The following is a 40,996-nucleotide window of genomic DNA, read 5'->3' on the forward strand; positions in this document are numbered from 1 at the left end:
ATATTAAAAAAGTTAGAGCAGTGATGGTTAGAAGAGGTTCAGACCCATCTGAAATTAAAAAAGGTCCAATTAATTCAATTGTTCCAAATCCTCCAAAAGTACCATCTCACCACGGTCCTGATGTAAAAACTGTAATGAAAGGTATTGACGTGACCACAATGGCATTGCTTGTGCCTACTACATTAATGCATCAACACAACATTATGGTTGAAATCAACAATGAAGTCGAAACTGCTGAAATTGTGGAAGCTTTAGAAAAACGTTCAAGAGTTATTGTTGTTGATGCAGCTGAAGGATTAGGATCAACTGCTGAATTAATGGAATATGCTAAAGAACTTGGAAGAAACAGGAATGATTTATACGAAATTCCAGTTTGGAGAGAATCCATTAATGTTGTAGGAAATGAATTATTCTACATGCAGGCAGTGCATCAGGAATCTGATGTGATACCTGAAAATATTGATGCTATCCGTGCACTTTTAGAAATGGAAAGTGACAACGAAAAATCAATTGCAAAAACTAATAAAGCTATGGGAATTTTATAAATTCCTTTTTTACTATTTTTTACTGATTTAAATGAAACATAATGTACTTTTTGGACCTGCAGGCAGCCCTGTGGATTATAATGGTGCAGCATATAAAGCTCCAAAATATATTTCTGAAGAAGGACTTGATTCCTACGAATATCAATCTCCATATGGAGTAAGAATTGGGGAATCCTCTGCAACCACATTAAAAAAAGAATCTGAAAAACATGATATTTTAGTTTCAATGCACGGACCTTATTATATAAATTTATGTGCAAAGGAAGAAGATAAACTTGAAAAAAGTTTAGATCATTTAATAACCATGGCACGTGCCGGAGAATGGATGGGTGCTTATAGATTAGTGTTCCACCCAGGTGCATATATGAATCGAAAACCTGAAAAAACCATGGAAATATCCAAAAATACAATCAATAGACTTTTTGAAGAACTTGAAGCGGAAGGTATTGAAGATTATACATTTGCACCAGAAACAACAGGAAAAAGAGCACAACAAGGAAATATTCATGAAATTGTAGAATTATGCGCTACATTTGACCATTTTGAACCAACAATCGATTTCGCCCACATTCATGCAAGGGGGCGAGGATTTTTAACAAAAAAAGAGGACTACAATTGCATTTTTTCAGCTATTGAGAATCAACTGGATATTGACCGCCTGCATTGTCATTTTACCACAATCGAATATTCTTCCAGAGGAGAAGTTAAACACCACACATTAGATGAAAGTAATGAGTACGGACCCCACATTGAAGATTTGCTTGCAAACTTAATTGACAACGGCTGGAAAGCAAACATAGTTTGCGAAACTCCTCTTCGTGATTTGGATTCCTTGAAAATGAAAGAAATATATGAAAACATGATTTAATAGTCTTTTACAGACTCAATTAAATCATCTAATTCCTTAGTTAGGCTTTCCATTTCTTTATCACTTTCATCAGCCATATGAATAATCAGTTCATCGATGAAATCTTCCAATTTATCAATTATCTTATTTAATGTATTTAGTTTATTATCCAATTCCTGTTTAATTTTAATTGAAGGATTGTCAGCTAATTCTATAATGTTTGAAGCAACTTCAATATTATTATAAAAAATATTATTACTATTATTTATCGTAGATATAAAATTAGAATAACTGATTTCTGAAGGATCAAACTGCTTTTTAATTAGTTCAATAGCTTTCGATACTTTCAAATCATATTCATGTTTCAAATTTTCAATTTTAATATTGTACTTTAAAAAGAAATCATTATCCTGAATAAATTCTTCATCGGAACTTCCAATTTTTAAACCACAATCCGGACAGAAATTATCCTCAATAGTTAACCTAGCCCCACAATTTGTACAAAAATTAAATCCTCTCATATAATACACCAAATATTATCTTTTTCTTAATTTTAAAATTACCAATTCAGAATCAGTACCCCATCTCATTGGAGTGTCCATTGAACCTACACCTGTCGTAACATGAATATATTTCCCATGTTTATTTTTAAAAAGTCCTTTATTATATTTGAACATCCAATTTGCAATATTAACGACCGGATAAAATTGCCCACCATGAGTATGACCGGACAATTGAATATCAAATCCCATAGAAGAAAACTCTTCCCAATAATAGGGAACATGATAATTGATAATATTTATCAAATTCTGATTTAAATTACTTTTTATTTCTTCACAAGTGGGCATGGCAATATCTCCAAAACTATACGTTAAACCGTATATATTCAAATTTTCATATTCTAATTTATCATTATCCAAAACAATGATTCCAGCATTTTTACATGCATTTATCACATTTTCAATTCCAGGATAAAAATCATGATTTCCAGGTGTGAAAACAATAGGCATATTAACATCTTTAAAATCATCAAAATCATGGACTCCAACAACTGAAGACCCATCAGCTAAATCTCCCGAGATAATGACTATCTGACAGCTATTTTCTAACTCTTTTAATTTCTCAGAAATTTGAGAAATAATCTGTTTATGTCTTACAGAACCAAAATGAACATCAGACAACTGTACGATATTAATATCCTTAGTTAAATTATCAAATTCCAATATTTTTTCATTTACAACTAACTTATGAGCTTTATGATAATTATAAACCCCTAAAACGGGAACTATAAACAACAATATAAAAATAACAGATTTCGGAATATTCACAAAGTATCCAATGATATAAATCGCTACAATATCAATTAAAAACATTACAGAAGCCCACATCCAAACACCATCTGCCGTCTGTAAAAATCTTCCCACACAAGTAGATTTTTTAGCTTCAAAAAACATTGGAACACAATGCAGCAAACCCAAACAAATACTCAATCCGATTAAATAGATATCAGTTACCTGGCAAAATAGCAAGAAAATGTATTTCAATAGGAAGAATTGAAAAATCATGTAAAATGGTGTAATAAATAATACTCGTTTAGTCCTAAAGCTCATGACATAACCACCATTTCATAGTATATTGCAACTATTATAAATAATAAAACATACAAAAAAAGATATGTTAAAAATTTGTACAAAATCAAGGAGGTGATTTATTGAAAACAGATAATAAAAAAGCAGAAATTAAGTCAACTAACCAAAAATCAGCAAAAGTAGAAAATGAAAATAAAGAATATGCTGAATGTGTTGTTTTAAAAGCTGTTGGTTATCCATTTGATTTCAATTTAATGGAAAACGATTTTAAAATCACGAATAAGAAATTATTTGAGGAATATGCACGCGAACAATGGTTAGGTTTAGAAGTAAACGAAAATTCTTATCTTTTTGATCAAAAAATCATACCCGATTACGGTTTTGAAATTATAACTGCAAAACCAAATGGTTCGATAATCTCTGAAAAAACTAAAATAAAACTCATTGATGAAGAGATTAGCAAGTCAATAGATGAAGTAAAAATTAATAACTCATTAAGACTTTCAGATATTGTAGGTCAAAAAAATGCCAAAAACAAAGTAAAAGTTTTAATTAAATATTTGGAAGACCCAGACAAATTCGGACCTTGGGCGCCTAAAAATATTTTGTTTTACGGTATGCCAGGTACAGGTAAAACAATGCTTGTTAAGGCATTAGCCAATGAACTTGATGTCCCTCTCCATTTAATTAAAGCTACCTCATTGATTGGAGAACATGTTGGAGACAGTGCATCTAAAATTCACGAATTATTCAAAAAAGCTAATGAAAAGTCACCATCAATAATATTCATTGATGAAATCGATGCAATAGCCCTGCACAGATCATTCCAAGCATTAAGAGGGGATGTTTCAGAAATTGTAAATTCATTATTAACTGAAATGGATGGAATTTATGAAAACAAATCAGTGATAACAATTGGTGCAACAAATAATCCAACATCCCTCGATTATGCAGTGAGAAGCCGATTTGAAGAAGAAATTGAATTTAACCTCCCTAATGATGAAGAAAGAAAAGAGATTCTTGAAAAAAATCTCAAAACAATGCCATTAGAACATGATTTAAATTTAGATAAAATTGTTAAAATGACAAAAGGAATGTCTGGAAGAGACATAAAGGAAAAAATTCTTAAAACTTCCCTTCACAATGCAATAGCTAATGATCAAGATGTATTAAGTATGAAAAATATTGATTATGCAATACAATCCGCCAAAATTAAAAATACAGAAGTTAAAGGAATGTATGAATAATCAATCTGAATTAAAAATATATTCACATGCTGCAACAATATCCTCATTTTCTTCTTTTGCAGCTGTTTTAACTTTTTTTGATATGTCGAAAAATATCTTGTTGACAATGGAATTTGTTAAATTATCTAAAATTTTTACACTGCCATCTACATCAGCCAACTTAACACTAGCTTTTTGTGTTTCACGTTGCCTTATTTCTTCCATAGATGACCTTAAATTTGCAAGAGTTTTCTCAACTTCCATTATCTTAAACGATTCTTTAAGTAAAATGAACTCTTCTTCAATAATGTTTTCGGCTTCACCGAATTCCTTAATTCTAAGTTGAGTATTCATATCTGCAATTTCCCTTAAGTCATCAATATTGAATAATTTAACACCAATTTCAGATACATCATTTGAAATATCGCGAGGATTTGCAATATCAACCATCATTAAGCTTTCATAATCCCTATCAATACCTAAAAGACGTTTTTTATCTATGATTGTGTGCGGAGCACTGGTTGCACTAATAACCAAATCGGCTTCAGCCAGATATTTTTCAAGTTCATTAAATAAAATAGCTTGGCCACCCAAATCATTTGCAAGCTCAACAGCAACATAATAAGTTCTATTTGCAACAAAAATAGCATTCAAATCTTTTTCAGCAAGTGCTTTAGCAACTAATTTGCCCATTTTTCCAGCACCAATAACTAAAACCGATTTATCATCAAGACTGCCCATATGTTTTTCAGCCAAATCAATTGCAGCAGAACCTATAGATACTGACCCTTTATTAATTTTAGTTTTATTTCTAACAACTTGACCTACATGGATTGCTTTTGTAAAAACAGTATCTAAAACCTTACCGCAATGATGATTTTTTATGGCTTTCTTTTTTGAATCCTTGACCTGACCCAAAATTTGGTCTTCACCAACAATCATGGATTCAAGACCTGATGTCATCCTTAAAAGATGAATTACAGCTGATTGACCATATTCAATGACAATATTCTGATTTTCATGTGACAATAACTCATCATCCTCAGAAATATACTCACTGTGAAGATAATACTCTTTTCTATTGCATGTGGAAATCTCAACATAATCACTTATGGAATATTTTTCCTGCAATTTCCAAAATAGTTCATCAATGTCTTTAGAAATATTTTCCATTGATTGAATATCTGCTATTTTATGGTCAACTCTTAAATTAAGTATCACTATAATCCCCTTATTAAATTATCTATGTATCTTTTAGCTTCATCAATTTGATTGTTTATGATGAAACAATTAATCTTTTCATCTTCAAAAATATCATAAAGATATTTTCTGCGTTGCTTTTGGTCATCAATCGTTTCTTTAAGAACAGAACGTGCATAGTCCTGAAGTTCAATTTCCAAAATATCTTCCCGAGTGATGACTGATTGAATCTTTTTTCTTAATTGACGAGCCATCAATGGACTTTTACCATTAGTAAAAATAGATATTTCAATATCCCCAATTCCAAAACTTGTAGGAACAATAATATCTCCTTTTTGAGGAAAATCTGCCCTATTTACCAATTTATTTTGAGCGATATCTGAAACATACTCACACATATCTTTATCACCACTGGCAATTACAACCAAATCAGCCCAAGAAACCAATTCATCAACATCATTAACAGGACATAAAATAGCGCCCTTATCTTTCAAATCGTTTGATAAATAGTTTCCAGCCAATTTAACATTAGCACCATGATTTAAAAATTTATTAGCCCGTCTGGTTGCGACTTCCCCCGTGCCTAAAATAAACACATTTAAATTCGATGTTTTAAAATAAAGAGAAGTCCAATCCATTTTAATCAGATTTATCAAGTGATTTAGCATGCAATACTTTTACTGCAGCTCTTAAATCATTATTGCATTCAGTTAAAACATTCATAGCTTCAAGTTTACTAACATGAAATGTTTCAGCCAAAGCTTCAGCTCTTTCATCAGGGTCTGGTTTTTTAACACCGACTAACCTTTCGGACAACTGTTTTTTTAAGTCCAAATACTCATCATGACTCATCCCCATATTCCTTAAAGTCATGTCTCTTAATGGGCAAGGTTTAGATGGTTTACAACACCAAACAAGTGAACCAAAACAAGTCCCTGCACCTTCACCTAATCTAGTTTCTTTTGCGAATTGAGTTTTAATTTGAATATATTCCTGTGGAGTTAAATTAACTTCCTGTAAAGCATTTAATACTGGACATGGTTTTACTGGAGGACAACAAAAAGCAAGTCCTCTTACATCTCCCCCTCTACAAATATGAGATGGTGCATCTTCCCAAGTCATAATAAACCTCCAATAAATTTCAAAATAATTTTGATAAAGAAGTAATATAAAATATTAATATAATTTATTTGAACTCTGAATATATAACCTTTTTTGTAGAAAAAATATTTAAACATCAAATCAGCTCACATAATAAGAAAATATTAGGATGAGATGATTAGACTTTATAATAAACCCAATAATATTCGAACTGGAAAAAAGTCTTTGAGGTTAATCCAATGAAAAATAATAATTAATATTAAAACTATAATTCTATTACAACCATGAGAACAAAAGAAATAGAAATAGAAGGTATCGAAATAACATTGCATAGGAAAAAAATTAAAAATTTATACCTTCGAGTTTTACCACCAAACGGAGAAGTCGTAATCTCCGCACCATATGCATTACCCTATGAAGAATTAATCCGTTTTGTAAAATATAGAAAAGAATGGATTTTGAAAAAACAGGACCTTATTTTGAAAAACAACATTAAGCCACCACTGAAATATAAAAGTGGTGAAAGACATTACCTTTGGGGATTGGAATACACATTGCAATTGGTTTCAAAAGAAGACTTGAAAAAAATTGTTGTTGATTATGATGAAAATATCATATATCTGCCCGTTCCTCCAAGAAGTAAAAAAGAAACAAGGGAAAAATTATTATACGAATTATACAGGTCAGAACTTAAACAAGCAATCCCACCAGTTTTAGAAAAATGCAGCAAAATTGTTGGAAAAAAACCATCCGAAATCAAAGTAAGGAATATGAAAAACTGGGGAAATTGCAGATATCATGACAAAAGAATTACATTAAATTTAAAATTAGCAAAAAAAGATCCTATTTGTCTTGAATATGTAATGATACATGAACTTTGTCATTTAATTGAATTTAATCATGGAAAAAAATTTAAAAAATTAATGGACACATACTGTCCAAATTGGAAAGAAATAAAAAAAAGATTAAATGAATAAGAAGATTATCTATTCTCTTTAAGCATGTCTTCTTTTTCATCTGGAGTTAATTGTTCAACAATATCTTCAGGAGTACCAATATCCAATATTTTTCCACCCCTCATCAGGGCAGCCCTATCACAAACATCTAAAACAAAGTCCATATCGTGAGAAATGATAATGAATGTTTGTTCTAAATCAGTACGGGCTTTTAAGATAGAGTCAGTAACAACAACACGAGTAATAGGGTCCATAGTACCTGTTGGTTCATCCAACACAATTAAATTAGGTTCTTTAATTAAAACCTGTGCAAGAGCAACCCTATGCTTTTCCCCTACACTTAATTGATCAGGATACTTATCAAGAATAGATGCAGCAGTTGCATCAGAGAATCCAACAGTGGTTAATGCATGAATAGCTTTAATTTTACCAAATTCCGCAGGCAAATTTAAACTAATAGCATCAGTCAAGTTACCTAAAATAGTTCTATGAGGATATAATGAATATTCCTGATGTAATAATCCAATATAAGGCATGATACGGCCACGGTTAAGAGGACCTACTTTAGTCATGTCAATCCATTCATCACCAAGTTTAATTTCAATAGCACCACTACTTGGTTCGGTTAATCCCATTAACATTCTTGTAGTAGTAGTTTTTCCTGAACCACTTAATCCTACAATACCGAATATTTCTTCTTTATTAATATCCAAACTTATTCCATCAACAGCTTTTACTACTCCCCTTTCAATGGAATAATAATGTTTTTTAACATCTTCAAGAACAACTTGTTTTTCACCAAATTCTGGAATTTCAGGTTTTTCTGGAATAGGTACAGTTTCCATGAAGTGATCTACAACAGATTGAGGTTCTCCTTCTTCTTTTATCTGACCATCTTCTAACCAGATAACATTGTCAGCAAGTTCAGTCATTACTTCCGGCCAGTGAGATGTGATTAACATGGTGATTCCTTCATCTTTTACACCTTCTTTCAAAGTATTGTGAAGTTTTACTGCAGTTTGAGGATCTAATGTACCAGTAGGTTCATCAGCTAAAAACATCATAGGCCCTTTTGCCAATTGTCGTGCAAGCACAACTCTTTGTTTTTCCCCACCACTTAAATCACGAGCAATATGAGTAATTCTATGATTCATTTGAACCATTTCTAATAATTCCAAAGCAAAATATAAACCTTCTTCATAATCGATAGTGTCCGGCATTGCCCTCATTACGTTTTCAATTACAGTTTCTTCATCATATAATGCAAAGTTACGTTGTAACATTATGGAAATTCTTCTTTTGATACTTGCAAACAATTTTCTTTCAGCATTATAGAAATCTACTTCTTTAGCTTCTAATGTTCCACCACAATTACATTTTTCACCGACATGAGATGGAGAATCAACAGCTAAACAATCTGGACAAACAGCTAAATTCATAATAATATTACCCGCATCAGGTTTATAGTCCAATGTTCCTCTAAGCATGTTGATTAAAACAGATTTTCCACTTCCACTACGTCCTAAAATACCTAAAGTTTCTCCTTCATTAATCTTTAAATTAATATCTTTAAGAACATCAACATCATCAAAAGTTTTTGTAATATTCTTAAGTGTAATAAAATCCATGAAAATCACCTATTAACATAATCTTTATTAAAAACTATTAATAATCTTTTCTAATAACAATTGTTTTAATCAAATAATAATTGATTTTAATAACAATTGTTTTAAAAATATTAAAAATGAGAAATATCAAAGTTTAGATTATTAGAAATAACTGCCCTAGCTATTGAAAAGCCATAAACTCCAGTGTCAATCATTTTTTCAATATTTTCAATGCAATTTAGTGAATTATTCCCAATTACTTTAATATCCACCGCATCACAAATTTCTTTTACAAGATCATAGTCCGCATCAAAAACACCTTTTTTCATAGCATCAATATGCAAATAATCTACACCTGAACTTTCAATTAGTTTAGCAACTTCCAAAGTATCGATTCCTTCAATATTCGCCCTGATTTTTACTGAAACTTCACAATCCACATTATCAACAATTTGAGATATGAATTCTTCCAAATCAGGCCTTTTCAACATTTCTTGTCCACAACCAATTGATGTAATTTCATCTTGGCGACAATGACAATTAATTTCAACAATATCCAATTCCTTTATATTACCAACTTCAATAATTGGTTGTGGAGTCGTTGCCCTAACATTTGCAGATACTTTTACATCTTTGTTGACCTGTTTTATTGAAGCAACTTCATTTTCAATATTAGAAAATATTTCATTCAAAGGGAAATCAAATTCTTTTCTTCCCCTTTCAACAATTTTTCTGCTTGCTTCAATTGTAGGTGTATCTAAACTATAACCACCCAAAGTAGCCACATCAAAACCTAATGGAATAACTTTGTTCAAAAATTCGGAATTTGAAATTCCGGCCATTGGCGCAACTACTTTCATCATAAAAATCAATTAATATTCTTTTTCGACAACCCAAGTCCACATTTCATTGTTATTTGCTCGGATTTCTTCAAGACCTATATCTGCCATGTATGCTGCATCTTCAGCATTTTTACCTCTGCCTATACCTGCTTTGAGTTTAATACCTATTTCCTCATCGATTTCAATCATGATTTCTTCAATCTCTTTTTCAGTTAAACCATTGCAGGGTGACATGAAATTATCCCCTCCGATGAAGAATAATAATGCTCCTTTCTTAATTAATTTAGTCATTAAATAATGTTGAGCTTTATTAACCATGAAACTAGTATCAAAAGCGGATTCAATATCAGTTAATGTTTCAGTTACACTGTTAATATCAATGTGAGCTGCCTGAACATAACTATCTTCTTCATTAACTAAACTATCTATAGCCAAAATTTCTTTTCTTTCACCTGATTGAGCACTGCCTGCTTTTTGAAGAGCAATAGTGGCCAATTTTTGTGCTTCATGAGGTGTTTCAGCAGCACCTACACCCATACTTACTGTAATAGGATATCTATTTCTAATTGATCTTTGAATTCTTAAGTGGTCTTCCTCATCAAGACCGTTTGAAATTGCAAGTAAATTATCAAATCGGGTGAAGAAAACTAAACCTTTTTTATTACCGAAATGATTATTTAAATCAGCAAATAAATTAGCTTGAAGCATTTGTAAATCAGATTCTGTACGTGGTCTTGGAGTTACAGTCCATGGACCATAGTTGTCAATTTGTATTAATGTCATTTGTATCATTTGATAATCGCCTCTTTTAATTAAGGAATACTATCTATAATAATTTGTGCCAAATTTTTCTTAGCATCTAAACTATTCATTATAGTATTTGTAATTGTTACCTTATTAACTATTTGATTTAATTGTTGTTTTTTGTCATAATCTTTATCATCAATTACAATATTATCTAAAAAAGTTTCATATAATGATGCCACACCAACTGATGAAACTTCAATATCTAATGCCTTCATAAATTTACTGGCAGGACCTGAAACAGAATCCGAACCAATAATTGGAGATACCGCAACAACATAAGTATCTTTTAATGCATCTTTAACGCCATCCAATGACAAAATAGGTAAAATTGAAGTTATCGGATTTGATGGACCTATAATAACAGCATCAGAATTTATTATGGATTCTACAACACCGACAGCAGGAGATACCTTGGAAAATTTAATATCTAATACATCAGGTTGAGCCTGATGTTTTATTAAGAAATCATGAAATTCCAACTCGCCAATATCAGTAATAATTTTAATGTCAGAATGTTCTTCACTCATAGGAATAATCTTGGATGTGATTCCCATCTTTTCAGCTTGAATTTCGACAGCTTTCGCCAGACCATACTTTACCATCAACTGAGTCTTTTGAATTTTTGTTGCCCTATCAATATCACCAATCCTCAATAATTCTGGACAACCAATTTCTTCAAGCCTTTCATGAGTAATGAAAGTGTCTCCATTAACACCATACCAAAACTCCTCATTAATCATATCAGCCATAGTGTATAAAACAGTGTCAATATCTGCAGACACATAGACACCTGAAAAATAATCGTTTTCCAAAGTATTTACTATAATCGCCAAATCAGTTGGGTCAACAATTTCTTTTAGTCCTTGCAATAATTTTGGAGTACCGGTTCCTCCAGACAACACAGTAATCATAAATTTCACTTACTTCCTGAATACATCAAATTCTTTTGGCATTTTAATGTCATCAATTGTCGCATCAACATTTCTTAAAGTATCAAAACTACCAAATCCTCGAATGAGAACAACAGGAAGACCTTCATCAGCTTGCCCCATAATGAGTGATGCAGCCGCAGCTAACTCATCAGCAGTTGCAATTTCAGTAGTTTCTAACTCTCTACCATACAAATCTTTTTCACCAACTCTTCTCCAAAGTGATGAAATTCCAGAACACCCAATTGCAGTCCCAATAGCTCCAAATCTAAAAGCTCTGCCCTGAGTATCCGTTATTATAACTCCAATTTCTTCTTCAAAAGCATCTTCTAAAAATTCGCGAATTTCAAAAGCGGACTTATCTGGATTCAAAGGCATTGGAGTAGCTAACCCATCACCAACATTAGATTCATCAATACCTGCATTAGCACAAACAAAACCCTGTTTGGTTTCAGTAATTATAAAATTAGGCCCAACTTCAACAACTTCATTAGATTCATTTAAAATTGCTTGAACCAATTTAGGATTCTTTTTACATTTTTCAGATAATTCAAGTGCTTCTTCACTTGGAGTTAAATCATTAATTTTTATAAAATTGCCTTCAGATTTGGAAATTAATGTCTCAGCAATCAAAATAATATCCCCATGTTTGATAGAACAACCCTGTTTATCAATAGCATCCTTAATAATCTGTGAAATATCACTTGTATCATCAACAATAGGAATATTTTCTAAACCAATTAATTCTATTGTCATAATATCATCATAAAAAAAATTTTAAAAAAAAATAAAAAAAATTATGGATTATAGACATCAATAGTCCATTCTCCATTAAAAACAGCAGCACCAGAAGTTACTGGCTTTTTATAATTAGCAAAAGTACCTTCATCAAAAATAAATTTAGCAGATTCAGCAGCTGTTTTAGCATCAAATTCTACAACATCATGTACCTGACTACCGTAAGTTGAAATAAATACTGCATCACCATAAGGAACTTCTTCAACTAACAATTTTTTATCGTTAGCAATTCCAATATAACAACCGTATTCATCTTTCTTATTTGTTGATGTCACAACCCCCGCAATCCTCGGAGTATGATAATCATCCTTTTCATAGTCCATAGTAAGCAATGAATATGCAATAGCATCCTTAATGTTCATGCCTAATGAAATCTTATCAGCAATAACATCAGTATGAGACCCATTTGATACGATTGCCATATCCCTCACAATACGAATACAATTATATGTAATATATGTATTTTCGTAAATATCCTTTTCAAAACCTTCTTTTGGTACAATAGCCGCACGATTTTCAAATTTTAAACATTGCCTATTAGGAAATGATCTACTTGATACACGATAAGCCACAAAAGGTTTACCATCACTATTCATCCCAATTGATAAAATTCTCCCAGTATACATAAATATCCCTCATAATCATAACTCTGGACGTTGAACTGCAACTTCCGGAGGCACTCCCGGAGGTGTAGTAATCTCAATTAAACCAGGTTTAATATTAACTTCACCTTGGTCCATAACTCTTGCCTGCACTCCCACGGCACTGCCCGCTATTGCATCCGAGCGATCTTGACCATTAACGACAACTTTATTTAATCCGGCTACAGGCACAACATAATACTCCTGGTCTCCAGAAACATCAGTCACATTAGGTTTTCCAGTCGCATCAGAAGCAACATCAGAATCATCAGTCTGAACATCAGTAGCTGAAAAATTACTTGTAACAACTAAAAATATCATGATTGTGAATAGAATATCAATAAATGGAACCAAATTAATACTTGGTTTTTGATCAAGAACTTTTTTCTTATATCTCCTTACATCAATAGCCATTCAATCACCTATTGTCTAAGTTTACTTTCTGTAATTTCAGCATTAACATTACATTTCTCTAAAATAATATTCGAAATACTTTTATCCAACATACTTGGTTTAAAAGAAACCTTAATATTTGCATATGGATCTGAAATCAGTCTAGTATTAACAACACCTTCAGCTTCCTGAAGAGCTTCAAGAGCACATTCTACATTTGAATCAACTCTAACCTTAACTACAGCATAACCCCAATTAGTCATTTTAGTAGCAAGTTCAATTTTATCCATTTCAGCTTCGATTAATCCCTGAATATACGTATGAAGAGGAAGCAAAATAATAGCAACTAACAAACCCATAATTGTGGTAGTTAATGCAACATAAATCCCCTCAGCCATAGCGGCAGAATCAGGATGAACCCCCAATGATTTAAAAGTCATCCAAATACCTATAACTGTACCGATTAATCCTAAAAATGGAGCCAGTTCTGTAAGAGTTTTAATGGTATTTAACCCTTTAGTCATTTTAGCTACTTCAACAATGAAAATTTGTTCCATACTCTCTTCAACTTCAGTTTTATTCTTATAACCAATTTTCAAAGTTTCAGAAATGATTCGAGAAATAGGATTTTTAAAACCATTAATCTGCTTTAATGCTTCAACAGCTCCCCCACGTTCCATAGAAGCAGTTACAACACCAAAAATTTCAGTAGTATCCACCTTACTAATTCTTCTAAGATATGCAATTTTTCTAATAGAAATAATAATACCATAAATACCTATAAAAAGAATAATATAAGTAATTATACCTCCTTGAGTAAACATATCCATTATTCCATTAAAAAATGAAGTAAAATATTCAATAATCATTATATCATCTATCTTTTATCCTATTGAAAAAAATATATAAAAATAGATTTATTAATTCACATACTTAAATATTATTTAAAATAAATAAAATTATTTCATTTTAGAAACAGTAGCCCAAGACCTTCTAACAAAATCAGGCATTTCATCATAGGTATAATTAGTTAAAAATTTTTTTGTTGTGGGGTCAGACGGATATCCGGAACCAATACCACCCATCTTAATAAAATCCTTATTTATTTCAACAATTTGAGCATCTCTTTCTGCTTTAGCTATTATAGAAGCCGCACTTACTTCCATATATTTGTCATCTGCTTTATGTTCAGCAATAACATTGACCCCAGTAGATTCACAAAGGTTATTTTGAAATCTTTCTGCTTTTACGTCAACAGCATCAACAATAGCTTTTTCAGGATTTAACTTTATTATTAAATCCCTCATTGCATTTTTTTCAATATCATTAAGATTTATTCCATCAGCTCTCATTTGATCAATTTCTAAAGCTGAAATAACAACAATTTCATAATCAAACATTTTTTTTAATTTTCTTGATAGAATAGTACGTCTATTTGGAGTTAATCTTTTCGAATCCTTAACCCCCATCCTTTCAAGAACCTTTTCCATCTTTTCAGGAATGATAACTCCTGCAATAACCATAGGCCCTAAAACAGAGCCACGACCCGCTTCATCAATACCTAAAATATCCATAAAAATCAGTAAAAAAAAGTTAAAAAAGAAATAAATATAATATTTATTTCATAGCTCGAAGACGAACTTCAGGTTCTAATGCAAGAGGTTCTGCAGCAACAATAGCAGTACCTTTCGCAACAACAGTCATTGGATCTTCGGAAATTTCGACAGGAATGGAAATTTCATCAAAAATCCTTTCTTTTAATCCACGAAGTCTGGAACTTCCTCCAACAGCAACCGCATTATTGTAAACGCCCATCATCAATTCAGGAGATAATCTTTCTAGAATCACATTTAATCCATCAACAATTTGTTGCATATATGGTTCTACAGCGTCAGCAACTAACATTGAGTCAATAACAACTTTTTTAGGCCTGTTAGTTTCTAAAGATTTACCAATAACTTCAACACTTAAGTTTTCAAGTTGTTCGGAACAGTGAACCATACCCACTTCCATTTTTGCGGATTCTGCATCATGAATACCAATAGCTACATCATATTTTTCTGCAACAAGTTCTACTATTTTATTATCAATATCATCTCCACCGCATCTAACGGTTTCAATGTCATTAATACCACCAAGAGAGATAATCACAATATCAGTAGAACCGGCACCAATATCAATAACCATAGTACCATTTGGTTCAGCAATAGGTAAACCTGCACCGATAGCAGCCGCCAATCCTTCACTGATTACTAAAATATTTTGTGCACCTGCTTTTCTACCAATTTCTTCAGCAGCATTCTTTTCTACTTCAGATGCATCTCCAGGAATTCCAATAACAATTCTTCCAACACTTTCACCTTCATTAATACCTATTTGCATTGCCTTAATGAGTAATGCTTGTGCTTGAACAACATTTTCAATAACTCCTTTTTTCAAAGGTCTTACAGCAAGTATGTCCTCAGGAGTTCTTCCAAGCATTCTTTTAGCCTCTTCTCCAACAGCTAACACTTCAGAAGGGTCGTCTTTTTTAACAGCAACTACAGATGGAATTTGATATAAATCAAATTTATCACCTGAAGGTTTAGCGATAACAGTGTTTAAAGTTCCTAAATCAATTCCTAAACTATTACTAATAACTTTGGTATTAGCAACTTGTGGTTCTTCCTCATCCTTTCCAAAAATATTCATGATTATTCCTCCGTTACAATATCTTTAAAATCTATAACGAAAATTTTATTTGATGTAGCGATACTTTGAACCTTTTTAACATATTCATCTTTATCTACTGAAATTAAAATAGTAGATAAAACAACTTCATTAGCATTGTAAAACGGCTTCAAAGCAGATTTGATGAAGTTTGGTAATTTTACTTCATTACTTAAATCAATATTAATGAAACCAGTAGTCTGTGATTCCTGCAGTATGGCAAAAGAAATTTTGGATTTTTCAATGAGGGACACAACATTCCTAATTATATTATCTGGAGCAACAAAAGCCATCAAATTAGGTTCTTCGCCCAAATAATTACGAGGAATATCTATAAAAGCCCCACCTCTTTTTTTAGTTTCATTTTTGAAATCATTCATACTTATAGAATTCCCATAAAGCATGATAAAATCAAATTTTTTATCCAATTTACCCTCTTTTAATATAACATGCTCCCTAAACAAGATTTTAACATTATGATTAGAAGCTATTGCCTTATAAGCCATTGCATCGATTAAATCAGCATTACCTGCAATAACACACCAACTTTTTTCGATTTTATAAGAACTATCAGTGGTGATTCTTGCAGCTTGCCTAAGGATACGTATATTATCTTCAATCATTGAACTACTCACATTATATTAATTAAGTCAGATTAACTTTAAAAATAAACGTTAAAATTAAAAAACAATTAAAATTAACCATTTAAAATATTAACAATATAGCTATTTTTAAAGTCTAACAATTAATATTTTTTCATACTATTATTATATATATTTTATCTTTTATGGTTATTTTATAAAAAAAATAAATAAATTTCAATTATTAATAAAATTCTAAACGAAATCAATATTAAAATTGAATAAAATTAATTAAAAGACAATTAAATTTAAAAACAATAGATAAATATATTCCATAGATAAAAAATAACACTTATAAATAATTAAATATAAATATAAGTATTAATAAGTCGAATTACAAGACAAAGTTAATAAGATATGAAGTAAAAAGTATTACTGGAGTCGAAATATGAAAATTGAAAGGACCAATATTCAAAGTTTTATAGCAATATCAGACATTATTTCATTGTTAAATATGAGTTCTGGATTTTTATCAATAATATGCTCAATCAACAATCATTTTGAATTATCAGCATTATTGCTGATTGCAGCAATTATATTTGACTCCATAGATGGTTGGGTAGCTCGAAAACTAAACAGAGATGATAGTTTAGGATTTGGAAAAAATATAGATTCTCTATCAGATATCGTATCCTTTGGTGTAGCACCTGCAATATTTATTTATACCTCAATTAACACCACATCAATGCCAATGCAGATACTTGTAATACTTGTTAGCTTATTAATTGTTATTTGCGGTGTTTTAAGATTAACTAGATATAATGTAATATCAGACCACATTGAAACAAGCGATTTTATTGGATTTCCCATACCAGGAATCTCATTTATAGTTGCCACATTATATTTAAGCGGATTATATAACATATATTTGACATTATTATTAGTAGCATTAGTGTCAGTTCTAATGATCAGCAATGTTAAATACCCCAAATTTTCAAATCTGCCAGCAATTGCAATTTCTTGTATTTTGATAATCCTCATCATATTACCAGTCCCCACAATATTATACGGAGTTAATGTACCCGCTTTAATATTATTATTATTCTGTTTATACTACCTCATTATTAATTTAATTAAAAAATGAGACCAATTTACTCCTATTAATTAAATTAACCATCAAAATTAAAAAGGAGTAGTTAAAATGAATAATAAAAAACCAAGAGATCCATATTCTAAAGGTTTTAAACAACCTGAAGAATTAAACAATATTTTACCAAAACCAAAACCGAAAGATGATGAATTATCACTATTGAAAAAATTTAATCATAAACTTGGAGTTTACTTAAATCCCAGTGATACAAACATAAGTGAAAATGAAAAAAAGAGAAAAATTGGAGTAATAATAACCATTTTAATATTATTTACTTTAATAATCTCAGCATACTATTTTTTAATTTATGAACCTACTCAGAAAGAATTATCTTTGGAAAAAACAACCAAATTAAACGAACTTCATGAATTATATACCGGAGCACTGGCCATATCCCCTAATGAAATGAATTTAGAAAATAAAATAAAAAATGGAAAAAATATTGAAGAAATTGAAATGATAGATATTTTAACTCCCGCTACAAAAGACTGGAAATCATATCATCAAAAGGCAATACACACAAACATAGATAAATATAACAGAACAATGGCTGTTTATTCAAATGAAAGTAAAAATGTCATAATGTCACAAAATGATGCAATTAAAATTGTTAATGAAAATGATGCAACAATATTGTCCAAAATAAAATTTGAAAAACCGAACACCGTCTCTGTGCCTATATTAGTTTCAAGACTTCAGGCCGGTGCAGGACTAGTGAACGTTGGAAGTATTGTGGACATATACACCAATTTAAATAATACTTATGATGAATTACCTTCAAACAACACCAATCCGGACATCAGCGGATGCACAGTTCTGTCTATTATGAGATATGAGGAAAATGGGGAAGTAGACTCTGAATATTCAAAATCAAAAATGAATGTGCACGGAAATATTACAAATCCTCAGGAAAATTCTAAAAAATTTTCTTCAAATGTTTTGGAGATGATTAAAGGAAGCATGATGAACGGATATAATGAAAAAGAAACATTTGAACTGCTTAAAAATTATGGAATCAAACTATCAAATTACGAAAGACAGATAAATTTAGGGGATTTGGATGCTCAATATATGCTCCTAATTGAAACACCTCAGGATAAAGTAAATTTTATGTTGAATAATATGGACAATATTGTGTTAACCATTCCGACAACCAATGCCCCCGACTGGATGATAAATGAAATAAGTTCCACATATGCAAATTAAGAAAACTATATATAAAATTAATAAAAACTATTATTATTAGAATATAAAAAAGTGATAATATGAACAAACCAAGTATCATGACTATTATAGTCATAATTTGCATCCTAATAATAGGATTATATGCAATGGGAGAGGTTAACTATTTTTCATCTAAAATAAGTATTGAGAGAAATATTGAATCTCCAGTAATTGTAATTCCATCAATTGGTGTTCAAGAGAAAATTAATAATGAAACCCTTGATCAGGGCGTATTACATGAATTAAACTCATACACTCCGGACAGTGGAGATGTGTTATTATTTGGACATAGAACCCTTCAGGGATCACCATTTTTAAGACTTAATGAACTTCATAACGGAGATTCATTCATTTTAGAATGGCCGGGTATTGGAGAGCTGAAATATAAAGTTATTAACACTACAATAGTTCCCGCAACATACCAACTCAGTGCACAGGAAGGAGGAAACAGTGCTTATTTAATTACATGTGACCCAATCGGTTCAACTGAAAATAGATTAATAATTCACGGAGAATTAAGTGAAACAAATCCAATAAATGATGCAATTCTTAAAAACAATCCTCAAGAATCAAATGCATTAATCATAACTGCAATATTTTTAATTATTGGACTCGTATTTAGCTTTTTCTATCCTAAGGATAATAGAATTTACATTTTAGCAACTATCCTAATTGTTTCCGCAATTTTATTTTATTGTTGCATCAATCCAATCCCATCCGGAATGATATATGATAAAATAATTTTCTTAAATGGAGGAATATAATGGATGTAGATGAAAAGTATTTTTCAAACATTACAAAAAGAGAAAGAGCTATATTTGAAGGTGCAATAAGTATGGGTGCATTATTCCACCAATTCGTTGGAACTCCAGTAAATAAAAATTCCAAAAAAAGTCTAGAAACAAGCATGGAAGAATCCTTAAAATTGCAACCTGCAATTGATGACGTTGAAGTTGAAATTAGATTCGATAAACTAGAAGAATCCATGACCGAATTTGACTATACTTCACTTACAGGAGATATGCTGGACGTTAGGATATTTACAAAGGTGGACAATGTTAAGGCAACAATACGTATAGAATTTATTGAAGAACTTAACTACCCATTGATGTATGTGGAAAATATAGAAGAATCATAGTTAGTAGATTTTTTCCAAATCTTCTAACAATTCTTTTAAATGACTTTTTTTAATATGATTCATCAACACTATACGAATCGCAATAGGACATTTGGCAACAGAAACTTTCCAACCTAATTCATCTAATTTTTTTGCAAAATCATGAGCTTCAATATTTGGATGGTTAAACGCCAAAATATTTAATTCAGGCTCACAGACAACATCATATCCAATGTTTTCCAAACCTTCCTTTAAAAAATAAGTATTTTCCATTAAATTTTGAGCAATTTTGGAATAACCCTTTTTACCGAAATATTTCATGATTGCATAAGTAGCTGCTGAAGAAGCACCTAAACGAGTTCCGACAATAGTTGATTGAGTTTTAACTGTTAAATATGGTGAATCAATAGCCATTACCTGCAAATATTCTTTTTTTCTGAATATAATCCCCCCAGCAGGAATAGGTGCCAAACCCATTTTATGCGGATCGACAGTGATTGAACAAACCCCTTCCAATGAAAAATCAAAAACGGGCAATTCATAACCGGCTTCCTTTAAAAAAGGAATTGAAAATCCTCCAAATGCAGCATCAACATGAAAATAAATATTATTTTCATGAGCGATTTTGGAAATTTCTTCTATAGGATCAATCAAACCTAATTCGGTTGTTCCGGCTATAGCCACAATAGCTACAGTATTCTCTGAAATAGCATTTTTAACTGATTCAACATTAATCCTAAAATCATCACCCAATTCAGCTTCCACAATTTTTAAATTAAGCATGTCCGCTGCTTTTTTAAATGAAAAATGGGCAGAATCAGGAATGATTATTTCCCCATCAACGATGCCCTTATATTTTCGGGCATGATTTCTGGCAGCGCGAATAGCCATGAGGTTGGCTTCAGTACCTCCAGTGACAATATTACCATAAGGTTTTTCAAGAGATAACAAATTACCAATAAACTTTATTACATCATTTTCAATATGTTTAGTTCCTTTAAATAAACCAGGATCCCCTAAATTAGTATCTAAAAACTTACAATAAACTTCCTTAGCAAATGGATGTGCTTCAGTACACATTGAACCTAAAATCCTTCCATCAGCGTAATTATAATCTAATTTATGTAACTCCATTAATTCATTTAAAATAATTTCCTTGTCTATTGGTTCATCTTGCATAAAATAACCTATGAGAATAAATAATCTAAATAAAAATAAAAAAAAGAAAGAATAAAATTATTCTAAACGTTTACGAGCAGCGTCGAGAATAATTTTTTGTTCAGCTCTAGCAACAGTTTTTCTAACTTCTGCTACTGCATCAGTATTTGAAGATACACTAGTGATTCCAAATCCAACAAGTTTTTCAACAATATGAGGAACACTGCCTGCTTGACCACAAATACTGCAGGTAACTCCTGCTTCAACACATTTTTTAATGGTTCTTTCAATTAATTTCATTACCGCAGGATGTTCTTCAGTATAATGTTTAGCTACAAATTCATTGTTTCTGTCAACCGCAAGAGTGTATTGGGTCAAGTCATTTGTACCTAAACTTACAAAGTCAATACCTACATCAATATAATCTTCAATAGTTAAAGCTGCAGCAGGAATTTCCACCATCATACCAAAGTCAACATCTTTGTGAGGTTCTAAACCTACTTCAGAACAAAGTGCTTTAGCTTGTCTGAGTTCATCAGGACTTTGAGATAATGGAATCATTATTCCAATGTTAGTGTAACCTTGTTCATGTAATTTTTTAATAGCCTTGAATTCACATTTGAGAATTTCAGGTTGGTCTAATTCTCTTCTAATTCCTCTCCAACCAAGCATTGGGTTGTGTTCTTCAGGTTCGTTTTCTCCACCTTCCAAAGTAATGAATTCATCAGTAGGAGCATCTAAAGTTCTATACCATACTGGTTTTGGATAAAATTCATCAGCTACAATCATGACGTTTTCTGCAATGGTATCAATTAATTCATCTTCTTTTCCATCAGCAATGAATTTTCCAGGGTGAATACCTGCAGTCAACATTAAATGTTCTGTCCTTAAAAGTCCGACACCATCAGCACCAGTAGCTGCAGCCTTAGCTGCTGCTTCAGGCATACTTACATTTGCTTTTACTTCAGTTACAGTAATTAATGGAGCTGCTTCAACACTTACACCAGCAACCGGAGCAGATGCATCTTCAGTTTTTGAAATTCCTTCAAATACTAAACCTTTTTTACCATCTAAAGTAACACCAGAATTTTCTTCTAAAGTTGCTGTAGCATCACCGGTTCCCACTACACAAGGAATACCGAGTTCACGAGAAATGATGGATGCATGGCAAGTTACTCCACCTTCATCAGTTACAATACCACTTGCTCTTCTCATAGCTGGAACCATATCAGGAGTGGTCATGGTTGTAACCATTATGTCACCATCTTTGATTTTATCTAATTCATCAATATCTAAAACAATTTTAACCTTACCTGAAGCCATACCAGGACTTGCACCAAGACCCCTTACAAGAACATCGCCTAAATCAGATGATTCACTTCCTTCATCCACATCAACATCACCTAAAGTAGTTATAGGCCTTGCTTGCAATAAGAACAAATTATTTCTTTCAAAAGCCCATTCAGTATCCATTGGTTCACCATAATGAGCTTGAACCCTTTTACCCATTTCAGTTAATTCAATTAGCTCTTCATCAGACAATACCCTTTCTTTTCTTTTTTCTTCAGGAACATCAACTTTCACACTAGTACCATTTTCATCATTAGTGTACATGACTTTTTTATCACTGATTGTGACATTGACAATTTCATTGTCTTTTTTATCAACTTGATAGTTATCAGGAGTTACATCTCCAGATACAACTGCTTCACCAAGTCCCCAAGATCCTTCAATCAATGCAATTTCTTCACCAGTTGATGGATTAACTGTAAACATTACTCCTGCTTTATCAGCATTAGCCATTTTTTGAACAACAACCGCGATATATACTTTAGAATGTTCAAAATTATTTTCTTCTCTGTAGAAAATAGCTCTAGCTTCAAATAAAGAAGCCCAACATTTTCTGATGTATTCAATTACTTCTTCATCACCTGAAACATGCAAGAAAGTATCTTGTTGACCTGCAAATGAAGCTTCAGGCAAATCTTCAGCAGTGGCTGAAGAACGTATAGCAACATCAGTGTCATCTTCACCAACTCTTTGACAAAGTTGATTGTAAGCTTCAAGAATTAATACAATCATATCTTCTGGAATAGGAGCTTCATTAATGATTGTTTTAATTTCTTCAGCAGCAGCTTGAAGAGCTTTTGTATCATTAATATCAATTTCTTCAAGAATACTCATGACCTTATCATTAATTCCGGCTTCATCCATAAATTTTTCATAAGCTTGCGCAGTTACTACAAAACCTGGCGGTACTGGAATGCCTGCTTGAGTTAATTCACCCAAATTAGCACCTTTTCCACCTGCAATCCCAATATCAGATTTACTTAAATCCTCAAATTTTATAACATACATGAAATATAACCTCTTGGATTAAAAATATATCACATTGACATAATAAAATAGCCAATATTATTTTTATATATAATTTTCAATGTTTAAATATTTAATGAAATAAATCAGAAAAAATAGTAAAAAAATAAAAAGTATAAAAAAAGTAGAAAAAAAAGTTAGTTAAAAAAATCTATTTAACTAAATCTTGACCTTTGTCGACAACAATTTTACATGGAACTGGTATTTTCATACCTGCTCTTTTTAATGCGACTTTAGCTTCTTCAAAGTTCTTTTTTTGACAATCAATAGTGATGATTCTTTGATCTTTTTTAACAATAGCTTCAACACTAATTGGTTTACCAAAAGCGTTTCTCATACCACTTTGTACCCTATCCGCACCTGCACCAGTTGCCATTGGGTTTTCTCTTACGATTTGATGTGGGTAAACTCTTAATTTCAAGTGATAACCCATTCTTCCAGCAGCCCTTTGCATTAATCTGTTAGAAGCAATCCTTGCAGCTTCTAAAGAATTGTGTCTAATTTGAGCCGGTTTTTTAACAGCTAAACTTACGGAAACCGGAAATTCATCTTTTAAGTTTCCCATATCATACTGTACGATTCTTGAATTTGGTGTTTTTCTAATATAATCTCTTCTAGTATAAGCACGAACCATTATTATTCCTCCGAAATAAACATAACATGTTTAACATGTTTTAATTAAAAAAATAGCTATGAATAAATGAAATTGAAAATAGCTATATGTAAATTATATATCGTAATATAATAGAATACTTAAATATATTGATTTAGTTATTAATAAAGGTTACCATATTTTTAAAATTTATGACAAAAATATTTTAAAATAAAATAACATATTTATATTATAGTGATATTATGAAAATATCTGGAAAAATAACATTCAATTATAAAAATGAAAAAAACGCCAAACTCATATATGATAGTTTGGAAGTGGATAATGAAGATTATCTCAAATCAAATTTATCAAACAATAAAATTAACTATGAAATTACTTCAAAAAATCTCGGAAGTTTCCTAACAACAGCAGATGATTTAATAGCTTCCGAAATAGTGTCCGAAAAAATTATTGGAAACACCGAAAAAGATAATTAGATAACTTTCAAGTTTTCAAATAACATTAAAAAAATATCTTCTTTTTTTTACAAACATTTAATCAAATAAAAAAAAAATTATTACCAGATTTCTATAAAAAAAGCCCATAATAGCAAGTTTTATATAAATAAAAAAAAAGATATTAAAATATTATTTTAATTAAATTGAGAGAGTGTTTAAATATGGCATGTCATTATCATCCAGAAAGAGAAAGCACAGACATTTGTGCAATATGTGGAAAACCAATTTGTAAAGAATGTGGTTTGGAAATTGCAGGAAAAATTTATTGTAAAGACTGTTTGCAGAAAATTGTAGGAATAGGATTAGAAAATAATACCTCAGAACCAATTAAAGAAACACCAGTCGAAAAAGCACCAGTTGAAGAACCACCAGTCGAAAAAGCACCAGTTGAAGAACCACCAGTCGAAAAAGCACCGGTTAATGAACCACCTGTAGAAAATATTTACGACACAAAAGAAGAAGTAATTTACACTCCTGAAGAACCTATCACTCAAGAATATCAAAAAATCAGTGAAGATTCACCATATAACATTAAAGAAAATATCAATTACACAGGAGGATTAGAATCATCATATTTCTCAGAAAATGAAAAACCACAAAATGTTGTTCAAAATGGTGCTGAAATCTATGCAGAAGAACCAACAAATATTCAACAAGTAGTTGAAGAGGAATACATTTATCCAGATCACTCATATGAACCACAACCAACAAGTGCTCGAGTAGACTTAGAAGACAAATATGAAAAATATTTGGATGATTTATACTTCGATGAAAAAGAAGTTCCATTAAACGAGCAACTTGCAAAAGATGAAGAACAATTTGGTTCATTAACTAGAAAACCTTACAAACCTAGTGAAACACCTGCAAAAGATCAGAAAAGAGCAAGACCTGAAACTCCTGAAGAAATGGAAGCAAGGATAAGAGCAGAAATATTGAAAGAACAAGGTATTGAACCTGAATATTCTAAAAAGGATATTAAGAATAATGAAAACATCCATAATTTAAACTATCAAGAAGAAAAAGAACCAATGGGCGCTGTCGACATATTATTAACAATAATATTGGTCATAGTTATTCTGGTTGTAGTTTATTACTTAATTTACTTGTTCTTCTTACATGCAAGTTATCCTACATTCACAGATGCAATATTTGGACTTACAAATCCACAGAATGTTATTAATAACATCTTAACCAAAACTGGTTAAAATAATGAAATATTTTCATTATTTATTTTTTGATTGAATCTTTCCAAACACTCTTCATTTTTATATCCTAAAATCCGAATATTGGATGGATAACCATCGATATATTCGGAAATCTTACTTTTTTTAATCGGATTTTCTAAAATACTTATTACACGCTGTTTAAAATGTGTGGAAAACCCAAAAAGTATTGATTCTTTTAATTCATCAACACTATTGAAAGGTCCATTATCAATTATATTCCGAGCTAATTTATCATTAAATAGATTTAAACTAGATAATTCTTCAAAATCATAATTATTAGCAGTATTTAAAATAGAATCTTCATCACGAATACCATAAATAATAGAATCCTCTTTAATAGATTTTTTCAATACTTCAACAGTTTTTTGAGGCATCATATCTAAGACATTACTGAAATTATCTTCAACAATACTCTGCCTTATCAATGTACCACTAACACCTCCAATTCTTTCAACAAAAAGGAATTTGTCTTTGAAATCAAACCCTATTTTTGATAAAGAATTAGCAAAAGAAGCTATTACGTAATTATCTTCCTCAAGTTTATCCCTTAAAAGAATTTCACCAGTGGTCTTGTCAACTATTTTATAAGGTTTTGGAGCCACATGATGACCCATATTAACTCTCTTTAAGATTTCATCAAATCCATCAACTTTTTTATAACCCCTCGGAATATAAGATGTATTCAATGCCTTAAACATTTTACAAAGACATAAAGAATATTGCCCAGAACCCATAATTCCCATAGGAGGACCTTCAACAACAATATCTGCACCTACAGAAATTGCGATTTCTGCTCTCAATTCCCTTGGAAGTATATATGGAATACCTCTACCACTTCTCTCAAATAAGCCCGGTACAATAGCAACAAATAACGAGTCAGGAAAATGATTTTTAGCAGTTTTCATACAATGAAAATGACCATTATGCAACGGATTGTATTCAGTGAAATCGGCAACCAGGTCAATGTCGGAAGTCGTATCCGAAATAATATATTCACTATCTAAATCTTTGTTAAATAATTCCATATCCCTTTTTAGAATAGATGAAACTTGAGACATATATTAAGATATACATATTAAATTAAAAAAAACTTATGTTTTAAAAAATATAAATCTATATAATAATTCAAACATAAGGAGTTAAAACATGGATTTAGTAATAAAAAATTGCAGATTAGTTGATAAGGCAGGAGAATATTTCATAAAAGTTAATGATGGAAAAATTACAGACATCTCCAAAACACCTATTGAAGCAAGTGAAAGTATTGACATTAAAAATAATTTTATTCTCCCAGGTTTTATTGACCCGCATATACACTTTAGAGATCCAGGTTTAACTCAAAAAGAAAATTTTAAAACTGGCAGTTTAAGTGCTGCAAACGGAGGATTCACAACAGTGTTTGACATGCCCAATACCGTCCCAAAAACAAATACCTATAAAGCACTTAAAGAAAAAATCAAAATAGCGGAATCCAAATCAGTGGTTAATTTTGAATTGCTAGCTGGAACAAACACCCTGGAAGAAATGAAAAAAATGATGGAATTGAAGCCAATTGCATTCAAAATATTTATGGATTTGGAAAGTGACGAAAGTCTAGAAAATAATTTTCACAATCTCTCTATTTTAAGAGATGAAACCAATTATAATGGAATTGTATCAACACATTGTGAAAAAAAATCCATTGTTGAAACTGAAACTTCAAAATTAAAGGAAAAAGACGAAAATAAGGCAATTGATTACAGTTATGCTAGGCCTGCAAAATCTGAAGACGAATCTGTAAAGCAAGCTATTGAACTTGCAAGAGCAAATAATTTATCTTTGCATATCTGCCATTTAAGTTCAAGGAAATCATTAAACTTTGCAAAAAATGCAAGTAAAATACAAGCAGTAAGTTGGGAATTTACACCACACCATTTATTACTTGACAATACTGCATACAATATATATGACACATTCATAAAAACTAATCCCCCACTCAGAGAAAAACAAGACAGCATAAACATTAATGATATAGATGAAAATTCAATAATTGGAACAGACCATGCACCACATACAATGGAAGATAAGCAAAAAGGAGTTTGGAATTCATCACCAGGCATACCAAACTTGGAAACAGTTGTTCCATTACTTTTAACAGAAGTCAATAAAGGAAATATAAATTTAAAAATCATACCAAAAATATTTTCACAAAATGCTTCAAAAGTATATCAACTTGAAAACAAAGGTGAAATAAGCATTGGAAAAGATGCTGATTTTACAGTAATTGATTTAAAAAGAGAAGGCATTTTCAATATTGAAGAATTTGAAACAAAAGCAGAATATTCTCCATTTGATGGTATGAAGTATATTGGAATGCCAGTAATGACAATAGTTAATGGAAAAGCAGTAATGGATAAATTATAACTAATTTTAAAAAAAAGAAAAATAAAAAGGTGTGTTTTCACACCTATTTATAACATAATGCGTCTTCAGGACATGCTTCCATACATTGACCACATAAAGTACAGAATCCTGCAATTGGTAATTTAGGATCTTCTGTTTTGTGGAGCATATCGTATGGACATGCTTCGATACAGTCACCACATTGGTCACATTTAGATGGGTTGAATAAGATTCTGTCTCTAAGTACAGCTTCTCCATCAATAGTGATTTCGTATTTTTCAACTTTTAATGCATCGTTGGAACATACTGAAGCACAAGCTCCACATCTAATACAACTAGTGAATGATGGTTCCGCATCAGTTTCTACTAAAGCAGGGCAGGACATACCAGTTTTGGTAACTACACGAATTGCTTGAGTAGGACATTTGTTAGCACATGCACCAATGAAATCACATTTTTCTACATCTCTTCCGATACCTTCTGCATCAACAGGTGCACCTTCACCCCATTCTACATCAATATCTAATGCATCAACAGGACAAAGTTTTACACATAAACCACATGCAGCACATACACTAGGGATTGCAACAGTTAAACTAGCACTGTTAGCAGCAATGAAATCACCAGGACATGCTTCTACACAAGTGTTACATCCGATACATTTAGCGGAATCAAAAGTGAAAGATTGGATTTCTTTAGAACGTTTGACTGGTACTTTTTCAGCAATGAATATTGCATTCCAAGGACAGGTTTGAGAACATAAACCACATCTAATACAGTCATCATTTACAGTAACAGGACTTCCAACTTCTTCAAGAGTGATTGCATTTACAGGACAAGGATCTACACAAGTTCCACATCCAACACAATCTTTGATGTAAACAGGACCTTTTCCTTTGAGATCTAACTCATATTCAGCAGGTTCTTTGACACCAGGAATTCCAATTACATCAACTGGGCAAATGTCAACACATTTTTGACACATTACACAGAAACCTTCAACTTCTTTTAATTTTTCACCAGTAACTTTAATTGTTTCTTGTGGGCAAACTTCTTCACATTTACCACAGGAGTCACATAAAATAGAGTTGAATACTAATCTTGCTTGAGTTACTCCTTCAGCGATTTCGTATTCTTCTACTTTTAATGCACCTTGTGGACAAACGTCTGCACATTTTGGTTCTTCACCACAAGTATCACAGTGAATAATAGAGTCAGGTGTTACCTCAATAGCTGATGTAGGACAAGTTCCTTCACAAGCACCACATTTTATACAGCCATCTTCATTAAATACTATCATTTATAAAAACCCCCTTAAATTTAGAATTTTTTAATGAGGTTTCCTTCACTGTCTACAATATCTACTTCAGCTAATCTCATTTGGCTATCCATTGTGTGGGTAGCACAAGATAAACATGGGTCGTAAGCTCTGATAACCATTTCCATTAAGTTGAAAATGCTGTCATCTACTTCTACACCAGGTTTGATGTAATCTTTAGCTACTTGGTGAATACCCATTTCCATAGCTGGGTTGTTTTGGATAGTTGCTACAACAATGTTAGCTTTGGAAGTTAAACCATTTTCATCGGATTCGTAGTGGTGGATTAAAGTACCACGAGGAGCTTCTACAATACCTACACCTTCACCAGCAGTTCTTTCTAATTCATCAGGGAATTTTTTACCGGATAAATCTTCTTCTAATGCTGCAGCAGCACATTCAGCAGATGCTAATAATTCAATGAGTCTAGCATAGTTGAATAATAATGGTGCTTGAGCATATCCGAAAGCATCACGGAAAGCTTTAAGAGCTTCTTGTGCGAGAGGTGCTTCTTTAGGCATTTGGTCACAAACATTAATCCTAGATAATGGTGCAACTCTGTAAATACCTTCTGGGTATCCTAATTCTTTAATGTAAGGGAATTTTAACCAGGAGTAAGGTTTTACGTGTTCAGCAACAATGTCGGTGTACTCTTCGTTTTTGTATTCGAGAAGGTCACTACCATCTTTGTCTTTGATTCTGACTTTACCATTATATACATCCCAAGTTCCATCTTCTTTAACGAGACCACAGTGTCTGGTGTCACCGAAGTTACCTAATGAGGAAACTAAATCGATTTTTTCTTCAAATATTGGAATAGCTAAATCGAGAGTAGCTTGTGCTAATTCTACGTTTTGTTTAGCTCTTTCAAGTAAATCTTTTTGAGTATCAGCATCTAATTCGGTAGAAATACCACCAGGAGTGGATGAGGTAGGGTGAATAGGACGACCACCTATTTTTCTAACCATTTCTAAACCGTTTCTTCTGATGTTAATTGCTTGGAGTGCAATTTCAGGCATGTCTTTAATTACTTGGAAAACATTTCTAGTTTTTCTGGTTCCGTTAGGAATGATTAAATCTGGTGCTGCTAAGAAGTAGAAGTGAAGCGCGTGGGAGTGCATGTATGAACCCCAGTTCATAATTTCTCTCATTCTGTATGCAGTAGGTAAGATTTCTTCATCTTTGAAACCGAAAATTTGGTCAACTGCTTTTGCAGCTGCTAAGTGGTGTTGTACATCACAAATACCACAAATTCTAGGTACAAGTCTTGGTAATTCTTCAACAGGACGACCAGTTAAGAATTTTTCAAAACCTCTGAATTCCATAACATGTAATCTTGTTTCTTCAACATTTCCCGCATCGTCGAGATGTACGGTAATTTTTGCGTGTCCTTCAATACGAGTGACAGGTTCCATAGTAAGCTTAACCATTTTATTCTCCTCCTTTCTGCATTTTCATTGGTACTAAAGCAGCAGGTAATGTGTAACTGTAGAAAGTACCTACAATATCATCTAATTGATCAGCTACAGTTTCAGGATCAACTGTTTTATCTTCATTTACACCGTAGTCAGATGCAATAGCACTGATCATTTTTGCTCCTTGGTCTAATACTTTAGCAGTAGGACCGTAACATCCTCTACATGGGATACCAATGGAAGGACATTCTGCTCCACATAAGGATACGGTTGCAGGACCCATACATACTAAACCTTGGGTAATTAAACATAAATCAGGTTCAGGAGCGCCTAATTCAAATTGTCTTTTAATAAAGTCCATTGCTAAACCAGCAGGTGGTTTTTCTCTAGGACATACTTCACAAAGGTTAGTTGAAGGTAATTCGATTGTTTCTCCTCTTAATAATGTTAAAATAGCTTCTGCTACAACATCTGAACGAGGTGGGCAACCTGGAATCATTAAGTCAATATCCATACATTCACTTAAAGGTCTTACTCTGCTTTCGAGATGAGGTACATCTTCGTGAGGAATAATTCCTTCAGGGTTTACAGTGGATACAGAGTTAATGTATGCTTCTTCTTCTAATTCTTCTACAGTCCATAAGTTTCCGAGACCTGGAATACCACCGTAGCAAGAACAAGTTCCGTAACAAATTACCATGTTAGCTTTTTCATTTAACATTTCAGCTAATTCTCTGTTTTCATCGTTTCTGATTCCACCTTCTACAATAATAATGTCTAACTCAGGTACTTCATCATATTTAGTATCCATGAGTACAGGGGAAAATTCAAAATCAGCGAATTCCATTACATCAATTAAAGATTCGTGGAAATCCGCAATGGATAAGTGGCAACCGGAACATCCGCCTAACCACATAGTTCCTATTTTAACTTTATCTGCCATATTAAACTCCTCCAATTTATCTTTCAGCATCTAATTGTTCTTTTAATGGAGCTGGACCTAATTCTTTAATTCTGCTAACCATCATTTTAACAGCTTGAGAGAATTTTTCACCTTCGGATGCGGAAATCCAGTCGTGGTGAACTCTTTCTTTTCCAATTCCCATATCTTCGACTAATTTATAAATTAATCTCATTCTACGATCTAATTTGTAGTTTCCAGCATCATAGTGGCAGTCACCCATGTGACATCCAGCTACAAATACCCCGTCAGCACCTTCTTGGAATGCTTTTAAAACAAATTGTGGGTCAATTCTTCCAGAACACATTACACGAATAACTCTAATATTCGGTGGGTATTGCATCCTTGCAGTACCTGCTGTGTCTGCTCCTCCATAGGAACACCAGTTGCAACAAAACATTACAATTTTTACATCATCAGCCATAGAGTTTCTCCTCCTCTATAAAATATTTTTTACCAATTTTGAAAAACTTCTGTTTCTCAAAACCAATTTTAAAGTTTTTTAAAAAATTTTAAAATCTTTTTTTTAAGGAATACAAGTTTAGGTATGCCTTAAAATCACAATTTATGTACGTAATGAGCTAGCTCAGCATAACATTATGTACTGATTAATATATTTCATTAATAATTAATATAAAGGTTACTTAGAAAAATAAGCCAAAAAGTTTAAATACTATAAAACAAAATTTCAAAAATAAAAAGAATTAGACTAAAAAAAGAAAAATTAGATGGAATTACATTCCATCAAGACTCATATCAATCATATTTTGAGTTTGCTGAGCTAATTCATCAGGAAGACCAGTGATATCCATATTTAAGAATCCTCTAACAATCATGGATTCAGCATCTTCTTCATCAATACCCCTAGAAGTTAAATAATTAATCTCATCTTCAGATATTTTACCAACAGCAGCCTCATGAGACATTTCAAGATTTGCAGAACTAGCTTCAAGCTCAGGAACCGCATAAATAAAACTATCATCAGATAATACTAATCCATGACATTCCAAATGACCTTTAACATCAGGTACAGTACCGGCCAAGTGCCCTCTAGCATAGATTTTAGATTCATCCTGAGCAACCGCCCTAGAAATAACTTCCCCACGAGCACCTTCAGCATTTAATAGAACTCTTGATCCCACATCAATAATGGAATCTTTTTTACCACCCTGAATACTTTGGAAAATAGCTCTTGAATTTTTTCCATTACAATAAGCTGTAGGGAAAGATTGAATAGTACTTACTGGACTAGTTAAAATATAATTATTAATGTAAGTTGAGTTATCGCCCAATTTAATTCCAGTTCTTGGACGTACTTCAACTTCTTCAGCCCAATTATGAACCATTGTAAATGTGATTTTGGAACCTGGTTTTAAATACATTTCAGAAACACCAACGTGCATCGCAGATGATATGTCATCACCAGTTGCACAACCTGTAATCAAGTGCAATTCTGAGTTTTCTTCAGCAATAATAACATTGTGTGCAGTTTGCATAATATCAGTATCACTAATAAACATACAAGCTTGAACAGGCATTACTTCTTTAGTTCCAGGCAATGACCTTACAAAATAACCACTTTTAATACCATCTTTTTCTTCACGAAGTGCAGTTTTAGCAGTGTATTTATCCGCATCAGGTTTAACAACATTCCAAAGGTAATCTTCAACCCAGCTATATTTATCCAATGCCACACCAATATTCATTACTTCAATTGAATCAGATATGGAGTTATTAGTAAAAATATTACTTTGGTCAACTTGTAAAAATGAACCTGATCTGTTCTTTTCATCAGTATCCACACCTACTTTTAAAAGATCTTTTTTAGTTTGATTGTTTAAATCATCCAAATCATCAATCATATCTAAAGCATTAACTGTTTCATCAGTGAAATTTTCAATAGTAATATCTGCACCTAAAGGTGCTTTTTTATCTTTAGCTTTTTCAGCATCACTATAAACATTGCGCACACTCAACACATCCATTAAAACCATTTTTCCTAATATCTTCTAAAATTTCAGTTGGATTTCCAGAACAGGAAATAACACCATTCATTAAAACATGAGCTTTATCAGCATTAACAAAGTTTAAAATATAACCTAAGTGAGTGATTAAAAGTCCACTTCTCTTTCTAGCACCATGTTTTTTATCTTTATCCAATAAAGTTCCAATTTCTGAAGCCAGTAACTCCACATTTTCAATATCCACACCTGAATCAGGTTCATCAAACATAGTGAAATCAGGCATTTGAGCAAGCAACTGTAAAATTTCAGAACGTTTTACTTCTCCACCAGAAAATCCAAGATTTACATCTCTTTCTAAAAATTCATCACTAAATTTAAGTTTTTTGGCTAATTCCTTCATTCTTGGATTCAAATCTTCATTGACATCTTGATGAGATTCAATTTTTAATAAATCTCCCACAGATACTCCTCTAATTGCAGGAGGTGTTTGGAAACTAACTCCAATACCTAATTTAACTCTTTCTGCAGTAGAAAGGTTTGTAATATCCTGACCTTTGAATTTAATTGAACCATTAACTACATTATAATTTGGAAAACCCAATATTGTTAAAAATAATGTACTTTTTCCAGCACCATTTGGCCCTAAAAGAACGTGAGTTTCTCCTTCAGCAATTGAAAGGTTAATATCTTTCAAAACCCTTTTTCCAGCTACTTCAACAGCTAAATTTTCAATTTCAAGCAACATATAATCACCTTTAAAAAATAAATATGAATTTGTTATACTAATATAACTTTAATTTACTAAATATAAATACTTAACAGTATATATAAAAAAAATATCAACAAAATAAAAATGAATAAATAAAAAAAATAGGATAACTGAATTATTCAGTTACAATAATAAATTCGCCGACTTTTTCAACTTTAGCAAAAGGAACTAACAATAAGTCGCCATTTCTTTTAGCACCTTTTACATGAATATTACGATCACTTTCTACTCTAATAGCGATATCAACAATTTTACCAGTTTTTTCGTTGATAATTAATTCATCCAAGACTCCAAGGATACGTGCATTATTGGTAGCTACTTGATAATTTTTAATTTCACTCCATAGTTTTTCTTCTCTTTTTGGAATTTGTTTATTTTCCATTGAATCACCTGATAAAAATTAAATTTAGTTATATAAATATTTAACTTCATTATATTTAAACATAATATTCATTGTATAATTTTTCGGCAACTTTGCTATCTGGAATTGTATTAATATTTAATGCCAACTCAACTTTTGGAATAACCAACTGTTCTTCCTCTTGAACAATATTAATGCTTCTTAAAACATTTAATCCGGAAGGAACATTACCATTGAACTCATAAGAATATTCAAGACCCAAATTTTCAAAAATCTCTACTGGAACTAAAATGGACAATGCATCCTTATTGGAACTTAAATAATACTTCAAAACATAATCAATAGTTTCAGTGGATATAAATGGTAAATCTGCATTTATAAAAAGTAAAATATCATCACAAGACTGTTTTTCAAAATATTCCAAAATAAAAGACAAATCCGTCAAATAGTCATCACCAGAAGTATCCAAAATTTGAAAGTCACCATCTATCGAATTCAAATAATCAATAGTTTTGGTCGTGTTAGGACTGACAGCAATAACCAATTTATCGATTAATTTAGAGTGATTTACATTATCAATGACATATTTAATTAAAGGTTTATCATGTAATTTGAAAAGAGGCTTTTCACAAGGAACTTTCAGTCTGGTTCCTCTACCTCCCGCCATCAAAATTGCATAAATCATGACAAACCACATTAAAATTTAAGCGAATTTACCGCCTGCCATTTTCATACGATCTTTAAGAATACATCTTCCACCTTGTTTTCCACCAATAGGAACTTTAGGAGTACCCATTGAATTCATACAACGAGCCATAATAGCGGAACCTAATGCAAGACCATCTTCTACAAAAACGACATTTTCAAATTTATCCTGAACAGCTTCCAAAATAAGCTCAGGTTTGCGTCCAGTAATACCTGCCCTACCAGTGATACCTAAAGCAGAACCCGGAACAATAACATTTTCCTTGAACGCAACATCTAAAACTCTTTTAACAATATTAGTACTTACATAATCCAAAGTTGAAAGTAAAGTTGGAAGGCCATCAGCATCATAGAATTGAGCACCCAGTTCCATTAATTCAGGAAGTTTATCACCATTAAATCCAACATCACAACCAATTAAAGTAGTGCCCGCTTTTTCTGCAGCCTCAGGATTGACTGGAACAGTTCCAAATCTTTCAACATCCATTGGAACTTTAGTGATATTAATTAATTTATGAGCTTCCAAAGCATTAGCCTCAGCTTTTTTACGATCAGCCTTTTTGATTGCCTTTTCATCATATAAATCCAAAGCTGCTCCATTTTTCTTATCAATCATTCCAGAACCTCTTGCAAGTGAATCACTTACAACACCCGCAAGACCTAAAAAGTTACCAACAGTATTAGCATAAGGTTCATTATCATTAACAATACGTCCTGCCAATGTGGAACCGAAGTCTAGAGAAACACAAGGATTTCTGTAATCCACATCAGTCCATTTAGCACCTAATTTAATTCCAGCTGTTACAAGTTCCCCTTCCATTTCATTTGCAACAGTTTCTTTACCTTCTGGAGGAACTACACTAACAACAGCTCCATCAAATAAAATATTTTCTAAAAGAGAATGTTTTTGTAGCCTTTCTGGAAGTTGAGAAATACTCATTGCCGGAGACATCTTACGTGGAGGTATGTCAGCTTCAAGACAACCATCAGCAAGAGCAATAATTAATTGACCCGCTTCTTCAGCAGTGGCAAAACCAGCAGTTACACCTGTAGATCTTACTACAAAATCCAAATCCTCATCTTTATCAACATGACATTTTCTAAGAGATTCCAAAACAGTATCTCTAATAAGTTCAGTGACGGCCTCTTTAGAAAGTTCAATACCCCAAACAGTTTTACCGAAAACTTCTTCTGAAGGTTTAGGAGGTCTGATATCCCTAGTCATTTTAACAGTTTTATTTAACAAATAAGATTCACTAGTGTTTAAATTAGTAGCCATTACAATGGATTTAGTAGTGGTATTTCCCAATTCAACAGAAGCAGTTACATAAAAAGTATCTGGCTTTTGAACAGCACCAGGACTTGCAGGGCCTGCTCTTTGAGCTTTTAAAGTAGCTAAATTACCTTCTTTAGAATGAGCAATTATAGGTTTAGGACCTTTATTAAAAATTTTACTTAAAAAAGACATTATCAATCTCTCCAAAATATAAAGTTAATTAATAATCTCTTTTTAAGATAATATAAATTTTATTAAAAAATTCTTAAAAATTAGTTGAAATCAATTGAAAAAAAGTAAAATTAATATAAAAAAAAGATTAGATGAAATAAATCATCTAATCGGGACCCTTTTTGTTTATAATAATTTGTTAATTGGGTGTTCTTCTACAGGTTCAGTACCGATATCTTTTGCTGCTTCAGCAATCATAATATCAGCCATACCACAAGCAGGGAAAGCAAGTTTTGCGTTTTCGATAGGTCCAAAGAGAACGAAGTCTCCTCCAGCCATTTGTTGAACAATGTTAGAACCTATATCACAAACAGGCCATGCTTCTTTGTGTTCTTTTTTGTATCCTCTTAACCAGTCCCATGCGGATGGAACGTTGTGGATACCAGAACCTACTGGGTATCCCCATTTAGATTTTACAGCGAAAGAAGTTCTTACTGCAGGACCAGCACCTTGACCTAATGGAGTAACTGCTACATCCATCCATGGTTTAGTAATTCCACATTCATCAGCCATTTCGAGAATACCTTGGTCAATTACAGATCCACCAGTTTCCCAAATTTCGATTTTTCCTTCTACACCAGGAGTCATTGGGTTGAAACCTAAGAGAATGGATGCATCGATGTCTGAGTTTTTAACTGCTTCAATTTCACCAGGTTCTGCTGCCATACTTATAGAGTTGTAAACAGCTCTTTCACATAAACCTACATCTTGAACATATTCTACACCTGCAATTTTTGCAGCAGCTGCGGTTGAATCTATAAGGAAAGGTTTGTCACAGATGTCACCAACAAATTCTAAGTATTTTACCATTGCTTCAGGAGTAGCACCGAAAGTTTGTACAACACAAGGGTTTCCTGTTACATCGGACATTTCTTCCATAGTTTTAATTCTTTCTTCAGCAGCATCTTTATCAAAGATACCTTCTTTTTCATCACTAATAATATTGTGTCCGCCGTAGAAGATAGTTCCTGCTAAAACAGTAGGATATTCACCAGGTTGTCCTCCCATTTTTACTCCAGCAATATCTACGACGAGTTGTTCTTTCTCAAATCTAAACATAAGTATAAACCTCCTATAATAAGGTTGACAACATTGTAGTTACTCCGAATTTAATAGCTACAATTAAAATCATTAATCCAATTATAATACCATATAATATTCCAACATCTCTACCAGTTTGTTGGCCTAAACGTTGATAATATTCTCCAACAGTGAAATCAACTTTTTCTTCTGCTTCATTTAATCTTGAAATAGCATTATTGACATCATCAGTTGAAACCATTACTTGAGGTATTGAATTTTCATCACTCATAAATAAACACCTCTAAAATCCTGCTAATTTTGCAATTAAAGGAATAATTACGATTAAAAGTACTGCAATACAAGCACCATAAGCAAAACCTTTAAATCTGGTTGCAAGTAAACCAGCAAATAATTTACCTTCTCTTGCAAGGAGTTTTGAACTGTATTCAGCATCATCAGCTGCAGTTTTCATTCCATTTATATTTGGTTTGTTTGAAATTTGTACCATAATCTATCCCCCTAGAATAACAAGAATAAAGTTCCAATAATTAAGGTAAATGCTAATCCAATCATGATACCTTGGACTTTACCAGCATAATTACCAGCCATATTTCTTTGAACAGCACCGACCATATCGATTTTTGTGTTAATATCCCTAATTCTTGATTCGATAAGAGCAGTTTCAGCAGAAACAACTTTAATTGCTTCTCCTTCTTCTTCCTCTCCGTCGTCTTCGTCAACAGAAATGACCATTGCTTCTTCTTCGAAAGCACCTGGATCTTTTTCTACACATTCATTAATTTTTGATTGAATTGCTCCAATATCTTCTGTGTCAATTAAGTCAACAATTTCTAATTGTTGTTGGAATCTTTCAACACCATCTAAAGGAACATTTTCAACAAACGGAATAGCACCAGTTGCGCCTATAATTTTCTTTTTATCAGGATCTGCACCATTTTCGTGTAAAGCTTTAAAACTTTGACCTGTAATGTGTCCTTGTACTTCAGCACCAGCTAATATTAAGAAACGAATATTAGGGTTTGAAATAATGTTTGCTACAACTTTTTCTATTCCTAAGTTTTCTGTTTTACATGGACCTGCAATTGCTGCTCCAGAAAGTTCAGCTTCAATGTGAGAAGCTAATGTTGTTACTGCAACTGGGCTTTCAGGATCACCGACAATGTAGTCTCCACTAATAACCGGCCAGCCATCTGCAGGAGCTTTTTTATCAGCCATCTATAAAACCCCCATCACTTGTAAGATTGGTAATGCAGCAAATATAATGAATGTAGCTAATAAGAAACCATATACCATGTTAGTTAATAATCCTGCAGTAACATAAGAACCTTCCCTTCCAGGGTAAGATCCAACAGGACTTGTATATGGGTCTAATGAAGCCATTAATTCATCAGCAGCCAATTCGACTTTTGCTACTTGTTCGTCTACTTCATCCATAGATAGGAGAACAATTCCTGAACCTAAAGATGATCCGATAACCCCAGTTGAAGGGTCTAATGCGAAATTCATTTCAGGTACTACCTGAATCATAGGTAACATTTGAGCCATACTTAATTCCTCCTAATCTAATTTTCTACTTTAGGCCATAAACCAGCCCATTTGGTTGAAGCTGCATCATTACATGAAGCTAATACGAATGCTCTGAATGAAATAATCCAACCAATTAAACCTACTATAAATACAATGAACCAACCAAATCCACCTGAAGTTACAGATAAAAGACCAACGAGAGTCATTGATAAGAATGCGGTTGATAATGCACATTTTAAAGTTCTTAATTGATCTTCGTTAGGCCCTAAACATGCGTTGAATGGATGTTGGATAGCCATAGTACATAAGATAAATAATACTGCAATGAAACCAGTAGCAACAACGTGTTCGTAAACAGCAGCCATGTTATATGTACCTGCAATTGCAACAGAGAATGCGAGAATTGATAAGGTTGCTGCACCTGCAATTTCAATAGTACATTGAAGCATAATAGGTATTTTCATTCCTACAATTTTAGTTGCGACTATTGCAATAATAGCACCAATAATAATAGCAATAACAAGAGCTGCAATTGGTCCAATAATAGCCATTTTTAAAATAGTTGCTAAACTAATACCTGCTAAAGCAGAGATAACACCAACAGATAAAGACATGTAACCAATAGATGGTACACCAGTACCTAATCCGTAACTAGCTACTCTACGAATAGCATCTGCTCCCCATACAATTGCACAAACAGCACCAAGACCTGCAATAACAGATCCTAAATCACCTAAGAATCCAGCGAGATAAATAGCAATCAATGCACCAACAATACCTACAGCCAATAACATTGTTGAGCTTACTGCACCTGCAGCTGCACCATCAGCACTTCCACCAGCAGACATTTTAAATACCTCCAGTTAAAATAATACAAAAGATTCCGACAACGATAGATGCGATAGCAC

46 protein-coding genes are annotated in these 40,996 nt (G+C 32.2%); 11 read left to right on the forward strand and 35 right to left on the reverse strand.

The window, feature by feature from the left end; all coding sequences use genetic code 11:
• Both Q0P94_RS04755 and Q0P94_RS04760 read left to right on the forward strand, forming a co-directional pair.
• Positions 1-545: phosphorylating glyceraldehyde-3-phosphate dehydrogenase (locus Q0P94_RS04755; protein WP_295114301.1), on the forward strand; the 545-nt coding region annotated here is incomplete at its 5' end.
• 31 nt (positions 546-576) lie between these two features.
• Positions 577-1,413 carry a TIM barrel protein gene (locus Q0P94_RS04760; RefSeq protein WP_295114303.1) on the forward strand — a complete coding sequence of 279 codons (837 nt, stop codon included), beginning with the start codon at positions 577-579 and terminating at the stop codon, positions 1,411-1,413.
• Here Q0P94_RS04760 and Q0P94_RS04765 read toward each other — a convergent pair.
• Both Q0P94_RS04765 and Q0P94_RS04770 read right to left on the reverse strand, forming a co-directional pair.
• Positions 1,410-1,913, reverse strand: coding sequence for a zinc ribbon domain-containing protein (locus Q0P94_RS04765; RefSeq protein ID WP_295114305.1), 504 nt, complete (start codon positions 1,911-1,913; stop codon positions 1,410-1,412). The genes Q0P94_RS04760 and Q0P94_RS04765 overlap by 4 nt on opposite strands.
• A gap of 15 nt (positions 1,914-1,928) precedes the next feature.
• Positions 1,929-3,002 carry a metallophosphoesterase gene (locus Q0P94_RS04770; RefSeq protein WP_295114307.1) on the reverse strand — a complete coding sequence of 358 codons (1,074 nt, stop codon included), beginning with the start codon at positions 3,000-3,002 and terminating at the stop codon, positions 1,929-1,931.
• A gap of 101 nt (positions 3,003-3,103) precedes the next feature.
• Here Q0P94_RS04770 and Q0P94_RS04775 point away from each other — a divergent pair, with 101 nt between their 5' ends.
• Positions 3,104-4,228, forward strand: coding sequence for an AAA family ATPase (locus Q0P94_RS04775; RefSeq protein ID WP_295114309.1), 1,125 nt, complete (start codon positions 3,104-3,106; stop codon positions 4,226-4,228).
• Here the strand turns inward: Q0P94_RS04775 and hemA are convergent, their stop codons facing one another.
• The 3 genes from hemA to Q0P94_RS04790 are packed head-to-tail and all read right to left on the reverse strand — an operon-like array spanning position 4,229 to position 6,529.
• Positions 4,229-5,428 carry a glutamyl-tRNA reductase gene (gene hemA, locus Q0P94_RS04780; protein ID WP_295114311.1) on the reverse strand — a complete coding sequence of 400 codons (1,200 nt, stop codon included), beginning with the start codon at positions 5,426-5,428 and terminating at the stop codon, positions 4,229-4,231.
• Positions 5,428-6,045, reverse strand: coding sequence for a bifunctional precorrin-2 dehydrogenase/sirohydrochlorin ferrochelatase (locus Q0P94_RS04785; protein WP_367270204.1), 618 nt, complete (start codon positions 6,043-6,045; stop codon positions 5,428-5,430). Before Q0P94_RS04785 ends, hemA begins: the two co-directional genes overlap by 1 nt.
• Before the next feature lies 1 nt (position 6,046).
• Entirely contained in the window at positions 6,047-6,529 is a 483-nt protein-coding gene (locus Q0P94_RS04790; protein ID WP_295114315.1) for a methanogenesis marker 9 domain-containing protein, read from the reverse strand.
• Positions 6,530-6,792: 263 nt separating this feature from the next.
• Between Q0P94_RS04790 and Q0P94_RS04795 the strand changes: the two genes are divergently transcribed.
• Positions 6,793-7,485 carry a M48 family metallopeptidase gene (locus Q0P94_RS04795; RefSeq protein WP_295114317.1) on the forward strand — a complete coding sequence of 231 codons (693 nt, stop codon included), beginning with the start codon at positions 6,793-6,795 and terminating at the stop codon, positions 7,483-7,485.
• A 5-nt stretch (positions 7,486-7,490) separates the two neighbouring features.
• Here Q0P94_RS04795 and atwA read toward each other — a convergent pair whose 3' ends face one another.
• The 11 genes from atwA to Q0P94_RS04850 form a co-directional block, all read right to left on the reverse strand.
• On the reverse strand, positions 7,491-9,092 hold the full coding sequence (gene atwA, locus Q0P94_RS04800; protein WP_295114319.1) for a methyl coenzyme M reductase system, component A2: 1,602 nt from the start codon (positions 9,090-9,092) through the stop codon (positions 7,491-7,493).
• A 110-nt stretch (positions 9,093-9,202) separates the two neighbouring features.
• Complete coding sequence (locus Q0P94_RS04805; RefSeq protein WP_367270205.1) at positions 9,203-9,913, reverse strand: MJ0144 family RNA dihydrouridine synthase-like protein; 711 nt, start codon at positions 9,911-9,913, stop codon at positions 9,203-9,205.
• A 30-nt stretch (positions 9,914-9,943) separates the two neighbouring features.
• Positions 9,944-10,705, reverse strand: coding sequence for a GTP cyclohydrolase III (locus Q0P94_RS04810; protein WP_295114323.1), 762 nt, complete (start codon positions 10,703-10,705; stop codon positions 9,944-9,946).
• A gap of 20 nt (positions 10,706-10,725) precedes the next feature.
• The gene (gene cofD, locus Q0P94_RS04815) at positions 10,726-11,631 is read right to left on the reverse strand and encodes a 2-phospho-L-lactate transferase (protein ID WP_295114326.1); all 906 of its coding nucleotides are present in this window, start codon (positions 11,629-11,631) and stop codon (positions 10,726-10,728) included.
• 9 nt (positions 11,632-11,640) lie between these two features.
• On the reverse strand, positions 11,641-12,405 hold the full coding sequence (locus Q0P94_RS04820) for a coenzyme F420-0:L-glutamate ligase (RefSeq protein ID WP_295114328.1): 765 nt from the start codon (positions 12,403-12,405) through the stop codon (positions 11,641-11,643).
• Between the two features lie 41 nt (positions 12,406-12,446).
• Positions 12,447-13,073, reverse strand: a complete 627-nt coding sequence (locus Q0P94_RS04825) for an IMP cyclohydrolase (protein WP_295114330.1) — start codon at positions 13,071-13,073, stop codon at positions 12,447-12,449.
• Positions 13,074-13,088: 15 nt separating this feature from the next.
• Complete coding sequence (locus Q0P94_RS04830; RefSeq protein ID WP_295114332.1) at positions 13,089-13,502, reverse strand: biopolymer transporter ExbD; 414 nt, start codon at positions 13,500-13,502, stop codon at positions 13,089-13,091.
• Positions 13,503-13,510: 8 nt separating this feature from the next.
• On the reverse strand, positions 13,511-14,350 hold the full coding sequence (locus Q0P94_RS04835; protein ID WP_295114333.1) for a MotA/TolQ/ExbB proton channel family protein: 840 nt from the start codon (positions 14,348-14,350) through the stop codon (positions 13,511-13,513).
• A 90-nt stretch (positions 14,351-14,440) separates the two neighbouring features.
• Complete coding sequence (gene rnhB / locus Q0P94_RS04840) at positions 14,441-15,055, reverse strand: ribonuclease HII (protein WP_295114335.1); 615 nt, start codon at positions 15,053-15,055, stop codon at positions 14,441-14,443.
• A gap of 43 nt (positions 15,056-15,098) precedes the next feature.
• Positions 15,099-16,172, reverse strand: coding sequence for a rod shape-determining protein (locus Q0P94_RS04845; RefSeq protein WP_295114337.1), 1,074 nt, complete (start codon positions 16,170-16,172; stop codon positions 15,099-15,101).
• A gap of 2 nt (positions 16,173-16,174) precedes the next feature.
• The gene (locus Q0P94_RS04850) at positions 16,175-16,813 is read right to left on the reverse strand and encodes a hypothetical protein (RefSeq protein ID WP_295114339.1); all 639 of its coding nucleotides are present in this window, start codon (positions 16,811-16,813) and stop codon (positions 16,175-16,177) included.
• Between the two features lie 406 nt (positions 16,814-17,219).
• On the opposite strand from Q0P94_RS04850, the gene Q0P94_RS04855 reads away from it, so the two are divergent.
• Genes Q0P94_RS04855 through Q0P94_RS04870 form a run of 4 tightly spaced genes read left to right on the forward strand, consistent with a single transcriptional unit; the run spans position 17,220 to position 20,283 of the window.
• A complete protein-coding gene (locus tag Q0P94_RS04855) occupies positions 17,220-17,915 on the forward strand; it encodes an archaetidylserine synthase (protein WP_295114341.1) in 696 nt (231 codons plus the stop codon).
• A 57-nt stretch (positions 17,916-17,972) separates the two neighbouring features.
• Positions 17,973-19,127, forward strand: coding sequence for a DUF515 domain-containing protein (locus Q0P94_RS04860; protein WP_295114343.1), 1,155 nt, complete (start codon positions 17,973-17,975; stop codon positions 19,125-19,127).
• A gap of 59 nt (positions 19,128-19,186) precedes the next feature.
• Positions 19,187-19,909, forward strand: a complete 723-nt coding sequence (locus tag Q0P94_RS04865; RefSeq protein ID WP_295114345.1) for a sortase — start codon at positions 19,187-19,189, stop codon at positions 19,907-19,909.
• Positions 19,909-20,283 carry a dihydroneopterin aldolase family protein gene (locus Q0P94_RS04870; RefSeq protein ID WP_295114346.1) on the forward strand — a complete coding sequence of 125 codons (375 nt, stop codon included), beginning with the start codon at positions 19,909-19,911 and terminating at the stop codon, positions 20,281-20,283. The genes Q0P94_RS04865 and Q0P94_RS04870 overlap by 1 nt, the downstream gene beginning before the upstream one ends.
• Here Q0P94_RS04870 and mfnA read toward each other — a convergent pair whose 3' ends face one another.
• From mfnA to rplJ, 3 genes are all read right to left on the reverse strand, one after another.
• Positions 20,284-21,441 (reverse strand): tyrosine decarboxylase MfnA, encoded by a 1,158-nt coding sequence (gene mfnA / locus Q0P94_RS04875; RefSeq protein ID WP_295114348.1) that lies wholly within the window; start codon positions 21,439-21,441, stop codon positions 20,284-20,286.
• Between the two features lie 57 nt (positions 21,442-21,498).
• On the reverse strand, positions 21,499-23,778 hold the full coding sequence (gene ppsA / locus Q0P94_RS04880) for a phosphoenolpyruvate synthase (RefSeq protein WP_295114350.1): 2,280 nt from the start codon (positions 23,776-23,778) through the stop codon (positions 21,499-21,501).
• Positions 23,779-23,947: 169 nt separating this feature from the next.
• Complete coding sequence (gene rplJ / locus Q0P94_RS04885; RefSeq protein ID WP_295114352.1) at positions 23,948-24,430, reverse strand: 50S ribosomal protein L16; 483 nt, start codon at positions 24,428-24,430, stop codon at positions 23,948-23,950.
• Between the two features lie 221 nt (positions 24,431-24,651).
• Between rplJ and Q0P94_RS04890 the strand changes: the two genes are divergently transcribed.
• Together Q0P94_RS04890 and Q0P94_RS04895 are read left to right on the forward strand one after the other, a co-directional pair.
• Positions 24,652-24,888: a KEOPS complex subunit Pcc1 gene (locus tag Q0P94_RS04890; protein ID WP_295114354.1), complete on the forward strand. Its 237-nt coding sequence runs from the start codon at positions 24,652-24,654 to the stop codon at positions 24,886-24,888.
• Positions 24,889-25,070: 182 nt separating this feature from the next.
• Entirely contained in the window at positions 25,071-26,114 is a 1,044-nt protein-coding gene (locus tag Q0P94_RS04895; RefSeq protein ID WP_295114356.1) for a hypothetical protein, read from the forward strand.
• Here Q0P94_RS04895 and Q0P94_RS04900 read toward each other — a convergent pair.
• Positions 26,111-27,193, reverse strand: coding sequence for a nucleotidyltransferase family protein (locus Q0P94_RS04900; protein WP_295114358.1), 1,083 nt, complete (start codon positions 27,191-27,193; stop codon positions 26,111-26,113). The genes Q0P94_RS04895 and Q0P94_RS04900 overlap by 4 nt on opposite strands.
• An 88-nt stretch (positions 27,194-27,281) precedes the next feature.
• On the opposite strand from Q0P94_RS04900, the gene Q0P94_RS04905 reads away from it, so the two are divergent.
• On the forward strand, positions 27,282-28,538 hold the full coding sequence (locus Q0P94_RS04905) for a dihydroorotase family protein (protein ID WP_295114359.1): 1,257 nt from the start codon (positions 27,282-27,284) through the stop codon (positions 28,536-28,538).
• A 43-nt stretch (positions 28,539-28,581) separates the two neighbouring features.
• On the opposite strand, the gene Q0P94_RS04910 is transcribed toward Q0P94_RS04905, so the two are convergent.
• From Q0P94_RS04910 to mtrC, 15 genes are all read right to left on the reverse strand, one after another.
• Entirely contained in the window at positions 28,582-29,817 is a 1,236-nt protein-coding gene (locus Q0P94_RS04910) for a 4Fe-4S binding protein (RefSeq protein ID WP_295114361.1), read from the reverse strand.
• A 20-nt stretch (positions 29,818-29,837) separates the two neighbouring features.
• Positions 29,838-31,265, reverse strand: coding sequence for a Ni/Fe hydrogenase subunit alpha (locus Q0P94_RS04915; protein WP_295114363.1), 1,428 nt, complete (start codon positions 31,263-31,265; stop codon positions 29,838-29,840).
• A 1-nt stretch (position 31,266) separates the two neighbouring features.
• Positions 31,267-32,193: a F420-nonreducing hydrogenase gene (locus Q0P94_RS04920; RefSeq protein WP_295114365.1), complete on the reverse strand. Its 927-nt coding sequence runs from the start codon at positions 32,191-32,193 to the stop codon at positions 31,267-31,269.
• A 16-nt stretch (positions 32,194-32,209) separates the two neighbouring features.
• Positions 32,210-32,635, reverse strand: a complete 426-nt coding sequence (locus Q0P94_RS04925) for a hydrogenase iron-sulfur subunit (protein ID WP_295114367.1) — start codon at positions 32,633-32,635, stop codon at positions 32,210-32,212.
• A gap of 310 nt (positions 32,636-32,945) precedes the next feature.
• Positions 32,946-34,196 carry a SufD family Fe-S cluster assembly protein gene (locus Q0P94_RS04930; RefSeq protein ID WP_295114369.1) on the reverse strand — a complete coding sequence of 417 codons (1,251 nt, stop codon included), beginning with the start codon at positions 34,194-34,196 and terminating at the stop codon, positions 32,946-32,948.
• Complete coding sequence (locus Q0P94_RS04935; RefSeq protein WP_295114371.1) at positions 34,165-34,920, reverse strand: ABC transporter ATP-binding protein; 756 nt, start codon at positions 34,918-34,920, stop codon at positions 34,165-34,167. The genes Q0P94_RS04930 and Q0P94_RS04935 overlap by 32 nt, the downstream gene beginning before the upstream one ends.
• 139 nt (positions 34,921-35,059) lie before the next feature.
• Entirely contained in the window at positions 35,060-35,326 is a 267-nt protein-coding gene (locus Q0P94_RS04940) for a PRC-barrel domain-containing protein (protein WP_292606090.1), read from the reverse strand.
• Between the two features lie 55 nt (positions 35,327-35,381).
• Positions 35,382-35,990 (reverse strand): NTP transferase domain-containing protein, encoded by a 609-nt coding sequence (locus tag Q0P94_RS04945; protein WP_295114372.1) that lies wholly within the window; start codon positions 35,988-35,990, stop codon positions 35,382-35,384.
• Between the two features lie 18 nt (positions 35,991-36,008).
• Positions 36,009-37,478: a methanogenesis marker 14 protein gene (locus Q0P94_RS04950; protein ID WP_295114373.1), complete on the reverse strand. Its 1,470-nt coding sequence runs from the start codon at positions 37,476-37,478 to the stop codon at positions 36,009-36,011.
• Positions 37,479-37,643: 165 nt separating this feature from the next.
• The gene (mtrH, locus tag Q0P94_RS04955; RefSeq protein WP_295114374.1) at positions 37,644-38,576 is read right to left on the reverse strand and encodes a tetrahydromethanopterin S-methyltransferase subunit H; all 933 of its coding nucleotides are present in this window, start codon (positions 38,574-38,576) and stop codon (positions 37,644-37,646) included.
• Positions 38,577-38,589: 13 nt separating this feature from the next.
• Positions 38,590-38,829, reverse strand: a complete 240-nt coding sequence (gene mtrG, locus Q0P94_RS04960; protein ID WP_295114375.1) for a tetrahydromethanopterin S-methyltransferase subunit MtrG — start codon at positions 38,827-38,829, stop codon at positions 38,590-38,592.
• 12 nt (positions 38,830-38,841) lie between these two features.
• Positions 38,842-39,048: a tetrahydromethanopterin S-methyltransferase subunit F gene (locus tag Q0P94_RS04965; protein ID WP_295114376.1), complete on the reverse strand. Its 207-nt coding sequence runs from the start codon at positions 39,046-39,048 to the stop codon at positions 38,842-38,844.
• Positions 39,049-39,059: 11 nt separating this feature from the next.
• A complete protein-coding gene (mtrA, locus tag Q0P94_RS04970; RefSeq protein WP_295114377.1) occupies positions 39,060-39,776 on the reverse strand; it encodes a tetrahydromethanopterin S-methyltransferase subunit A in 717 nt (238 codons plus the stop codon).
• Entirely contained in the window at positions 39,777-40,106 is a 330-nt protein-coding gene (locus Q0P94_RS04975; RefSeq protein WP_295114378.1) for a tetrahydromethanopterin S-methyltransferase subunit B, read from the reverse strand.
• 17 nt (positions 40,107-40,123) lie between these two features.
• Positions 40,124-40,936 carry a tetrahydromethanopterin S-methyltransferase subunit MtrC gene (gene mtrC, locus Q0P94_RS04980; RefSeq protein WP_295114379.1) on the reverse strand — a complete coding sequence of 271 codons (813 nt, stop codon included), beginning with the start codon at positions 40,934-40,936 and terminating at the stop codon, positions 40,124-40,126.
• Positions 40,937-40,996 lie beyond the last annotated feature (60 nt).

It is taken from the genome of uncultured Methanobrevibacter sp. (assembly GCF_946184425.1).
Classification (GTDB): domain Archaea; phylum Methanobacteriota; class Methanobacteria; order Methanobacteriales; family Methanobacteriaceae; genus Methanocatella.

Excerpts from the sequence above, each read along its gene's own strand:
- Q0P94_RS04830 (WP_295114332.1), bottom strand. The coding sequence starts at position 13,502 with ATGGCTATTGATGTAAGGAGATATAAGAAAAAAGTTCTTGATCAAAAA.
- Q0P94_RS04895 (WP_295114356.1), top strand. The coding sequence starts at position 25,071 with ATGGCATGTCATTATCATCCAGAAAGAGAAAGCACAGACATTTGTGCA.
- Q0P94_RS04945 (WP_295114372.1), bottom strand. The coding sequence starts at position 35,990 with ATGATTTATGCAATTTTGATGGCGGGAGGTAGAGGAACCAGACTGAAA.
- rplJ (WP_295114352.1), bottom strand. The coding sequence starts at position 24,430 with ATGGTTCGTGCTTATACTAGAAGAGATTATATTAGAAAAACACCAAAT.
- Q0P94_RS04915 (WP_295114363.1), bottom strand. The coding sequence starts at position 31,265 with ATGGTTAAGCTTACTATGGAACCTGTCACTCGTATTGAAGGACACGCA.
- atwA (WP_295114319.1), bottom strand. The coding sequence starts at position 9,092 with ATGGATTTTATTACACTTAAGAATATTACAAAAACTTTTGATGATGTT.
- Q0P94_RS04850 (WP_295114339.1), bottom strand. The coding sequence starts at position 16,813 with ATGATTGAAGATAATATACGTATCCTTAGGCAAGCTGCAAGAATCACC.
- Q0P94_RS04940 (WP_292606090.1), bottom strand. The coding sequence starts at position 35,326 with ATGGAAAATAAACAAATTCCAAAAAGAGAAGAAAAACTATGGAGTGAA.
- Q0P94_RS04760 (WP_295114303.1), top strand. The coding sequence starts at position 577 with ATGAAACATAATGTACTTTTTGGACCTGCAGGCAGCCCTGTGGATTAT.
- rnhB (WP_295114335.1), bottom strand. The coding sequence starts at position 15,055 with ATGGATATTTTAGGTATTGATGAAGCGGGTCGTGGCTCTGTTTTAGGG.
- ppsA (WP_295114350.1), bottom strand. The coding sequence starts at position 23,778 with ATGTATGTTATAAAATTTGAGGATTTAAGTAAATCTGATATTGGGATT.
- Q0P94_RS04820 (WP_295114328.1), bottom strand. The coding sequence starts at position 12,405 with ATGACAATAGAATTAATTGGTTTAGAAAATATTCCTATTGTTGATGAT.
- mfnA (WP_295114348.1), bottom strand. The coding sequence starts at position 21,441 with ATGCAAGATGAACCAATAGACAAGGAAATTATTTTAAATGAATTAATG.
- mtrG (WP_295114375.1), bottom strand. The coding sequence starts at position 38,829 with ATGAGTGATGAAAATTCAATACCTCAAGTAATGGTTTCAACTGATGAT.
- Q0P94_RS04835 (WP_295114333.1), bottom strand. The coding sequence starts at position 14,350 with ATGATTATTGAATATTTTACTTCATTTTTTAATGGAATAATGGATATG.
- Q0P94_RS04920 (WP_295114365.1), bottom strand. The coding sequence starts at position 32,193 with ATGGCAGATAAAGTTAAAATAGGAACTATGTGGTTAGGCGGATGTTCC.
- Q0P94_RS04865 (WP_295114345.1), top strand. The coding sequence starts at position 19,187 with ATGAACAAACCAAGTATCATGACTATTATAGTCATAATTTGCATCCTA.
- mtrA (WP_295114377.1), bottom strand. The coding sequence starts at position 39,776 with ATGGCTGATAAAAAAGCTCCTGCAGATGGCTGGCCGGTTATTAGTGGA.
- Q0P94_RS04930 (WP_295114369.1), bottom strand. The coding sequence starts at position 34,196 with ATGGATGTGTTGAGTGTGCGCAATGTTTATAGTGATGCTGAAAAAGCT.
- Q0P94_RS04765 (WP_295114305.1), bottom strand. The coding sequence starts at position 1,913 with ATGAGAGGATTTAATTTTTGTACAAATTGTGGGGCTAGGTTAACTATT.
- Q0P94_RS04860 (WP_295114343.1), top strand. The coding sequence starts at position 17,973 with ATGAATAATAAAAAACCAAGAGATCCATATTCTAAAGGTTTTAAACAA.
- Q0P94_RS04975 (WP_295114378.1), bottom strand. The coding sequence starts at position 40,106 with ATGGCTCAAATGTTACCTATGATTCAGGTAGTACCTGAAATGAATTTC.
- Q0P94_RS04825 (WP_295114330.1), bottom strand. The coding sequence starts at position 13,073 with ATGTATACTGGGAGAATTTTATCAATTGGGATGAATAGTGATGGTAAA.
- Q0P94_RS04950 (WP_295114373.1), bottom strand. The coding sequence starts at position 37,478 with ATGTCTTTTTTAAGTAAAATTTTTAATAAAGGTCCTAAACCTATAATT.
- mtrC (WP_295114379.1), bottom strand. The coding sequence starts at position 40,936 with ATGTCTGCTGGTGGAAGTGCTGATGGTGCAGCTGCAGGTGCAGTAAGC.
- Q0P94_RS04910 (WP_295114361.1), bottom strand. The coding sequence starts at position 29,817 with ATGATAGTATTTAATGAAGATGGCTGTATAAAATGTGGTGCTTGTGAA.
- cofD (WP_295114326.1), bottom strand. The coding sequence starts at position 11,631 with ATGATTACTGTGTTGTCTGGAGGAACCGGTACTCCAAAATTATTGCAA.
- Q0P94_RS04770 (WP_295114307.1), bottom strand. The coding sequence starts at position 3,002 with ATGAGCTTTAGGACTAAACGAGTATTATTTATTACACCATTTTACATG.
- Q0P94_RS04905 (WP_295114359.1), top strand. The coding sequence starts at position 27,282 with ATGGATTTAGTAATAAAAAATTGCAGATTAGTTGATAAGGCAGGAGAA.
- Q0P94_RS04935 (WP_295114371.1), bottom strand. The coding sequence starts at position 34,920 with ATGTTGCTTGAAATTGAAAATTTAGCTGTTGAAGTAGCTGGAAAAAGG.
- mtrH (WP_295114374.1), bottom strand. The coding sequence starts at position 38,576 with ATGTTTAGATTTGAGAAAGAACAACTCGTCGTAGATATTGCTGGAGTA.
- Q0P94_RS04845 (WP_295114337.1), bottom strand. The coding sequence starts at position 16,172 with ATGAATATTTTTGGAAAGGATGAGGAAGAACCACAAGTTGCTAATACC.
- Q0P94_RS04790 (WP_295114315.1), bottom strand. The coding sequence starts at position 6,529 with ATGACTTGGGAAGATGCACCATCTCATATTTGTAGAGGGGGAGATGTA.
- Q0P94_RS04810 (WP_295114323.1), bottom strand. The coding sequence starts at position 10,705 with ATGATACAAATGACATTAATACAAATTGACAACTATGGTCCATGGACT.
- Q0P94_RS04785 (WP_367270204.1), bottom strand. The coding sequence starts at position 6,045 with ATGGATTGGACTTCTCTTTATTTTAAAACATCGAATTTAAATGTGTTT.
- Q0P94_RS04805 (WP_367270205.1), bottom strand. The coding sequence starts at position 9,913 with ATGGCCGGAATTTCAAATTCCGAATTTTTGAACAAAGTTATTCCATTA.
- Q0P94_RS04925 (WP_295114367.1), bottom strand. The coding sequence starts at position 32,635 with ATGGCTGATGATGTAAAAATTGTAATGTTTTGTTGCAACTGGTGTTCC.
- Q0P94_RS04870 (WP_295114346.1), top strand. The coding sequence starts at position 19,909 with ATGGATGTAGATGAAAAGTATTTTTCAAACATTACAAAAAGAGAAAGA.
- Q0P94_RS04900 (WP_295114358.1), bottom strand. The coding sequence starts at position 27,193 with ATGTCTCAAGTTTCATCTATTCTAAAAAGGGATATGGAATTATTTAAC.
- Q0P94_RS04890 (WP_295114354.1), top strand. The coding sequence starts at position 24,652 with ATGAAAATATCTGGAAAAATAACATTCAATTATAAAAATGAAAAAAAC.
- Q0P94_RS04855 (WP_295114341.1), top strand. The coding sequence starts at position 17,220 with ATGAAAATTGAAAGGACCAATATTCAAAGTTTTATAGCAATATCAGAC.
- Q0P94_RS04795 (WP_295114317.1), top strand. The coding sequence starts at position 6,793 with ATGAGAACAAAAGAAATAGAAATAGAAGGTATCGAAATAACATTGCAT.
- Q0P94_RS04965 (WP_295114376.1), bottom strand. The coding sequence starts at position 39,048 with ATGGTACAAATTTCAAACAAACCAAATATAAATGGAATGAAAACTGCA.